Here is a 57,671-nt window from a genome sequence, read left to right as displayed (position 1 = left end):
TTCATCGCGGTGATCCGCTTCCAGGGCCCGCGCGCCAACGGCATGCCGGAACTGCACAAGCTGACCCCCGCCCTGAGCATTTTGCAGGAGCGCGGCTTCAAGGTGGCCCTGGTCACCGACGGCCGCATGTCCGGCGCCTCCGGCAAGGTGCCGGCCGCCATCCACGTCTCGCCGGAAGCCCTGTCCGGCGGACCGATCAGCAAAGTGCGCGACGGCGACCCGGTGCGGCTGAACGCCAATAGCGGCGAGTTGACCGTGCTGGTGGACGAGGCCGAATGGGCCGCGCGCGAACCGGCGCAGGCCGACCTGACGCATAATGATTTTGGCATGGGACGGGACTTGTTCGCGGTGTTCCGTTCGGTGGCCGACCACGCCGAAGCCGGCGCCACCAGCTTCCGCCATCCCGACTTCCACCCCGCTTCTTGGAGAAAATGAATATGGACGCATTGACCCTGCTGCGCCAAGGCCCGGTTGTTCCGGTGATCATCGTCAACGACGCGGCCGTGGCCGTCGAGCTGGCCCAGGCGCTGGTGGCCGGCGGCGTGCGCGTGCTGGAAGTGACGCTGCGCACCAAGGCCGCGCTGGCGGCGATGCGCCGCATGCGCGACGAAGTGCCGGGCGCCATCGTCGGCGCCGGCACGCTGCGCACCCGCGCCCACGTGGAAGCCGCCATCGACGCCGGCGCGCAGTTCGGCGTCAGCCCCGGCTTCACCCCGGAGCTGGGCGCCGCCGCCCGCGCCGCCAATCTGACGCTGATTCCCGGCATCGCCACCCCGTCCGAGGCGATGCGCGCCCAGGACGAGGGCTTCACCATCCAGAAGCTGTTCCCGGCCGAGGCCGTGGGCGGCGTCAAGCTGCTCAAATCGCTGGCCAGCCCGTTCTCCGATCTGCGCTTCTGCCCCACCGGCGGCATCGACATCAAGAAAGCGCCGGAATACCTGGCGCTGCCCAATGTGCTGGCCGTGGGCGGCAGCTGGCTGACTCCGGACGACGCCATCGCCAACCGCGATTGGGACCGCATCACCCAGTTGGCCTTGGAAGCGAGCCAGCTGCACAGGAATTAAACGACGTTGCTTCTTTACAGGGCCTCCCGGCCCTGTTTTTTTTGGCGGGCCGCCCGCCGCCGGCCCGCCCCTGTCCGGTTTTGTCCTTCCTTTCCCCCGCCAATTGCCTAAGCTCAAGAAGCAGGACTTCATCGCCTGCCGGCCCACGCCCGCGCCGGCGACGGCTCACCTATTGGAGACCCCTATGCAAGTGGCGGAAATATTTGAAAAAGCGTCGGGCAAACTGCCCATGGTGCCCAAAGTGGTCCAGGAGCTGGTGGCCAGTTTTCACCGCACCGACGTGAACATCGATGAAATTACCGACAAGGTGGGACATGACCAGGTGCTGACCGCGCGCGTGCTGCGGCTGGCCAATACCGCGCGCTTCGGCGGCAGCCGGCGCGTGGGCTCTCTGGACGACGCCATCATCCTGCTCGGCTTCGACAACCTCAGGGTGCTGGTGATCGCCTCCGGCGTCACCGGCGCCACGCTGGGCATCCAGGGCTTCGACATGAAGGCGTTCTGGCAGCGCAGCTTTGCGATGGCCAACGCCGCCAAACGGCTGGCCAAGCTGGCCCGGCTGGACCCGCAGCTGGGCTATACCTGCGGCCTGCTGTCCAATATCGGCGAACTGGTGCTCTATGTGGCGGTGCCGGAACAGGCTTTGCAGATAGACCGCATCGTCGCCGGCGGCGCCGACCGGGTGGCCACCGAGCGCATGCTGCTGGGCATGGATCTGACCGAGGTGGGCGCCGAGCTGGCGCGGCGCTGGAATTTTCCGGACGAAATCCAGGAAGCCATCTTCAACCAGCACGATCTGCTGAACGAGGAAGTGTCGCCGTTCGCGCTGCTGATCGGCCTGGCGTCCTTCATGACCTCCGGCTTCAATCACGATATGAGCGAGGAGGACATGCTGGCCACCCTGCCGGTCAGCGTGATGGAGCGCGCCGGCTTGAAGCGCGAGGACCTGGCCGCGGCGCTGCCGGAGTTGCGCGAGGCCTGCACCGCGCTGGATGAAATGTTCTAAGAACCTATTCAATGTCTGCTGCGCATCGGCGATCCGGCGTTGAAAACAGCTTCGAAATGCTCATGTACCACGCGTACATTCCGCTTTCTCAGCTGTTTTCGCCTTGCCTCGCCTTAGCTCGCGAAATCTTGAACAGGCTCTAAGCACCGTCCGGCCGGACGCAAAAAAGGCGGCCCAAGCCGCCTTTTCGCACGTTTCGCATTGCGGACTCAACCGGCCTGGCCGTCCGCCTCTCCCGTCTCCGTCTCGGCTTCCGACGCCTCGTCCTCGGCGGCGTCGACATGGCCGAGCACCCCGACGCAGCGCAGCTCGATCTCCTGCATCAGCTCGTCGATGCGGATCACCGACAGCTGGATGCGGTCGCCGCGCGCCAGCTCCGGCAGGCCCGGGATGCGCACCCGCATCGGCAGGCCGTCGATGCGCACCAGGTCTTCCTTGATGAAGGCGGCGGTGGGATCGGACACCCCCTCCTGGCTGAACCAGCGCAGGCACCAGAAATGCTCCATCCGGTCCTGGAAGCCCAGGTAGGCGGAGTAGGTGGTGTCGAAATCGCGCAGGATGGCGAACAGCATCGCGTCGCCCTGCTCGAACTGCGGCTTCTCGCCGCGGATCATGGACATCAGCTGACGCTGGTTGATGAAGTCGGTGGCGCGGCGCAGCGGCGACGTGGCCCACGCGTATTGGGCCACGCCCAAGCCGGTGTGCGGCTCGGGCCGCGTGGTCATCCTCACCTTGCCCATGCTTTGCGCGCGGTACATGCCGGGGATGTCGGCCTCGGCCAGCATCCGGCCCCACTCGCTGTTGGCCAGAATCATCAGCTCGGACACCAGCTTGTCCATCGGCGCGCCGCGCTTGCGCAAGGTGATCAGCACCTTGCCGTCGACCACGTCGAAGTTGTAATCCATCTGCACCGGCCGGGTCGGGTCGTATTTGCCGCGGCGCTTCTCCAGCGCCTCGGCGAACTGCCAGAACCAGATCAGTTCCTGCTTGAACGGATAGTCCACGCCCGGATCGCAAGCCAGCGTCTCTTCGTTGAAGAACTGCTCCAGCGCGGCGTGGCGCAGGTTGGCGGCGATATGCACCTTCTCGATGCGGTTCTCGTAGGCCACCGGCTCGAACTCAGGCGTCACCTCCACGTAGAGGCTGAGCGCCGGGCAGTCGTGCCCTTCCTTGAGGGTGAACATCTCCACCAGATCGTCCGGCAGCATGGTGATCTTGTCGCCGGGGAAATACACGGTGGACAGCCGGGACAGCAGCAGCTTTTCCAGCGGCGAGCCTATCTCTATGCCCAGCGACGGCGCGGCGATGTGGATGCCGACGCGCTTGTTGCCGTTGGGCAGGTCCTGCACCGACAAGGCATCGTCGATCTCGGTGGTGTTGGCGTCGTCGATGGAGAAGGCGCGCACCGGCGACAAGGGCAGCTCTTCCGGCAGCGTGGGCAGTTCGTACTTGCCGAAGCCGCGGCCCTTGGGGAAGAACTCCAGCATGAAGCCGGCCATCAGGTAGTCCGGCACCGAAGAGATGCCGCCCACCTTGTCCGCCAGCCGCAGCGGCGGCAGGCTCAGCTCGCGCGAGGCCTGGTCGAAGGCCTTGAACTCCAGCGTGTTCTTGTCGGGTTTCCACAACAAGGTCATCAGCTGGCCGCGGATCGCCTCCGGCAGCTGGCCGGCTTTCAGCTCCGCCACCCACTGGTCGATCTGCTCCTGCTCGCGCTTCTTGCGCTCCAGCCCGGCCAACGCCGCCTTCAGCGCGTCTTCCGGCGCCTTCTTGTAGCGGCCCTTGCCTTTTTTGTAGAAATACATCGGCGCGCCGTACAGCCGCGACACGATGGCGGCGGCCTCGGCCGCCGACGGCGCGCGGCCCCAGTAATCGGCCGCCAGCGCCTCATAGCCGAACTCGTCGTCCGGGCAGCATTCCCACAGGAAATCCAGGTCAATATCCGCGGCAAGTTGCTCTACCATGGGCAGAAAATCGCCCAATGCGGAGCTAAACTCCAGAAAAACATTCGCCGCCTTGATCTTGGCGCGCTTGCCATGCTGGGTATCCACTTGCAGACTAGCGTCATTGCGCGAAACGATGCTGCCGACCTTAAAGCCGCCGCTCTCTTCGTAAAAAACGTTCATTAAAAATTTTTGCCAGGCCGTTGCAATCCAACGGCGGATTATAACAGCGCGCCTCAGGCGCGGCTTCAGAACTTGAATATTGGACGACCGGGTCCACCGGGGAATACTTGATCATGTCGCAACATCAGGCTTTCAAACAACGTGTGCATCTGGCACAGGAAATCGATCGCATCGGCCACCTGCTCGTCACCCGCTGGGAGCGGCCGCTGGCCGCCCACCTGCTGTCGCTGATCCTGCGGCTGGAGGACATGGTGCGCGAGCAGGACCTCAACGAAATCACCGGGGAAATCCAGACCCTGTCGCGGCTGCTGCAAGGCTGGATCCAGCAACCGCAGACCGCGCCGTCGGAAAGCGAGCGCTACAACCGGCTGCGCCACCACCTGGGCCTGGTCAGCCAGCTGGGCATGATGGAGCGCAAGGACGGCCTGCCGGAGATCGACTACGACGCCCTGCTGGGCGGCGGCCTGGTCACCCTCTATCTATGGCTGCCGCAAGACGTGGACGCCACGCCGCTGATCCAGCAGCTGTCCTGCTACGGCATCCACGCCAAGGTGATCCAGCAGGCGGCCAAGCTGGCCCAGGCGCTGCAGGACAAGGCGCCGGAAGCGGTGGTGGCTTTCACCGAGTTCGCCGCCAACGACCCCATCCTTTTGCTGGCCCCCACCATCAGCAGCATCTGTCCGCTGATCCTGACCTCGCCGCTGCACGATTTCCAGGCGCGGCTGGCGGCGGTGCGCGCCGGCGCCGGCAGCCTGCTGGACTGGCCGCTGCAAGCACATCAACTGATTGACCAGCTGAGCTTCAGCGACCTGGGCGAGAAGCGCGAGCCCTTGCGCGTGCTGATCGTGGAGGACATGGAATCGCTGGCCGGGCTCTACTCCAGCGTGCTCAACGCCCAGGGGGTGGAAACCCGCGAGGAGACCCAGCCGGAACGGGTGCTGGACATGATAGAGCAGTTCCGCCCCGACCTGATCCTGATGGACATGTACATGCCGCAGTGCAGCGGCATGGAGCTGGCCAAGGTGATCCGCCAGCAGCGGCTGCTGGACGGCATCCCGGTGGTGTTCCTGTCGGTGGAAAAGCGCCAGGCGGTGCAGCTGGACGCGCTGACCCTGGGCATAGACGGCTTCCTGACCAAGCCGGTGGCGCCGGAGGAGTTGATCGTCACCGTGATCAACCGCGCGCGCCGCTACCGCAAGCTGCGCTCCTACATCATCAACGACAGCCTCACCGGCCTGCTCAACCACTCCCATCTGCACGGCCAGCTGGAGTACGGCATCCAGCGCGCGCGCCGCGATCAGCGGCCGCTGTCGCTGGCGATGCTGGACCTGGACTTCTTCAAGACCATCAACGACAGCCACGGCCACCCGGCCGGCGACGAGCTGCTGATCAATCTGGCGCGCTTCCTCAAGGAACGGCTGCGCAGCAGCGATCTGGTGGGCCGCTACGGCGGCGAGGAGTTCGCCATCGTGCTGCCCGGCACCCATCAGACGCAGGCGCGCGAACTGATGGACCAGCTGCGCCAGGACTTCAGCCAGATAGAGCAGCGCGCGCCGGACGGCGACTTCCGCCAGACCTTCAGCGTGGGCATCAGCTCGCTGGACACCGCCGCCAGCAGCACCGAGCTGGTGCGTCAGGCCGACGAAATGCTGTACCGGGCCAAGGCCAACGGCCGCAACCGGGTGGAGATCATGCAGGACTGAGCCCCGCCGCCGGGCCCCGCCCGGACGCGAAAAAGCCCGGACCACCGAGAGGTTCCGGGCTTTTTTCGGGCGCGGCGCTCAGCGCCGCATCCAGGACGCCTGTTGACGATACGCGTGCTCAAAGCCTGTTAACGCCGTATCGCCGAAGCGGCTTTGGAAGCGTCTCAGGCCTCGGTCAGCACCAGGCGCACGCCCTGCTCTTCCAGCAGCTTGGTCACCGGCTCCGGCGGCAGCGCGTCGGTGAACACGGTGTGGAACTCGCTGATGTGTCCCATGCGCACCAGGGCGTTGCGGCCGAACTTGCTGTGGTCCGCCGCCAGGTAGCGGTGACGGGCGTTGGACATCATCGCCTGCGCCACCCGCACCTCGCGGTAATCGAAGTCCAGCAGCGAGCCGTCCGGCTCGATGCCGGACACGCCGATGATGGCGTAATCCACCTTGAACTGGTTGATGAAGTCCAGCGTGGCCACGCCGGTGATGCCGCCGTCGGACGCGCGCACCGTGCCGGAGGTGATCATCACCGTGAAATCCGGATTGGTGGACATGATGGAGGCCACATGGATGTTGTTGGTGATCACCCGCAAACCCTTGTGCGTGCTGGTCAGCGCCTGGGCCACCGCCTCTATGGTGGTGCCTATGCTCATGAACAGCGAGGCGTGATCGGGAATGCTGCTGGCGATCATGTCCGCGATATGCGCTTTTTCGCTCTGGAATTTTCCTTTGCGCGCGAAATAGTCCTCATTCTCCACGCTGCTGCCCAGGGCGGCGCCGCCGTGGTAGCGGCGCAACAGATTGGCCTCGCACAGCTGGTTGATATCGCGGCGAATGGTTTGCGGGGTGACATCGAGCAGTCTGGCCAACTCTTCGATCGGCATGAAGCCGTTTTCGCGGACCAGCTGCAGAATCTTGTCGTGACGGGGTGAGCGGCTCATAACTATTCGGAATCGAAAATCACGTCACTTTAGTAACATATTTTGCGGGTCAGCGGCAAACAGAACCACTATTCCGGCTTGATATCGGCCAATAGTGTTCGTTTATTGCGTATTTTTTGCTCAGGAGACCGGCTGGCCCTCGGTCAGCGGCGGACGCCCCCACAAAAAATCGCGCAGCTGTTCCAGCGGCATCGGCCGCGCCAGCAGATAGCCTTGCAGATAATGCACGCCGCTTTGCTGCAGGTAAGCGCGCTGCTGTTCGGTTTCCACGCCCTCGGCCACCATGGAGATGCGCAGCTGCTTGGCCAGATCGATGATCATCTCCAGGATGCGGTTGGCGATGGAGTCGCTGCCTATCGCCGCCACGAACACCCGGTCTATCTTCAGATGATCGGCGTGAATGCGGTTGAGCTCGGCCAGGCTGCTGTGGCCGGTGCCGAAGTCGTCGATGGCGATCTGCACCCGCATCCGCCGCAACGCGGCCATCACCTGCTGGCTTTGCGGCGTCACCCGGATGGGCTCGCGCTCGGTCACTTCCAGCACCAGCCGCGGCGGCGTCTTCGGGAAGTGTCGCAAAAACGCCTGACAGTCCTCCACCAGTTGCGCGTGCTGCAGATGGCTGGGCGACAGATTCAGCGCCACGAAAAAGCGATCGGGCAAGGGCAGCGACGCCATGTCGGCGGCCACCCGCCGCATCAGATAGCGGGTGATCTGGATGATCATGCCGGAGGCCTCCGCCACCGGGATGAACAGATCCGGCGGCGTCAGCCCCTGACGCGGATGCTGCCAGCGCAGCAACACCTCCACCCCCATGCAGCGGCGGCCGCAGGCGTCGAACACCGGCTGGTAGTAAGGCAGGAACTCCTGATTGCGCAAGGCCAGCAGGATTTCCCCGCTGACCGAGCCGCGCTTGCGCAGATAACCCAGCAGCAGGACCGCGCCGACCACGCCCACCGGCAGCAACAAGAGCAGGGCGCGCAGCAGGCGCGCCGACGCGCCGCGCCACAGGTAGTCGGCGTCCACCCAGCTGTGCACCGCCAGCGGAAAGCGCTCCGAGGCCGCGATCACCCGCAGCACCGCGCTGGCCGGCACCTCGGCGGCGCCCGGCAATGTGGACTGCACCGCCTCCTTGTGATTCAGCACCAGCAGCGAACCGCTGTGGCCGTCGTCGGCCTGCCAGGGCAGCAGAGGGCTGAAATAGGCCAGTTCCACGCTGGCAACGACGGCCTGCCCCCGCTCCCCCAGCAAGGTGCGCATCAGGAAGGGACGCTTGGGGTACAAGGGGCCGGAGTCCAGACGGTAGATCAGCTGCTGCGGCGCCGACGGGGTGAAGGGCAGATCCGAATACTGCGCGCCCAGCACCGAGGTGCAGTACAGGCGGCGGCCGTCCATCAGCCCCAGCGAGCGGATATAGGGATCGAAGGCCGCCAGCGACACCAGCTTGCCGCGCGCCTGCGGGCAGGGCTGGCCGGCCAACGGCGCGGCCTCCCGCAATGAGCGGTCCACCTGGCTGAACACCCGGTCCACCGAATTGACCGCGCGCCCCGCCGCGCTTTGCAGCTGCGCCTGCACGTCCAGCTGGTAGCGGTTCCAGGTCAGGGGCAGGCCTATCACCGCCGGCAACACGGCCACCAGCAAGACCAAGGCCCATTCCGCGGCGTTGAGGCTGCCGCGGAATTGATTGCCTCGGCTGATCAGGTGACGGAAGCGATGGCGACAAAACACATTGTTCCCCGGCGTGACTGAGTGACTGTAATGACAAGAAGCGGCCCCGCGTCCGGCCATGGCGGCGCGCGCCAATCCGCGGCACGGCTGGCGCTGGCGAGAACAGCATGGATAGACGGGGACTGCCAGGATGAGGGATAGGCGGGCGTTGCCGCGCCGTCCCTTGGAACCTGTTTACGATCTGCCGCGCGTCGTGAGACGCGACACGGTGAGCAGCGCTTCGAAACACTCATGCACTACGTGTGCATTCCGCTTTCTCAACCGCAACGCCTGGTCTCGCTCTGGCTCGCTGGATCGTAAACACGTTCTTGGAGAAATTTGGAAAACCAGCCGCGCGGCGTGTCGGCCGCCGTCGCGATTTTTCGAAGCTCCCGCAAGTCTGGCGCTAAAGATAACGGTTTAGCCGGAGACAGAAAAGCTAATTAGAAAGATTTATTTAATAAAATGTCTTTGATTGACTGTTGTTTGATATAAATTGCCGCAATCGGCAGGCCCCCAAACAAGAACAGGCCGCGCGCCGCCGGGATGGCGGGGCGCGGCCTGACGGCCATCAAAGGCCTATTCAAAGGCTTGCGGGCAAGAGCGAGACGGAGCGGCGCTCAGCGCGGCTGCAGGCGTTGACGATGGCGCTCGATCTGCAAGCGCACCTGGCGCGGCGCGGTGCCGCCCACGTGGTCGCGCTGCGCCAGACTGCCTTCCGGGCTCAGCACCGCGAACACGTCCTCGTCGATCAAGGGCGAGAACTCGCGCAGCTTGGCCAGCGACAGGTCGGCGATGTCCACGCCCTGCTGCTCCGCGTGGCGCACCGTCAGCGCCACCACCTCGTGGCTGTCGCGGAAGGGCACGCCCTTCTTCACCAGGTAGTCGGCCAGATCGGTGGCGGTGGCGAAGCCTTGCAACACCGCCGCGCGCATCGCCTCCGGCTTGACGGTGACGCCGCGTATCATGTCGGCGTAGATGCGCAGGGTGTCGATCAAGGTGTCCGCGGTGTCGAACAGCGGCTCCTTGTCCTCCTGGTTGTCCTTGTTGTAAGCCAGCGGCTGCGCCTTCATCAGCGTCACCAGCGCGATCAGATGGCCCACCACGCGGCCGGACTTGCCGCGCACCAGCTCCGGCACGTCCGGGTTCTTCTTCTGCGGCATGATGGAACTGCCGGTGCAGAAACGGTCGGCGATGTCGATGAAGCCGACGCGCGGGCTCATCCACAGGATCAGCTCCTCGGACAGCCGCGACAGATGCACCATCACCAGGCTGGCGGCGGCGGTGAATTCAATCGCGAAGTCGCGGTCGGACACCGCGTCCAGCGAGTTGTGGCAAACATCGTCGAAGCCCAGCAGCTGGGCGGTGTAATGACGGTCGATCGGGAAGGTGGTGCCGGCCAGCGCCGCCGCGCCCAAGGGCAGGCGGTTGACGCGCTTGCGACAGTCGCTCATGCGTTCGGCGTCGCGCGCCAGCATTTCCACATAGGCCAGCATGTGGTGGCCGAAGGTCACCGGCTGCGCCACCTGCAAATGGGTGAAGCCGGGCAGCACGGTTTCGGCGTGCTGTTCCGCCAGGTCCAGCAGGCTGTGCTGCAGTTCGCCGATCAGGCCGACGATGGCGTCGATCTGCGCGCGCAGCCACAGGCGGATGTCGGTGGCCACCTGGTCGTTGCGGCTACGGCCGGTGTGCAGGCGCTTGCCGGCGTCGCCGATCTTGTCGGTCAGCCGGCGCTCCACGTTCATGTGCACGTCTTCCAGATCCACGCTCCACTCGAAACGGCCGGCGCGGATATCGTCCAGCACTTCGCCCATGCCTCGTCGGATCGCAGCCAGGTCTTCGGCGGACAGGACGCCGGCGCGCTGCAACATGGCGGCGTGGGCCAGCGAGCCCTCGATGTCGAATTCGGCCAGTCGTCGGTCGAAATCCACCGAAGCGGTGTATTTCTTGACGAGTTCGGATACCGGCTCCGAGAAACGGCCGGACCAGGCGTGTTGATCTTGCATGGCGATGCTTTCTACGATGGCTGCGGACGAAAAACTTGGCGAAACTCCGGGGGCGCGCGGCGCCGCCGGGAATCCCCTACTATGCCAGCGGCGAGCGCCTTCGGCCAGTGCGGGTTTTCCTTGCTATGATGCGGCTATCCTATTTCCGGCCGCGCCCTCATGCCGCTACCGCCCCCGTCCGACCTGCCCGACTACCGCAACCTGGGCGTGCTGCTGCGCGCCTTGCTGCTGCTCGGCCTGTTCCTGCTGGGCGGCCTGTTGCTGGACGACGGCGGCGAGCCGCTGCCCTGGCGGCTGCTGCGCCTGTCCAGCCTGCTGGTGCCCGGCGCCTTGCTGAGCCTGGGCCTGCTGGCCTTGCTGGGCCGCCGCCTCTACCGCGGCCGGCGCGTGACGCTGAGCGCCGCCGCCATCTGCCTGCTGTCCTTCGCCTTCTGCGGCCGTCTGCTCAACCCGCTGGCGCCCATGCCCTGGGGCCAGGTGCTGCTGGCCGGCGCGGTGGGCGGGCTGATGCAGCATTACCTCAATCTGCGCGCGCGCGCCTTGTCCCCGGCGCTGTCGGAGGCGCGGCTGATCGCGCTGCAGGCGCGCATCCGCCCGCATTTCCTGTTCAACAGCCTCAACGCCGCCATCGCGCTGATCGGCAAGCAGCCGGACAAGGCGGAAATGGTGCTGGAAAACCTGGCCGATCTGTTCCGCGCCCAGCTGGGCGATCCGGCGCGGCAATCCACGCTGGGCCGCGAAATCGAACTGGCGGCGATGTATCTGGCGATCGAGGCCGAACGGCTGGGCGCGCGCCTGCAAGTGAGCTGGGACGTGCAAGCCCCGCTGGACGCGGCGCTGCCGCCGCTGATCCTGCAGCCGCTGGCGGAAAACGCGGTGTTCCACGGCATAGAACGGCTGGCCGACGGCGGCGAAATCCGCATCCAGGCGCGCCAGCTAGAACATCAGCTGGAGCTGACGCTGAGCAATCCGGTCAATCCGGAGCCGGCGGCGGCCGCGCCCGGCCACCACATGGCGCTGGACAATCTGGCCGAGCGGCTGGAGCTGTATTTCGACGCCGAGGCCTCGCTCAGCGCCCGGCTGGACGGCGAACGCTTCATCACCCGCATCCGCCTGCCTTATCGCCCGGCGCCGGCCCAACGGCCGGGCTAAGAACCTGTTGACGATCTGCTGCGCGTCGCGGAGCGTTGCGCGGTGACCTTGTCCCGCCCTTGCTCGCCCGATCGTAAACACGCTCTGAAAGCCGTCTATACTGACCCCGTCATCCACTTGAAACAGCTGATAGGAACATCATGGGGAAGAACCGGCTGGAAGCCTTCAGCGACGGCGTGCTCGCCATCATCATCACCATCATGGTGCTGGAACTGAAAGTGCCGCACGACACCAGCTGGACGGCGCTGCAAGACCGTTGGCCGGTCTTTCTCAGTTACGTGCTCAGCTTCATCTACGTAGGCCTGTACTGGAACAACCACCACCACTTCTACCACGCCATCCAGCGCGTGGACGGCCGCGTGCTGTGGGCCAATCTGCACCTGCTGTTCTGGCTGTCGCTGATTCCCTTCGTCACCGGCTGGATGGGGGAAAACCACTTCGCCCCGCTGCCGCTGGCCCTGTACGGCGTGGTGTTGCTGATGTGCGCGCTGGCCTGGTGGCTGATGCAGCAATCGCTGCTGTGCCTGCCCGGCAACCGCACCCGGCTGTCCGAGGCCTTGGGCAAGGACATCAAGGGCAAGATCTCCCCGCTGTGCTATCTGATCGGCATCGCCGCCGCCTTTTACTGGGAATGGCTGTCCGCGGCGATGTATGTGCTGATGGCCCTGATCTGGCTGGTGCCGGACCGTCGCATCGAACGACTGCTGGCGGAGAAATGAAGCCGTCTTCGTTCCATTAATAAACACTATCAAACAAATTGTAATTTAAGATTTAACAAAACTATCGTCACTTCCGATAATGGCCGCTCCCTTAGTAAATGTTCTAATAATTTATGGGAGTGCCAATGTCAGTTCTGACCTTTTCCGTGAACCGCAAGCTTTTCACCCTGGCGCTGGCTTGTAGCGCCGCTCTGAGCCAAGCCGCCAACCTGACCCAGGACAACGGCGCGCCGGTGGGCGACAACCAAAATAGCCAGACCGCCGGCCCCAACGGCCCCACCCTGCTGCAAGACATTCAACTGCTGCAAAAACTGCAGCGCTTCGACCGCGAGCGCATCCCGGAACGTGTGGTCCACGCGCGCGGCGTGGGCGCCGGCGGCGTCTTCGTCGCCAGCGAAGGCTTGCAGGACGTCAGCCGCGCCCTGGTGTTCCGCAAGGGCGAAAAAACGCCGGTGTTCGTGCGCTTCTCCACCGTGATCGGCAGCCGCGGCGCGCCGGAAACCGACCGCGACCCGCGCGGCTTCGCCACCAAGTTCTACACCGCGCAAGGCAACTGGGACCTGGTGGGCAATAATCTGCCGGTATTCTTCATCCGCGACGCGATCAAATTCCCGGACATGGTGCACTCGCTGAAGCCGGACCCGGTCAGCAATGAGCAAGACCCCAACCGCGTCTTCGACTTCTTCTCTCACCAGCCGGAATCCACCCATATGCTGACCCGGGTGTACTCCAACTACGGCACCCCGGCCAATTACCGTGAAATGAACGGCAGCAGCGTGCACGCGCTGAAGCTGGTGGCCGTGGACGGCCGCTACCAATACGCCAAGTTCACCTGGAAATCGCATCAGGGCGAACGCAATCTGCGCCCGGACGAACTGCCCAAGGTGCAGGGCCAATCGGTCGGCCACGCCACCGCGGACCTGTTGCAAAGCATTGAGCAGAAGCGCTACCCGTCCTGGGACTTGTACGTGCAGCTGATCCAGCCCGAGGACATGAACCGTTTCGCCTTCAACCCGCTGGACCCCACCAAGGTGTGGACCGGCGTGGCGGAGCGCAAGGTGGGCACCATGACGCTGAACCAGGTGCCGGCCAACTTCTTCGAAGCCACCGAGCAGGTGGCGATGTCGCCGGCCAATCTGGTGCCGGGCATCGAGGCCTCGGAAGACCGTTTGCTGCAAGGCCGGCTGTTCTCCTATCTGGACACCCAGATGCACCGCGTGGGCACCAATTTCCAGGCGCTGCCGGTGAACCGGCCGCGGGTTGAGGTGGTGAACAACAATCAGGACGGCGCGCAGAACGCTTCCGGCCGCCAGGGCAGCGTCAATTACGAGCCCAGCCGGCTGGCTCCCAAGCCGCAAGACCCGCAGTTCAAGCACAGCCGCCTGCCCTTGCAGGGCAACACCCAGCAAGAGGCCATCGCCAAGACGCTGAACTTCCAGCAGGCCGGCGAGTTCTATCGCTCGCTGAGCGCCCAGGACCAGGCGGACCTGATCCGCAATCTGTCCGGGGATCTGGCCAAGGTGCGCAATGTCGAGACCCGCGACATCATGCTGTCGCACTTCTACAAGGCGGATCGCCAGTACGGCGAGCGTCTGGCCAAGGCTTTGAAGGTGGAGGTGAAGGGGATTGAGCGCAGGGCGACGCTGTTGCAGGAATAAGCGTAGCCGCTTGAGTTAAGCGGGGCGGCCCATGGCCGCCCCGTTTTTGCGCGCGCGCCGCGCCGTGGCAGCGGTGTCGGCGGGGTTTGGTGGGTATCGCCTGCGGCTCCACCCACCCTACAAGACCATCCACCGTAGGGTGGGTGGAGCGCAGCGATACCCACGCGGAAACGCGATGGGATCAATGCTTGGGTCTCAATGGCGGGGTTTGGTGGGTATCGCCTCTCGGCTCCTCCCACCCTACAAGACCCTCCACCGTAGGGTGGGTGGAGCGCAGCGATACCCACCGCAAGGCGCTTAGCGGTTTCGCAGCCGGATGCGGCGGAAGCGCGCCTCCAGGCTGAAGCGCTGTCCCAGCGCCAGGTAGATCTGGTGTTGGCTGTCTACATGGCGGTAAACCCGGACCCGGTCGGCGCCCAGCAGCATCATGATTTCCAGATAGTTGAAGAAACCCATCCACTGGCCGCGTCCGTCGCGGTCGTCAAAATCGATGTCGCGCGCCACGCGGCTGAGCAGACCTTTGCCGACGTACTCGCGGTTGTCCTTCATCCATTGCAGCAAATGGGCCGCGCATTCGCGGCCATAGGCGCTGTCGGCGGGGTAATCCTTACGGGGCGTGGGCATTTGCCAGTAATGCCGATAGGTGCGGCCGGGGCAGAAGCGAACAAAGGGAAGCAAGGCTTCCTGCTGTTCCAGCGAGTGCAGTTTGTAGCGACGACGACGGGGGAAGTTTTGAGAATGTTGCATGGTGTTTCTCCTGCTGTGACACAAGATAAACCACCTGCCGGGGAAGCTGAGGTGAGGCAGGCGCGTGGCAGGATTGGCGTACCGGTCCGAAGTCTTGCCGGCGAGCGCATAGCGCTCTCCCACCATGCGCCTGCCAAAACGGCCTTGCCATGGATAAAGCAGCCAACGCAGCATGCTGCGTTGGCTTGTCGACTTCGGAAACGGGACGCCAATCCCGTGTGCCGCTTGTTTTGGCGGCAACGGGGGATTGTTGCCGAGGGGGCGGGCGGGGTCAAGGTAGGGTGGTTGGTTTGCTTGAGCGTGGCTTACTTGTTGAGTGATCTGGTTTTGAATCCGCTGCGCGGATATTGATTTAGGTGCCGCTTTCCGCGCTGACCGAGCGAGGCAAGCGCAGCGTCGCGAGGGAATAAGACGGGGAGGGGGCGGGCCGCCGCCCCCTTTCATCCCCCCTCGTCCCCCAGGACGCGAAACCCCGAGGGGACACCTGGGCGCTACACGAGAAGATCTGCTCTCTTAAAAAAGATCAATGACTTGGCTAAGTAGCACCCTTTTGGGGATAACTATCCAATTCCACCCGATCTGTGGATATCTCCAAAGAACCAAGAAGAAACCACGTATTCGACGCACCCCTAGTCCCTTCAAGCCTGCCGTCGGGTGGCAGGCCCGAGGTCTTAAGCGGCGGCCCTGTTTGAGCGATTTGACGTTAGCAAATCGCGAGTTCAGCCGCGCCTCGGGCCTGACGGGAACCGGCGGGAAGCCGTAGACCAGGCTTGCAGGGCGGCCTTTGGGGTGTCTACGTGCGAATCTTTGATTCGCTCAGTGATAGGGAATTTGGCCGAGCAAATTCCTCTTCCTGCCAGCCGGGCAGCCCCGGCAATCAAAATCATCATCCGCACAGCGGATTCAACAAAACAATCCTCTCCAAACACAGAGCCCCCAAAGGCACAAACCCCATAAAAAGCCCACGCGGGGCTTCCGCCCTACTCCATCACCCCGTGCGCCCCATACGCCAGCCGCGTCTCCACCTCCCCAAACATATGATCCATGATGATGTCCCGCACCGCCGTCGCCGGCACCGACCCCGGCGGCAAACTGTCCGGCAAGGAACTGATCATCAACGGCCCGTGCTCCGGGTTCAAGGTGGGACGGCCATGCGAACCCCGCACCAAGGACGGGTCCAGCGGAATCACCTCCAACAAACTGCGCATGCCCAGCTTGCGCTTGAGCAAAGTCCAGCCAATGCTCAACTTCGGCCAGTTCAAGGTCGGGTCCAGGAACAACTCCACCGGGTCGTAACCCGGCTTGCGGTGGATATCCACCGTGCGGGCGAAGTCCGGCGCGTGCGCGTCGTCCAGCCAATAGTAATAACTGAACCAGCGATCCGGCCGGCTCACCGCCACCAGCTCGCCGGAGCGCGGATGATCCAGCCCCAGCAAACGCTTGCCGGCCTGATCCAACACCATCTCCACCCCGTCCAGCTCCAGCAACAAGGCCTTCACCTCCGGCACCAGCTCCGGCTGGCGCACATAGACATGTGCGATCTGATGGTCCGCCAGCGCAAAGGCCGCCGACGCGCCGCAATCCAGCTTGTCCTCGCCCTGCTCCTCCCGCACCTTGAGCCAGCCGGCCATGCGCAGGATGCGGTTGATCGCGATATCGTTGCTGACCGGCGTGACCCCGTACTCGGACAGCGCGATGACGCGGCTGCCGTCGCGCTCCGCCTGCTCAATCAGTTCGCCGCACAACTGATCCACTGCCGCTACCTCCGCCGCCACCTCCGTATGGTCCGGCCCCAGCCTTTGCAGGCAGTAATCCAGATGCGGCAAGTAAACCAGGGTCAGCGTGGGCTGGCGCGAGCGGTACAGATGCAAGGCGCAGTCCGCGATCCAGCGGCTGGAGCGGATGTCCGCCGCCGGCCCCCAAAAGTGGAATAACGGGAAATCGCCCAGCTTCTGGCGCAGTTCCGCGTGCAGTTCCGGCGGGTTGCAGTAAAAGTCCGGGAGCTTGCGGCCGTCTGCCTTGTAGATGGGCCGCGGGGTCACGCTCCAGTCCACGTCGGCGTACATGTTGTACCACCAGAACAACTGCGCGCAGCTGAAGCCGGCGTGCAGGCGCCGGGCCTCGTGCCAGAGTTTCTCGCCCTGGATCAAGGCGTTGTTCTGCTTCCAGAACAAAGGCTCCGCCAGTTCGCGCGAATACCAGCCGTTGGCGACGCAACCGTGCGCCTGCGGCAGCTGACCGGTCAGATAAGTGGCCTGCGCCGGGCAGGTCAGCGCCGGCGTCACCGCGGTGATCGGGCGCTGCGCGCCGCGCTCCGCCAGCCGGCTCAGGTGCGGCGCGTGCCGCAGCAGCTGCGGCGTCAGGCCCACCACGTTGAGAACGAGGGTGCGTTGCATGATGTCAGTCCACGATGTCCACCTGCGGATTTTGGCCGCGCAGCACGGAGTTGCCCTGGTACAGCCGGCGCTGGTCCACCGCCAGCGGGCTGTTGGCTTCTTCGATGTCCAGACGGCCGCTCTGGGCGAAGAAGTCCAGCGGATTGCGCCAGACTATGGTTTCGATGTCGCGCTCGGCGATGCCGGCGGCGCGCATCGCCTCCACGGTCTTGGGCACTTTCAGCGGGTCGCTGACGCCCCAGTCGGCCGCGCTGTTGATGATGATGCGTTCGCTGCCGTACTGGCGCACCAGCGCCACCATCCTCGGTTCGTCCATCTTGGTGTTGGGATAGATGGAGTGGCCGGCCCAGCAGCCGGAGTCCAGCACCAGCGGCAGGGTTTCTTCGGTGTTGTGGTCGATCAGCACCCGTTCCGGCGCGATGCCGCTGTCGCGCACCAGGGCCAGGCTGCGCAGGGTGCCGGCCTTCTTGTCGCGGTGCGGGGTGTGGACCAGCGCCGGCAGGTCGAACTGTATCGCCAGTTCCAGCTGGCGGGCGAAGTAGCGCTCCTCGGCCTCGGTTTCGTCGTCGAAGCCGATTTCCCCCACCGCCACCACGCCGTCCTTGTCCAGATAACGCTCCAGCAGCGCCATCACGCCGTCGGCCACGTCCGGGTTGTTGGTTTCCTTGGGGTTGAGGCCCAGGGTGCAGAAGTGGCGGATGCCGAATTGCGCGGCGCGGAAGCGCTCCCAGCCCAGCAGCGACAGGAAATAATCGTCGAAGCTGCCGACGTGCCGCCGCGGCTGGCCCATCCAGAACGCCGGCTCCACCACCACGCTGATGCCGGCCCGGCTCATCGCCTGGTAATCGTCGGTGGTGCGGGAGGTCATGTGGATGTGCGGATCAAACATTTTCATGATGCAGTCCTTGCAGTAGGAAAACGACGTCGTCGGACACGCTGCGGCCGGCGGCGCGGCGCTCGCTGGCGTAAGCGGCCACCATCTGTTCCAGCTCCGGGCTCCAGCGCCGCTCCAGGCCGGCGATATGCCGCGCCGGCGCGCCGGTGAACAGCGCCTTGAGCACCAGCTGGTTGAAATTGAGATCGGGAAACTGTTGCGCCGGGTAGGCGTTGTCGCAGGCCAGCGCCTGGAACACGCCGGCCACGTGGCTGCGGCTGGCGTCGGTGGCCAGCGCCAGCCAGTCTTCCGGCCTGGGCAGCAGGATCAGCGCCTTGACCACCGCCTGCTGTTCCAGGCTGTCGCCGCCGCGATACAGATCGAAGGCCAGCGCCGCGCCGGCGCCGGCGGCCAGGGCGCGCAGCAGCAGCAGCGCACGGCCGGCGTCGCCGGGCGACCAGGCTTCGGCGGCCAGCACATGCTGGGCCTGCAAGGCCTTGATCGCGCCCTTGGGCAACAGGGTCAGCGCCGCCAGTTGCCGGTTGGCCACGCTGAACAGCCGGCGCGCGGCGGCGGGCTCCGGCACGGCGGCGGTCAGACGGCGACAGGACTCCAGCCACACCAGCGCCTGGGCGGCGTTGTGGCGGTCCGCCGCGTCCAGCAGGCTGGCGTGCAGTTGGTCCGCCAGCATGGTTTGCGTTTCCATCGCGCAGATTCTCCGTTCAAGTGCCCGGCACCCGGCGTTGCCAGCTCCGGGTCAGCCAGGCGGCCAGGACCGCCAGCGCCGCCCACTGCGGCAGGCCCGCGGCGGCGATGAACAAGGCGTCCGCCAGGGCGATGCCGGCAATCAGGCCGCCGACGGCGCGCGGCATGTCGCGGCCGGGTCCGGGCCGGGCCAGCCGCAGGCAATGCGCGCTCCAGCCCAGGCTGAGCAGCAGGAAGGGCAACGCCCAGGGCTGGAACGGTTGGCTGAGCAGGTAGAGCGGCGGCGCGGCCAGGCCCAGCAGCGGCGCCAAGCGGCCCAGGCCGGCGCGGCCTTCCTGCTTGGCCACGTAAGTCAGCGCGATCAGGTAAGCCAGCAGCGCCAGCGCCGCCAGCAGCAGCGGGCCGGACAGCGCGCCGGCGCCGAGCGCCAGGCCGCTGATCAGATAGACCTGCATCCGGCACAGGCCCATCAGCAGCGGGCTCAAGGGGTTGCCCTTGTGCCAGAGGTCGTAAAGCACCACGGTGGCGGCCAGGCACAGGCCGGCCAGCAAGGCGGACAGGCCCAGCGCCGCCAGCAGGGCGACGCCGACGGCCAACTGCGCCGAGCCGGCCAGCAGCACCAGCCGGGCCGACGCCAGCCCGGCGGGTATCGGCCGTTCCGGCCGTTCGCGCGCGTCGATGTGGCGGTCGCAGACGTCGTTCAGATACATGCCGGCCACATAGATCAGCGACAGCGACAACAGCAGCAAGGCGAGCGGGCCGCCGGCCGCGACGTGGCCGGACAGCGCGGCGCCGACGAGGACGTTGCTCCACACCGTGGGCAGGTTGGACACCCGCCCCAGCCGCAGCGCCAGCGACCAGACCCCGGCCACGCGCCGGCGGGTCTGGCGCGCGTGCCGCCGCGACAGCCGCCGCCGGGCGCTGGTCTTGGGTATGGGCAGCGCGGGCTGGCCGCTCATCGCAGCTGGCCCTCCGCCCATTGCAGTTCCCGGCAGATCGCCTCGCCCAGGTCGCCCTGGCGATGGGCCGGCGGCAACACGCCCCAGCTATAGGTTTCCACTTCCAGATGTCCGCTCAGCGGGCGCTGGCGTTGCAGCGCCAGCAGCCGCGACAGGAAATCCTGGGTGCTGGCGAACGGCCCCAGCGCGGCGTGGCAGATGGGCACGTGGAAGTGGATGCGCCATTCGTCGGCCGGCTGCCGCGGCAACGCCGCCAGCGCCGCCGGCAGGTCCGGATAACGCCACAGCTCGCTGCCGCGCCGCGCCACCACTTGGTGCAGATAGGTGTCTTCGGCGAAGGCGCGCAGCGCCTCGGCCGCCATCCGGTCCGGCCGGGTCACGCGCAGGCCGGCGCTGAGCTGCAGCTTGGCGATGGCGATGCCGGCCTGGTCCAGCCGCGCCACCGCGTCTTCCGGCTGTTCGTACTCCACCGCGGCGTGGCAGGCGTCCAGGCATACGCCCAGGTGGCGGCGCACGATGGCTTCGGCCTCCTCGCGTTTGACGCCGCACCATTTGGCCACCTGGTTGAGCGCGGCCCGGCTCAGGAGGTGCAGTTCGAAGAAGGCGACCGCGTCTTCGCTGGTGGCCAGCAGGCAATCCGGTTCCGGTTCCAGCGCCAGCACGATGCGGCGGCCGCTGTCCTGCCGCAGCCGGTGCAGGAAGGCGGCGTGCTCCAGCAGATGGGTGGCGATCCACAGCGCGCCGCTGCCGTCGCCGCTCAGGTGCTGGCGGTAGCCGCCGGGCACGGTGCTGACGCTGCCGTATTCCAGTTCCGCCGGCAGCAGATCCGCCAGCAGCTGGGCCAGCCGGTTGCTGTAGATCAGCCGCTGCGGGTCGCGCCAGTCCGGCAGGTAGACGCCGTCCTTCACCGCTTGCCGGTGGAAGGCGCCGAAGGGGAAGCCGTTGAGGGTGAACACATAGCATTGGTGCTCGGCCAGAAAGTCGCGGAATTCCGCCTGCGCCGGCGGCTCTTCCAGTTGCCGCGCCGCCAGCGCGGACAGCCGCAGGCCAAGGCCGAACGGCCGGTCCGGCGCCACCCGCGCCTTGATGCGCGGCAGGTGGAAGCCCAGTTGAGCGCGCAATTCCTGCCAGCTTTCGCCGGGATGGATATTGCTGCAGTAGCTCATGTGGACCGCGGGCAAATGGGGGGCCGACACGCTGTCCGGCCGTTGTTGGGGGTCAAGCAGCAACATGGTCATCGCTCCTGTCGCGCAGCCAGTCTATGGCCGCGTTCATCCGATCCGCGTCGATGGCGTGCACTTCCACCCCCTGCCCCAGACGCTGCAGCAGGGTGATGGTCAGATCGCCGCCAAGGTGTTCGCGGAACTCATCCAGCCCGGCCAGCACCTGGCGGCGCTCGCCGTCGCGCCAGTCCAGCGCCGGGTGCCACAGCGCAAAGCCCAGCCGCAGCAGCAGCCGGTGCAGGCTGAGCTGGGCGGCTTCGCGCAACAGGCCGGTCAGCACCGCGTAGCGGCAGTCCAGCGCCAGGCCTATCGCCACCGCCTCGCCGTGGCGCAGCGCGTAGCCGCTCAGCGCTTCCAGCTTGTGCGCGGCCCAGTGGCCGAAATCCAGCGGCCGGGCGCTGCCGAACTCGAAGGGGTCGCCGCCCTGGCCGATGTGGTTCAGGTGCAGTTCGGCGCAGCGCCGTATCATCCATTGCATCGCTTCGTCGTCGCCGGCGGCCAGCGCTTCGGCGTTGGCGTCCAGCCAGTCGAAGAAGGCGCGGTCGCGTATCGCCGCCACTTTCACCGCCTCGGCGATGCCGGCGATGCGGTCGCGGCGCGGCAGACTGGCGATGAAGTCGTAATCGTTGAGCACGGCGAACGGCGGGGCGAAGGCGCCGAGGAAGTTCTTGGCGCCGAAGGCGTTGACCGCGGTTTTGACGCCGACTCCGGAGTCGTTCTGCGCCAGCACGGTGGTGGGCATGCGCACCACGCGCACGCCGCGGTGTGTGGTGGCCGCGGCGAAACCGGCCATGTCCAGCAGCGCGCCGCCGCCGACGATGACCAGGCAGCTGTGGCGGTCCACATGGCATTGCTGCAGCCAGCTTTGCAGCGCGAGCAGCTGCTCCGGCTCGTTCTTGCACGCCTCGCCGCCCTGGGCCAGACGCGGCGGCGCGGCCAGTTCCAGCGCGGCGCGGTGACGCCGGGCGTAGCGTTCGAAAGCGGCCGGCAGCTGCGGGTGGGCGGCGGCCACTTCTTGGTCGATGAGCGCCACGAAGCGGTGCCGCCGTTCCGGCTCCCGCCGGCAGATGGCTTGCCGCAACAGCGGGTTGCCGGGGTCGCTCAGCAGGCCGCGCCCGAAATACACCGGGTATTCGAACGGCACGCTGAAACGCTGCATGGTCATGGCCCCGGCGCTGCGGCCGCCCGCGGCGTCGCTGAGGCCTGGCTTGCTGGCTGACAGTGGCATGGCTGTGCTCCTAGAAAACCGGTTCATGATCCGCCGCGCGCCGCGACATCCTCGCGCGGCGCGCCGACGAGGCGGAAGAGACGGCAAACGCGGTCCGGCGCTAACCGGACCGCTTGGGCGCTACTCCTCCGCCGACGCGTTTAATCGCTGGTGTCCATGCCTCCTTGCGTGTTGACGTAGCGATAGCTGGGCCCGGCCGTCTGCGCGCTGCCCGGCGCCACTGGGGTCTCCATCAGGCTGACCGCCTGCACTTTGAGGTCGTACATCAGGCCGATGGCGGTGTCGATGCGCTTGGGCTCGCCGTTGAAAGCCTGGTGCAGGGCGTTGAGCAGGCTGCTGTAGCTGTAGGCGTAGGCTTCCACCCTCACCTTGGCCTGGGTATTGTCCTGGTAGTCGTAATCCTGCGGATTGGACACCATGGGGTAGACCCCGGCCGGGTCGTAGGGCACTTCCGCGCCGGCGTAGGCGTAGCCGCCGTCCGGGGTGCTGACGATGCGGCGGCCGTAGTAGATTTCGCCGAACTTGTAGTAGTGCGCCGGGTTGCCCGGCGATTGGTTCGGATTGGTGCTGGTGCCCTCGCCTTCAACGATGATGATGTTGATGGCGTGCAGGGCGCTGGCGATGTCCTTGATGGGGAACAGCCGCTCCGGCGAAAACCAGCCCAGCACCTGCTTGGGCACGGTGGCCGGAATGAAGATGCCGTCGCCCAGTTCCTTGATCTTCTTTTTGATCGCGTCGTAGAACTCGCCGATGGTGGCGTAGTCCGGCTCGTCCTCGGCGGCGAGCTTGGGCGTTTCCACCGGCACCGGGTCTTCCGGCTCCTCGATCACCATGAAGGTGTTGAACACCAGCTCCTTGGAAAAGGGCTCGATGCCCACGATGAAGTCATCGCCGCCGATGGACATCGGCAAGGGCCCCGGATACTTGGGGATGAACGGCGGCTTGTTGATCTGCGGGTGGCCGCCGATGGAGATCAGAATATTGCCCGCGATGCACATGTGCAGCATTTCCTGCATCACGATGCTGTGGATCAGCTGGCGGATTTCCTCGTTGTAGCCCGGCTTCAGCGAAAACATCGCGGTCAGATAGGGCGGGATGGTGGCGTGCTCCAGTTCCACCGCGTTTTGCAGGTAGTAGTGCAGTTCGGCCGCGGTCTTGGCGGCGCGGATGCCGTGGATGATGCTGCGTTGCAAGCGAATCATGGCCTGTTCTCCCTCAATCCTTGGACGGCGCGGCTTTGCGCTGCGCCTGGCGTTGCATCACCACCGCGGTCTTGCCGGCAACTTGCAAGGCGTCGAGGCTCACCGCCACCGCGTCGGTGTCCACCGCTTGCGGCGCGGGCAGGACGGCGGCCTTGGCCGGCGGCGCGCCCTTGAGCGGTTTGCCCTGAGCGTCGGTCTGCTTCAGCCACTTGAGGATGATGGCGCGTTTGTCTTCGGACAGGTCGCGCGTCACCGGCATGTGATTGGGGTCGCTCATCGGCAGGGCGAACGCCAGTTTGAGGATGTCCACATGGCGCACCACGGAGTCGTAATCGCCCAGGTCCACCACGTATTTGCTCATGATGGGATAGAGGTTGCCGTACTGGACGAAGATGGGCCGGATATCGTCGTACCAGGTGGGGTGTTCCGGCACCGGCACGCGGTTGAAGGCCAGTACGCTGACAAAGTTCCAGTAATTGCTGACATAGCCCTGCGGCTGATGCTGCAGCTGGTAGCCGATGCCGTACAACTGGCCGTCGATATAGCCGCGCGGATTGCCCGGTCCGGCCGGGATCGCGCCTATCTCCGCGCGGCCGTGGCCGTTGTCGTTGGTGTGGAAACAGGCCGGATAGTGCACCGCGTCCGCCGGCACGCTGATCCTGGGCGGCAGCACCGGTTTGTTGTGCGGCGGCGACGGCGGCAACGGTTGGCCGCCGCCCATCAGGGTGGCGCCGTTGGGCAGCAGTTCCACGTTCACTTGCGCGGACAGCGGCTTGCCGTAGCGGCTGGCGAAGAAGCTGACCGGCAGCTGCTGGCCGGCGTTCAGCCGCAGCACGTGTTCGTCGGAACGCACATAGAGACCGTCGATGGACTCCTGCACCAGCACCTGGAACACGCCGCCGGACGGCGCCAGCAGCAGCACCGGGCAAGCTTCCAGCGCCTGCCTGGCGCCGGGGATGGCCGAGTAATCGAAGTCCTGGATCGCCGCGGTCTGGCGATACCACTCGGACGGCTCGTCGCTGGCCGCCGCGCCCGGCTGCGGCGGGTCGTAGGCCACCTGGCCCAGCACGATGACCTGGTCCTTGGGCAGATTGCCGCTGATCGGCGCATGCGCCGGCTGTTTCAACACCCCAAGCGTCAAGGTGCCCATGTCGACGAAGGCGCCGCTGGCGTCGACGATGGGCAGGGCGTTGCCGAAGTCCGCGGTCAGCGTCTGGCGCTCCGGGTGGTTCTGGCACTGGAAGCTGTAGACGCCGCCGGAGGGCACCATCGGATACTCATTGGGGTTGGGGTCCAGCTGCGCGGTCATTTGCCGGCCCATGACGAAGTGCCGGGGTTCGCGGTCGTGGTAAGGACCGATGGTGCCGACGATATGGCCCTGGGTATAGCGGGGAATGGACGGGTCGCGGCCGTAGCCGAACAAATTGAACTCGATGGCCAGCAGGCCCTGCTGGCTGGCCTTGCGCAGCGCCTCCAACACCGGCGAGTGGCTGTGCCCATGCCATTGCACGTTTTCCAGGATGGACTGGTAGTTGGCGGCCAGCAGTTGGTCCGAGCGGATGCCCTGCTGCTGGCGCTGCCACAGATTCATGAAGCCCACCGGCAGCATGTCGCCGATGAACAGCGCGCGCTCGACATTGTCGGTCAGCCGCACTTGCAGCGCCCAGATCTGGGACACCATTTGCTGCTGCGGGTCCAGGTCCGCCATTTTGCCCGGCGCGCGGCAATCGGCGTTTTCCATCGCCATGCCGATGATGGGGTCCTGCGCGCTGCTGGTGACCGGCTTGCCGTTGAGGCTGGCGCCGGTGACGCTGCAACTGACGAAGCGGAAGATGGCGGTGCCCTGCGGGTTCCAACCGCCGTCGCCGCCGGTCGTGGACAACTGCTGGTATTCCTCCTTGAAGGCGTCGGAGTCGTAATAACAGACATTGTTGTTGACGGTGGACACGTCCGACTGGAAGTAGCCGGAAAAGTGAATGCGGGGAGAGTCGAGATAACTCATGGCGGTTCCTTTACGGCTGCAAAGTGGCCCAACTCGGGTCGGGTTGAGCGTTGGCCTTGTCGGCCGCCGGCGCGTCGGTCTTGCCCTTGTCCGGGCAATCGGTGGCGAACAGGCAGCACCATTCCGGTTTGGCCGGGCACATCTCGGCCACTTTGAGCCAGGTCCGTTTCGGGTCCGGCTTCTGCGCGCGGAAGTTGCTGTAGTTCTGGCTGACCATGGGCGCGTCCGGCGGAGAGCCGGGATCGCCTGAGAAGAAGAAGGACTGCGGGTGCCGGTACGGCGCGCCCTTGCCGCCGTCGCGGGTCGCTTGCTTGTAGAAGGCGTAGCCGAACAGGATGCTGCCCGGCTGCACTATCCGCGAGTACGCCTGGACGCTGCCGTTCAGGTGCGTGCTCTGCTCGGCGTTGTACGGCAGATGCTTGATGAAGTCGCGGCGCGGCGGGTGATTGTCCAAGGAGAACTGGCAGCACTGCGGCGTGCCCTTGGGCCGGTCCGCGTAGCGCAGGAAATAAGCCTTGTTGCCCAAGGACACGAAGGAACAGCTGTACTGGTTGCTGCCGGGGAAGATGGGCAGGCAGCGTTTTTCATAGTGTTCCATCATCGCGCCGCGGCCGTCGCCGTCCGCCGGCACATAGCTGGCGTCGTAGTAGCTGGCGCCGTAGGACTTTTCGTAGTCCTGACCCTCGCTCATGCCGGCCGGCGGCGAGGCGTACGGCGGCGGGTATTGCTGGATCGCCGCCTGATTGAAGATGCGATACATGGTCCAATCGCTGACCCACCACTCGGGGAACAGCGGATCGCTGGGTTCGCCGGGCTTGCGCGGATAGACGCAACTGCCCGGCAACAGACAGCCTACGGTGTTGTGCACGCCGCCGGTGTAGTAGCTGTGACGCCCAGCCGGCGTGCTTTTCAAGGCCTTGAGCGCGGCGGCCGCGGAGGCCTCCGGCATGTCGGCGGCCTGGGCGCCGGCGGCGACGCAGGCCAGAAGCAGCCACCGCCAGCGCGCGCTGGCGGTGACAGACTGTTGCAATGACATCGATCGTGCTCCTTGTATTGGAACCCCCGGTGCCATCCGCCCCCTTGGCCGCCGTTTCCTACCCGACGCGCTACGGACGGCGCCGCTTCACGGGCGGCTGACCCGCCCTCCCTGATGCAGCGCACTACGTATAGTCACTTAGTATTAACACACAGAAAAACACATGCTTTTATCATGACTTGTAAGTGTGGTTATAGCCGGCGGCGGATCAGTCGCAAAGGAAAATGTGAAATGCGGACTAAAACGACGCGGGCGCGACAGTCCTCTTCCCGGCCTTGACCCCAAGCTCGGCGCTGGACGACAATCCACGACGCGCCGGCTTTCCCGACGCCGGGAACGCGGCCCGCGCAGGCCGGCAGCCGCCCCGCCATGGACTTGCCCGCTTCCGATCGGTCCCGGACAGGCTGCGCCGACATCAATTGGAAACCTCATCATGGCCCTCTCCTCCCTCCCCTCCGCCGCCGAAGGCCAAGCCACGCGTCAGCTGGGGCAGGCCATCGCCCAATTGCAGGCGCTGCGTCAGCAACATACGGAATTGGGCGTGCTGGACGCGGTGATAGACGAGTTGAGCCGCTGCCGCCAATCCATACGCCAGATCGCCAGCCGCCACCTGCTGGAACTGGACGCCGCCAACAGCAGCCTGGGCGCGGCCTTGCAACTGCTGTGGCAGAGCGCAGACGGCGGAACGCAAGACCAGCACCTCGCCTTCATGCTGGAACCGCTGCATGCGATGCAGCTGAATGCGGCCAGCGAGTTGAACCGCTTGCTCTAAGGGATTGATTCAACACGCAAGCCAGCCCCGACGGAGAGATCCGTCGGGGCTGGGTGCTTGACGCCGCCGCGGCCCAGCTAAGCGCCGCGCCTACACCGGCCCGCCCGTCATGCCGCCCGGCGCCGGATGCACATGGCCGGCCAGGCTCTTGCCGCTGGCCACCACGTCGCCGCCGGCGTTGTTGAAGCTGCCGCCGCTCTGGCTGATGTTGCCGGAGAAGCTGGCGCCGCTGCCGCCGGAACCGTTCAGGCCGCCCTGATAGGTGAGCAGACCCTTGACCAGCAAGGTGCCGCTGATCTCGGTGGCCGGCGCGTCTATGCTGACCTTGGCGCCCGCCTTGAGGACGATTTCCGCCCCGGCTTCCACCACCACTTTTTGCACCCCGCCGCTGACGGTGAGCTGATGCGCGGCGCGGTCGTATTCCAGCGTCGCGCCGTCGGCGAAGCGGCGATGCCATTTATCGACGCTGGCCACCGGCACCGCGTCGGCGGCGGAGAAAATGGCGCCCAACACCACGCCGTCCTCGCCGCGCGCGTCCAGCAGCACCGCCACCTGCTCGCCGATGTCCGGCAGCCAGTAGTCCTTGTCGCGGCCGCTCTTGCGGCTGAGCACCGGCAGCCAGGCGGTGCGCAGACGCCCCAACTCCGGCAGCCGCACGCGGACGCGCTGGGTATTGGCGTCCACGGCGGAGACGCTGCCGAACTTGAGGGTGGCCAGCGCTTCCGGCAGGGGTACGTCCATCATGGCTTGCTCCTCTCTTTTTGCGGGTTTTGGGCGGCGCCGGCGCTCACCCGTTTCAATTCCAGCTCGCACACATAGCCGTCCTGGCGGCTGATGCGGTGGCTGGCGCGCTGGATCTGGTAGCGGCCGGACAGTTTGCCGAAGCCGTCCAGATCGATATTGCTGCCGGCGGCCAGCTGCGGCGAGCCGTCCACGGTGATGGACATGCGGGTGCGGTCCAGTTGGCGGCGCTCCAGCTCCGCCGCCGCCATCTGTTCGGCCTGGCGCTTGCCGGCGGCCTTGCGGGTGAGCTTGACGGTGTCCGCGCTGCTGGCCTTGCCGCCCGGCGCCTTGGCGTCGGCGCGCACGCTGGCGGTGCGCAGCGCGCGCTTGGCCGGGTCGTGATAGCTGACGTCCACCTGGGCCGGCACCTTGCTGAGCTGGTCCTGGGCCTGCCAGGCCATCAGCTGGACCGGGGTGTAGCGGCGCACGCTGGCGCTCCGCATCAGGTCGCTGCGCTTCCAAAACACCAGCTTGCGGTTGTTGTCCATCACCTTGCAGACATAGCCGTGCTGGTCCGCCACCCGTTGCAGGAATTGCAGATCGGTTTCGTGGTACTGGGTCAGCCGGTCTATGTTCACCGTCTCGATCTTGCCCTGCAGCTTCATCCGGTGGCGCTTGGCGATGCGCTGGGCCAGCGCTTGCAGCGTGATCTGCTCATAGGCGCGGCCGTTCTTGGTGCGCAGCGGGTGCTGCACGCCGGTGGCCAGCGCGCGGATGCGCACGGTGGACGGCGGCGAGCGGTATTCCACTTCGTCGATGTCGAAGCTGCCCGCCGCCACCAGCGCCGCGCCGCGATAGCCCAGTTTGAGCGCCAGCGTGGCGCCCTTGTCCGGATACCAGCCGTCCAGCCAGCGGCCGTCCACGTCTTCCAATTCCACGTCCAGCTCGTCGGATTCGCCGCTCAGGTGATCGGTATAGCTGACGCTGAGCGCGTGGCGGGCAATATCGGCGGTAATGGATTTGCCGTTGTAGCTGAGTTCGAAGGCCGGCGTCGGCACCTCTTGCGCGCGGCTGTCGCTCATGAGCGCCTCCACGGCGGCAGTTGCTCCAGCGCCTCGCTGTCCGCGGCCTCCAGCACCGGAACGGCCAGGATCAGGCCGGCGGGCAGGGTTTCGCCTATGGGAATGTGGGCGTTGTTGGCGATCAGCTGCGCCATCTGGCCGACGTCGCCGTAATAACGCCAGGCGATCTGGTCCCAGCGTTCGTTTTCTTGAGTCACATGATTCAGGAACATGGCTTCACCTCAGGATGCGCCGCACCGCGGCCTTGGCGGCCAGGCCGGCCAGCGGCTCGGCCAGTTCGCGCAAGGCCACCTCGGAGCGGCCGTTGATTTCTTCGCAGGCGGCCAGCTTGTCCAGCACCTGGCCGGCCTGGGTGCCGGCCAGCAGCCGGCCCATCGCCGTCATATTGAGCTTGGCCTGCTGCAGGCTCTGGCCCACGCGCACCGCGTCGCCGGCCAGCTTGCTGTATTGCTCGAACTTGGCCATCTGCTCGCCGCTGACTTGCAGTCCGGGGGCCAGCGCCTGCACCTCCTTGAGCAGGCCGGGCAGCTTTTCCAGCGCCGCAGCCGGGTCTCGGCCGGCCAGCTGGCGCAGTTCGCGCGCGGTGTTGATCACGGTCTTGACCTTGCCCACCACGCTTTTGACCTGGGCCACGGTCTTGGCCAGGCCGGCGATGTCGGCCTTGAAGCGCTCCAGCCCGGCCGGCAGCTTGAGCTTGCCCGCGGGCAGGCTGGCGGCGGCCTTGGCCAGCGCCGGCTTGGGCTTGGGCGGCGCGTCGCCGCCGTACTCGCGCAGGCTGAGCTGGGCCTCCACCGCCAGCAGGCTGCCGCTGCGGTCGGTCTGGCGGCCGGTGCTTTGCAGTTCGGCGATGACGAAGCGGCCTTTGTAGTCGCCGTTGCCCAACACCAAGGCCAAGGCCTGGTGCTGCAGGCGCGCCGCCTGCAGCTTTTGCAGCTCCTCGTCCGGCTGGCAGTAGGCGGCGTGCAGCACCAGGTCGATGCGGATTTCGTCCAGCTTGTCGCCGACGAATTGCAGCACCGGCTTGCCGCCGATGCGGCCGTGTTCGGCGAAGTCGCTGCCGCTGCGCTGTTCCAGGCCGTCGAAATAACTGATCAGATCAAACTCGATATTGCCCAGTACCGCGTACATGGGTTGCCCTCCGAATGGGTGGAAAGAGAACCCGGCGCGCGAGCGCGCCAGGCTCCGCGGCTTTTAGAAAGCCCGGGTACGATGCTGCGAGCAAGAGCGAGACACGAAATGGTCGAGTGGGACATGAGCATTTCGAAGGTGTACTCACCGTGCCACGTCTCACGCAGCGCAGCTGAATCGCACGCCGGTTCTCAAGCGCGGGCGCTGTAACTGCGCCGTTGCCTGTCCGCCTCGTAGCGCCGCATCAGGCGTTCGAACTCGGCGTAGGACAGCTGCACCGCCTGCTGCACCTGCTGCTTGACCGTGGCCGCCGCGCTGGCGGTGACGGTGATGTGCGGCGCGAAGGTGACGTTCATGCCGCCGCCAGCGCTCTTGCCCGGCGACTTGGCCGCCGCGCCGCCTTGTTGCAGGCGTTGCAGCTGCCGGGCGCGCACTTCCGCCTGGGCGGACACCGAGACGCTGGCCGTCACTTCCGCGCCGACCCCGCCGCGCTTGCCCGCCGACGCGCCGAAGTCCACCTTGGGCGGCCACGACGGCGGCTGGGTGGCGGCAGGCGGCGCGGCGGGCGGCTGCTTGGCCTTGCCGGGCATGGGCGCGCCGTGGATGGCCTGGCCCACCTTGCCGCCGGCCCATTCCCCGGCGTACTTGCCGGCGAAGTGGCCGATGACGCCGCCCACCAAGGTGCCGACGCCGGGCAGAATCATGCTGCCTATGGCCGCGCCCATCGCCGCGCCGCCGATGGAGCCGCCGGCCTTGCCGCCTATCTTCCAGTACTCCTTGTTCTTCTCGGTCTGGCTGCGATTGGACTTGCTGACGTTCCACGCCTCCTGGCCGGCCTCCAACGCCGTGATCACCGAACCGGCGACGCCGGCCTTGAGCAGGCCGCCGGTGCGCTTGAACACTTCCTTGCCGATGCCGAGTCCGGCCTTGACCACGCCGGCGCCGGCCTTCAACAAGGGCCCCGCGCGCTGGGCCGCCGCCTTGGCCAGCTTGGCCGCGCCGCCGATGCCGCCGCGCGCCAGCCCGGGCAGGCGCTTCAGCCCCGCTCCGGCACGGCTGGCCACCGAACCCGCCGCCCTGGCCGCGCTCTGCGCGCCGGCCTTGGCCTTGCCCGGCAGGCTCTTGAGCCAGTCCCCGGTTTTCTGCGCACCGCTACGCAGCATGCCAGGCACCTGCTTCAGCGCATTGCCCAAGCCTTTGATTCCGGCCTTGGCCAGCGCCGCGCCGCGACGGAACGCTTCGCCGATGCCGCCTGGCAGGCCGCGGCCCTTGGGCAGCCGCCGCGGACGCGGGCTCCGTCTGGGGCTCGGTCTCGGCTGCGGGCTTGGCCTCCGTTTCGGGCCGGGCTTGGGCCTGGGTCGCCGCTCTTTGCGGCCGCGCTCGCGCCGCTCTTCCTTCTTGCGCTGGTCCCGATCCGGATCCATGCCGTCGCCGGGCTTGTCGATGTCGCGCGTGGCCGGCTGGCAGCAACAGCAGCAGTTCTCGGGCTTGGCCTCCATGCAACCGCCGGGCTTGTCCGCCTGGCTCTGGCTGCTTCCGGGTTTGTCCGTCTCGCTCTGAGTGGCGCCCGGCTTGTCTTCCTTGAACCATTCGCTGCCGGCGGCCCATAGCTTGCTCAGCAAGCCGCCCTTGGTGTCCTGGTAACGGCGCAGCGATTTGCCCACCTTGTCGCTGATCTCGCCGGCCTTGGTCGCGCCGTCCTCCAGCGCTTTCACCGAGCCGAGCAGGCCTTCCACGCTGGGCAGCTTGCCGCCCAGCAGCGGGTTGAGCTTGCCGTGCACATAGCGCAGCGCCTTGTTGCCCATGCCTTGCGACAAGGTCTTGTGCACGGTGCCGGCCGCCTTGGCCACATCGCGGCTGATGCTGCCCACCTTGTCGTTGAATTCGATCAGGGGCGTGGCGTCCGGCGCCGGCAGGCCTTGCAATAGACGAATGGCGGAACGGATCTTGCCGCCGCCGGCCTTGCCTTTGGCCGCCGCGCCTCCCGCCTTGCCCGGCTGGGGCACCTTGGCGCCGTCTTCTTTCAGCAGCGTCTCACTGGCGGCGGCGATCTTGGCCAGCACGCTGCCCGGGGTGTCGGCGTAGCGGCGCAGCGCCAGGCCCACCCTGGCCGCGCCCTTGGCGACGGTGTCGCCGGCGTCGCGAGTGCTTGCCAGCGCGCCCAGCATGGCGTCCACGCTGGGCAGTTTGCCGCCCAGCAAGGGATTGAGCTTGCCGTGCACATAGCGCAAGGCCTTATTGCCCAGGCCTTTGGACAAGACTTCGTGGGTTTTGCCGGCGGCGTCGGACAGCCAGCGCGAGGACAGCTGAACAGCGTCGGCCACGCCTATCCATCGCTGGATGCCGGGCGTGCGCAGACGCTGAAGGGTGGATTCGAGATCGGGCGGCGCGTCCTTGGACTTGTCGCCGCCGTCGCCGCGCGGGGTCGGGCGCTTGGGCACGGTCGGCGGGCGCGGATTGCAGGTGGCGTCTTTTTGCCGCTCCTGGCTTTCCAGCACCCGCTGTTCCACTTCGATCACCGCCTTGACCTTCACCGAGGCCTGCAGCTCGACGCGGCACTTGGCCACCATCTCGCTGACCTGGGACACGCCGGGCAGAGCGAGCTTGACACCCTGCCCGCGCTTGACGCTGTCCAGCCAGGCGTCGTGACGCCGGCGCAAGCGGTCCAGCGTCAATTCCAGCTTGCGGTGATCCCGTTCCAGCTGCGGCAGATCCAGCGCGGCGAAGGCCTTGCGGGAACGCTCCACGCTGTCGCTCAGCTCGCGCTGGCGGTCGCGCAGGCGCAAGCTGGTCTTGCCCAGTTCGTCCAAGGAGGCGCGGGCGGAACGGAAGGCGTTGTCGAAGACCCCGGACAGCGTCGCTCCCACCTTAAGACCGATGAAAAACTCGCTTACCATGGTGTTAGCCTGTGAGTATGAGGGGAAGGCCGCCAAACCAGCTCCGGCGGCTCCGGGTGGGGCCGGCGGGCGTCCTGACGGACGGGCCGGCCCCGGGCCGCGCGGACGCGCGGCGCAGGAAAAATCAGTCTCGATCCAGCCACTGCTGTTCGCGCTCGTGACGGCGCTGGATCTCTCGCTCCGCCACCTCGCACCAAAACCAGTAGTCGTCCATCGCCAGCGCGTCGATTTCCGACGGCGGCAGGCCCAGCACGGTCAGCAGCGCTTCGTCGAAGTCCTTAAGCGTCGTCGGAGACGCCCACCATGTCGCGAAAGCAGTCCGCCAGCGCGCGGCTGTCGGCGATGTCGAGCTGGTCGATGTCTTCCAGCGTCAGGCCGGTCATGCGCGCGAACAGGAAATCCTCCTGGTCCGCGTCGTCCTGGCTGTGATGGCTGGCGGCTTTGAGATCCGCGCGCTTCAGACGGCTGATGTCCAGGCTGTCCAGACGTTCGCCGGCGGCGTTGGTGAACGGGTATTTGAGTTTGATCTTCATGTGAGCTCCTTGGTCGCGGGCTGCGTGGTTGATGAGCTTCATTGTCCGGTTTACGGCCCGTCGGGTCTGTTAAAGCCCTTTAGGGAAAGGCTTGAAGCCGCCGGTCGCCTCCCCGCGGCTCCGGCGGACCCGGCCAAGCCGGGTCCAGCCTTGTCCGCGCGGAAAGAGAGAAACAAGCCGGCCGGCGGCCGGCCCTCCATCAACCGCCGATATTGCGACGGTACAGTTCCAGCATGTCGTTGCCGCCCACCCGGAAGATATTGGCCAGGTAGTCCAGCTCCAGCACGTCCTCGCCGTCCACGACCTGCTTGATGTAGGTGGCGGAGAAGGAAGAGCTGAAATCGGCGTTTTCATGCTGCTTGTAGGTGCCCAGCGGGTTCTTCTTGAACATCACGGTCAGGAAGGTCACCAGGCTGACCTGCTGCAAGCGGCCCTGCGCGCCGTAGGTCTCGATGCTGGAGCGGGCCTGCAGCTGCACCGCCTGGAACGGATTGGCGATGATCTTGGCCACGTCCTTGTACAAGGAGTTCCACTTGATCTCGCCTTCCAGCTTGTCGAAGCCGGCCGGCAGCTCGATCTTGCCTACCATGCCCAGCGCCTTGTGCTCCTGCATGATGGCGGACACGTCCGGCAGCTTGATCTCCTCGGCTCGGCCCAGCAGCGAGTTGCCGTTGATGTAGATGTTGGCGTTGGTGATGCGGTTGATTTCAATCTTGCCTGCCATGATCAATTGCCTCCCTTCAGGCTCAACAGGTATTCCGAGGTGATCTCGGTCTCAAAGGTCAGACGTTCCAGCGGCGGCGGCACCGTGTACTTGTAGCTGATCAGCAGATGGCCGGCGGCCAGCTCGGTCTCCGGATTGCGCGCCACGTCGAACCAGGCCTTGAAGCCCAGCAGCGCGCCGTCGCCGATCAGCTTGCGGCCGTAGCCGTTCACCGATTCCACCAGCGCGTCGATGGTGGCCTGGTTCAGCGGCATGTCGATGAACTGCTGGCTGAAATAGCGGATCGACTCATTGATCACGTCGCCGGTGCGGCGCACGTTCTCGAAGTTGCGCATATGGCTGACGTTGGGCCAGGCGGCGGTGCGGTTGCCCCACAGGCGGAAACCCGAACCAAAGCTGGAGAACACCGTGGTGATGCCCTGCTCGTTCAGCAGGTTCACCTCGGACTGCGGATCGTCAATCATCGCGGTCAGCTGGCGCTCCACGCCGATGACGCCGGCCAGCTCCTGGTTGGAACTGGACCACCAGAAGCCCTTGTCGTTGTCCACCTTGGCGCGCAGGCCGGCGGCGCGGGCCGACAGCGGCTCCAGACGGGTGTCGTTGGTGGCCGGGTCGAACACCTTGACGTGCGGATAGCACAGGCGAACGCGGTCGCTGGAGGTGTTGAAGTTGATGCCGCCGGCCGGGCCGCGGCCCGCTTGCGCCTGGGCGAAGCTGGTGCCGATGGGCGCGTCGACATAGGCGATGGCGTCCAGCTTGTCGGCCATGGCCGCCATCGCGCTGGCCACCGAGTTCTGAGTGCAGAAGCCCGGCGCGATCAACAGCTTGGCGAAGAAGCCGAAACGGTTATAGGTGTCTTGCAGCGCCTTCAGGCCGGTGCGGTTGCCGGCGGCGTTGACCGCGCCGATGATGTCGGCGGCGGTGACCTTGGCCGGGTCGGCGTAGTCATAGCTGACTTTCAGGCCGGCGCCGGCGGCGATGGCACCGTCCTTCAGGCGGGTGATCTTGCCGTTGACCGCGTCCAGCAGGTAGTCAGTGCCGGCCACGTAGGCGGTGGCGCCGTCGGCGCTCTTCACCGTCACGTTCAAGAGCGCCGCCTTGGCGGTCTTGCCCTGGCCGGTGGCCGCGTCCAGCGTCACGGCCTCGCCGGCGACCGAGCTCTTGTGCAGCGCCGGGTCCAGCACATTGATCACCACCACGGTGCCGGCGCCGTGATCGTAGATCGCGTTCAGCGCTTGCGGAATGGTGAAGCCGGCCAGCTGCGGGCCAAAGGCCGCCCCGTCTTTTTCCGACAGGCACAACACCGGGGTATTGGCCGCTTCCGGCGCCAGCGGCGCGGTGCCGATCAGGCCGATCACCGCCGATTTGACGGTGCGCACCGGGCGCGCGCCGCGTTCCACTTCAATGGTTTCCACGCCATGCAGATAATTGGCTGCCATGCTCAAGCTCCTTGTTCAGCGCTAGGGGACGTCGATGCCGCCGCCGCTTGCGGCAACGGGCTCAGATGCTGCAAGGCCAACAGCACGCGGGTGTAATCGTGCTGTTCCGGCATCTCCACCTCGGCGCCGGGAAACAACATGATTTCCTGGCCGTCGGCCAAAGTGACGCCGCTGATCGGCCCGGAATACAAATACTTCATGCTTGCTCCTCCTTAGTGACTGCGGTTAACACAGGCTCATGCCCCAGGGCCGCCTCCGCCACCTGCAAGGTGTCGGCGGCCAGCGAAATGGCGTAACGGGCGATGCCGTCGCTGAAGCCCAAAAAGGTTTCGCTCGACAGACAGGCGGGTCGGCAATCCGGCGCGGAGAATCCCAGGCAGGCGCGCCGCACCGCGTCCAGCGCTTCCGTGTCGTTGACTTGCGCGCCGGCGCGCCGCAGCAGCAGCGTCAGCTCCAACTGCAGCGTGCGCAGCTGGCAGACGCCGGCCACATCGCGCGGCAAGGCGAATTGGCTGCCTCGATAGCTCAACAAGAGCGCGCCTTGCGGATGTTCAAGCCGGTAATCGGCCGGCGCGGCGCAATGCTCGACGCTCAATGACGGCAAAGCGCCGCGCAAACGCGCCAACAGCGCGTCAACGATTTGGGAAGTGCTGGCCACGGGCGGGCTCCTGGACATCGTGGGAAGAAAGGCGAGATCACTCGCAAGGACGGTTGCCGACGACGCCTGGCCATCGAACGAGGGCAAGGATGCGCCATCGTCCCCATTGCGGTCTTTTAACCCTCTTTACAGAAAGGCGGACCGCGCCGGCGCTGACAGCCGTCATCCGGGCCGCGCGCGCGAAGACGGCGATAATGGCCGTCATCGATACCGCCGCCAAAGGACAACGCCATGCAAGCACGCTTTCGCAGCAAAGGACCGGAACTGCTCGTCGACCTGGCCCAGCACGTGGCCATGACGCTGAAACAGCTCGCCAACACCGAACAACAACAAGCGGAGCAACTGGGGCAGGAAATCGCCGAACGCATGGCCAAACACTGGGGCGGACAGAACATCTACTTTCCCATCGGCTTGTCCTATCAGTCCTCCCTCCGCGACCAGCAGATCTACGGCGAATTCACCGGCGGCAACCACGCGGAACTGGCGCGTCGCTACGGCGTATCGCTGCAATGGATCTACAAAATCATCAAGACGGAACGCCAAAGGGAGCTGGAGCAACGCGCCGGGCAGACCGGCTGAACACGCCCCGCCGCGCCCATGAAAAAAGCCGCTCCTCCAAAACCGGAGAGCGGCTTTTCTGACTCAGACTTTAAACAAACTCAATCCAATAAAGGCTTGATTTAAAACATTTATAGTAATTTTCTATTAAATATAGTTTTAATATATTAATTTTTTCCTGGAATCAGTCCGGATACCGCCTATACCTAGAAGGCCACACCACCACAGCGGCCACAGACCGCTGAGCGCAACGTCACTAGATCAAACGGGGTATCCACATGACACATCCAGCGCCTCTCGCCGCCATGGCTTTCCTGCTGCTGTCGTCTTTTGCTTACGCCGACGGCGGGGTCATCACCTTCAGCGGCCGCATCGTCGAAGCCCAATGCCCGTTGGCGCTCGACGCGCCCAGCCGCGTCAACGGCCCCAGCCGGCTGGAAGTCGGCAAATGCAAGGCGCCGGTCCATATCCAGGCCCTCGCGGCCAACGGCGAGAACCTGCCGGTGCGCGCCAACGCCGACGCCCTAGCCAGCAGCCAGGTCGCCGCCAAAGGCTACGACCTGGATCGCAGCGACAAGCTACGCAGCTTCAATATCCTCACGCCCAAAGACAAGCAACGCGGCCAATTGGTGGTCAGCTATTACTGACGGCCGGACGCAACAAAGCCTCCCTTAGGGGAGGCTTCCGTGTCGCCGTTCAACAGCACAATGCATAAAGCCCAGCTCGAGTGAGCTGGGCTTTGCAATGGGGCGTCTGGCGGTGTCCTACTTTCACATGGCGAATGCCACACTATCATCGGCGCTAAGGCGTTTCACGGTCCTGTTCGGGATGGGAAGGCGTGGGACCACCTCGCTATGGCCACCAGACATAAACTGGTACAAACTTGAAGAAGCCTAGGTCGATACTCGATCAACCCACATATATTCGGTATTCAATTGTGTCGCACAACCACTATCTCGTCACTCGGTTTCCCAAGCCACTCAAATGATAGGATCAAGCCTCACGAGCAATTAGTATCGGTTAGCTTAACGCCTCACAGCGCTTCCACACCCGACCTATCAACGTCCTGGTCTCGAACGACTCTTCAGGAGGGTCAAGCCCTCAGGGAAGTCTCATCTTCAGGCGAGTTTCCCGCTTAGATGCTTTCAGCGGTTATCTCTTCCGCACTTAGCTACCCGGCAATGCGACTGGCGTCACAACCGGTACACCAGAGGTGCGTCCACTCCGGTCCTCTCGTACTAGGAGCAGCCCCCGTCAAACTTCCAACGCCCACTGCAGATAGGGACCAAACTGTCTCACGACGTTTTGAACCCAGCTCACGTACCACTTTAAATGGCGAACAGCCATACCCTTGGGACCGGCTACAGCCCCAGGATGTGATGAGCCGACATCGAGGTGCCAAACACCGCCGTCGATGTGAACTCTTGGGCGGTATCAGCCTGTTATCCCCGGAGTACCTTTTATCCGTTGAGCGATGGCCCTTCCATTCAGAACCACCGGATCACTATGTCCTGCTTTCGCACCTGCTCGACTTGTCGGTCTCGCAGTTAAGCTACCTTTTGCCATTGCACTATCAGCACGATTTCCGACCGTACCTAGGTAACCTTCGAACTCCTCCGTTACACTTTGGGAGGAGACCGCCCCAGTCAAACTGCCTACCATGCACTGTCCCCAATCCGGATCACGGACCAAGGTTAGAACCTCAAACACACCAGGGTGGTATTTCAAGGACGGCTCCATGAGAACTAGCGTTCCCACTTCATAGCCTCCCACCTATCCTACACAAGTCTGTTCAAAGTCCAATGCAAAGCTACAGTAAAGGTTCACGGGGTCTTTCCGTCTAGCAGCGGGGAGATTGCATCTTCACAAACACTTCAACTTCGCTGAGTCTCAGGAGGAGACAGTGTGGCCATCGTTACGCCATTCGTGCGGGTCGGAACTTACCCGACAAGGAATTTCGCTACCTTAGGACCGTTATAGTTACGGCCGCCGTTTACTGGGGCTTCGATCAAGAGCTTGCACCCCATCACTTAACCTTCCAGCACCGGGCAGGCGTCACACCGTATACGTCCACTTTCGTGTTGGCACAGTGCTGTGTTTTTGTTAAACAGTCGCAGCCACCGATTCTCTGCGACCTCTCAAAGCTCCTCCCGCAGGGGATTCACTCTAAGAGGCATACCTTCTCCCGAAGTTACGGTATCAATTTGCCGAGTTCCTTCTCCTGAGTTCTCTCAAGCGCCTTAGAATTCTCATCCTGCCCACCTGTGTCGGTTTGCGGTACGGTTCTTATGCAGCTGAAGCTTAGTGGCTTTTCCTGGAAGCGTGGTATCAGTCACTTCAGGTCCGTAGACCCTCGTCATCACGTCTCGGCCTTAAGGGGCGGCGGATTTGCCTACCACCCCAGCCTACCGGCTTAAACAGACTATTCCAACAGTCTGATGACCTAACCTTCTCCGTCCCCACATCGCACTGCATAAAAGTACGGGAATTTTAACCCGTTTCCCATCGACTACGCTTTTCAGCCTCGCCTTAGGGGCCGACTCACCCTACGCCGATGAACGTTGCGTAGGAAACCTTGGGCTTTCGGCGAGCGGGCTTTTCACCCGCTTTATCGCTACTCATGTCAGCATTCGCACTTCTGATATCTCCAGCATCCCTTACGAGACACCTTCACAGACCTACAGAACGCTCCCCTACCATCTGCACTTACGTGCAAATCCGCAGCTTCGGTTATCAGTTTGAGCCCCGTTACATCTTCCGCGCAGGACGACTCGACCAGTGAGCTATTACGCTTTCTTTAAATGATGGCTGCTTCTAAGCCAACATCCTGGCTGTCTATGCCTTCCCACCTCGTTTACCACTTAACTGATCATTTGGGACCTTAGCTGGCGGTCTGGGTTGTTTCCCTCTTGACGATGGACGTTAGCACCCACCGTCTGTCTCCCATGCTCGCACTTTCCGGTATTCAGAGTTTGCCATGGTTTGGTAAATCGCAATGACCCCCTAGCCATAACAGTGCTTTACCCCCGGAAGTGATACATGAGGCACTACCTAAATAGTTTTCGGGGAGAACCAGCTATCTCCGAGTTTGTTTAGCCTTTCACCCCTATCCACAGCTCATCCCCTAGTTTTGCAACACTAGTGGGTTCGGACCTCCAGTGCGTGTTACCGCACCTTCATCCTGGCCATGGATAGATCACTCGGTTTCGGGTCTACGCCCAGCAACTAAAGCGCCCTATTCGGACTCGGTTTCCCTACGCCTCCCCTATTCGGTTAAGCTCGCTACTGAACGTAAGTCGCTGACCCATTATACAAAAGGTACGCAGTCACGGAACAAGTCCGCTCCCACTGTTTGTATGCATCCGGTTTCAGGTTCTATTTCACTCCCCTCCCGGGGTTCTTTTCGCCTTTCCCTCACGGTACTGGTTCACTATCGGTCGATCATGAGTATTTAGCCTTGGAGGATGGTCCCCCCATCTTCAGACAGGATTTCTCGTGTCCCGCCCTACTTATCGTACGCCTAGTCCTTGGAATGCGTTTTCGTGTACGGGGCTATCACCCACTATGGCGGTCCTTTCCATGAACCTTCCACTAACACAATCCATAACACGTACAGGCTCTTCCGCGTTCGCTCGCCACTACTAACGGAATCTCGGTTGATTTCTTTTCCTGCAGCTACTTAGATGTTTCAGTTCGCTGCGTTCGCCTCCTCAGACCTATGGATTCAGTCTGGGATCTCCTTGCGGAGGGGTTTCCCCATTCGGACATCGCGGGATCAAAGCTCTATTGCCAGCTCCCCCGCGCTTTTCGCAGGCTTACACGTCCTTCTTCGCCTATGATCGCCAAGGCATCCACCAGATGCACTTAGTCGCTTGACCCTATCATTTCAGTAACCTAGATCACCAAAACAACAAGTGTGTTTGTGCGACGACTACACCGCCCCTTTTGATATGGCGACGTAGCCTAGATACAATCAAATACCCAAGATGACGATCCGTCCGCGTAAAGAGTTAACTCTACGCTTCCTTCTCGCCGTCTTTATATATTCGGCTTCTTCAGTTTGTTAAAGATCAGTGCGTTCAAACAACGCGATCACAGTACTCATCCAAGCACTCTGATCGCGAGACTCAAACTCGCGAATAACCGATAGGCTGTAAGTACTCGATCAACAACCTTCTCTAGAAAGGAGGTGATCCAGCCGCAGGTTCCCCTACGGCTACCTTGTTACGACTTCACCCCAGTCATGAATCCCACCGTGGTAAGCGGCCTCCTTACGGTTAGCCTACCCACTTCTGGTGAAACTCACTCCCATGGTGTGACGGGCGGTGTGTACAAGACCCGGGAACGTATTCACCGCAGCATGCTGATCTGCGATTACTAGCGATTCCGACTTCACGCACTCGAGTTGCAGAGTGCGATCCGGACTACGATCGGTTTTATGAGATTGGCTCCACCTCGCGGCTTCGCGACCCTCTGTACCGACCATTGTATGACGTGTGAAGCCCTGGTCATAAGGGCCATGAGGACTTGACGTCATCCCCACCTTCCTCCGGTTTGTCACCGGCAGTCCCATTAGAGTGCCCAACTTAATGATGGCAACTAATGGCAAGGGTTGCGCTCGTTGCGGGACTTAACCCAACATCTCACGACACGAGCTGACGACAGCCATGCAGCACCTGTGTTAACGCTCCCTTTCGGGCACCACCACATCTCTGCGGCGTTCGTTACATGTCAAGACCAGGTAAGGTTTTTCGCGTTGCATCGAATTAATCCACATCATCCACCGCTTGTGCGGGTCCCCGTCAATTCCTTTGAGTTTTAACCTTGCGGCCGTACTCCCCAGGCGGTCAACTTCTCGCGTTAGCTACGCTACCAAGGATTCAAACCCCCAACAGCTAGTTGACATCGTTTAGGGCGTGGACTACCAGGGTATCTAATCCTGTTTGCTCCCCACGCTTTCGTGCATGAGCGTCAGTGTCATCCCAGGGGGCTGCCTTCGCCATCGGTATTCCTCCGCATCTCTACGCATTTCACTGCTACACGCGGAATTCTACCCCCCTCTGACGCACTCTAGTCGTGCAGTCTCCAATGCCGTTCCCAGGTTAAGCCCGGGGCTTTCACATCAGACTTGCACAACCGCCTGCGCACGCTTTACGCCCAGTAATTCCGATTAACGCTTGCACCCTACGTATTACCGCGGCTGCTGGCACGTAGTTAGCCGGTGCTTATTCTTCCGGTACTCTCAGACCCAGCGGTTATTAACCACTAGGATTTGCTCCCGGACAAAAGTCCTTTACAACCCGAAGGCCTTCTTCAGACACGCGGCATGGCTGGATCAGGCTTGCGCCCATTGTCCAAAATTCCCCACTGCTGCCTCCCGTAGGAGTCTGGGCCGTGTCTCAGTCCCAGTGTGGCGGATCATCCTCTCAGACCCGCTACTGATCGACGCCTTGGTGAGCCTTTACCTCACCAACTAGCTAATCAGACATCGGCTGCTCGTATAACGTGAGGCCTTTCGGTCCCCCACTTTCCCCCTCAGGGCGTATGCGGTATTAATCCGGCTTTCGCCGAGCTATCCCCCATTACACGGTACATTCCGATGCATTACTCACCCGTTCGCCACTCGTCAGCGGTGCAAGCACCCTGTTACCGTTCGACTTGCATGTGTAAAGCATGCCGCCAGCGTTCAATCTGAGCCAGGATCAAACTCTTCAGTTCAATTCCAAGCAAATTTTCTGGCACGCAAGATCAAAGAAACATCGAGACATTTCTCGTCTTGCAGTGCAAGTGTTTGGTCATCGACCGAGCACTTACACCTATCGGTTATTCGTTCTGTTAAAGATCGGTGCAGGTCGCTGCGTTTCGTTTCCGCCGCTGCGTTGTCTGCTGAGGAGGTGAAATATACGTTACAGCCCTCGCTCCGTCAACACCTATTTTGAAAAAAGAGAGGGTTTTTAAGATATCAACACCTAAGTCAATGATTTAAATGAACATCATCCATAAAGAATTTTACAAGAACTTTTGGGCAAGCCGGAAAACAAGGCTTCCCAGCTTGTTGTCGTCGGCAGATAAGCTGCGAAAGCGGGCAGATTTTCCCCGGTTTTTCCGAAAAACCCGCTTTCCGGCAAATTATTCGGCGCAGACTTTATGCCTTAGTCATTAATTGTTAAGCTAAGCGCATCCCCACCGCCCAGGAGCCCCCCTCATGCAGCAAACCTTGCGTCAACGATTGGAGGGCCTGCCCGCGCCGTTTTACGCCTTGATGCTGAGCGACGTGCTGAGCGGGCTGGCGATGGGCGCCGGTTACGTCGCCATCAGCTGGTGGGTGGTGCAATCCGGCGGCGCGCGCGATATGGCGTGGTTCGGCTCGATCACCGCGCTGGTGATGTTGCTGTCGCTGCCGCTGACCGCGCCCTTGGGCGACCGCCTGCCCAAGAACCGGCTGATAGGAAGCGGCATGCTGCTGGCGATGTTGAGCGCCCTGCTGTTGGCGCTGATGGCGGCCATGGGCTGGTATCGCATCGGCTGGGTGATTGCAGTGGAGTCGCTGGCCATGCTGGCCTGGTCCATCGTGCTGCCGTCCATGCTGAGCATCGCCGCCGAGATGGTGCCGGCGGCCAGACTGGGCGATGCGCTGTCCTTACAGAAAAGCTCGCAGTCGGCGGGCAATCTGATCGGCCCGGTCTTGGGCGGCGGCCTGATGGCGGCGACCTCGCCCACCCTGACCCTGCTGGCCTATGCCTTCTTGCTGGTGGTGGCCGCCGCGGCCTCCTTATATGTGCGCGTGCCGCCGCGCGCGGCAGGCGCCGTCCGCAGCCCCTGGCTGGAAGATATCCGCAGCGGCTTGTACGCGCGCTGGCGCATTCCGCTGGAACGCTATTGGACCTTGGCGGTATTCATCACCCTGGTGGCCTTCATGCCGCTGGTGACCACCTTGCTGCCGGTCAAGCTGCATGCGCTGGGCTTGTCCGCCGCCTGGCTGGGCGGTTGCGAGGCGGCGATCAGCGCCGGCATGCTGCTGGGTTCGCTATGGTTCACCCATGTGCTGCTGCGCCGCTTCAGCCGTTACCAGGCGCGCACCCTCGGCATGCTGGTCTGCGGCGTATTGATGCTGGTGGTGGCGCTCAGCGACAACCCTTGGCTGATCCTGGCCTGTTTCGCGGTGATGGGGCTGATGTTCGCGCTGAACCAGCTGATCGGCCAGACCCACCGCACGCTGGCGGTGCCGGAGAATTACCGCGCGCGCTTTTCCGCCATCAATGTGATGCTGGTGAAGATAGGCTCGATGCTGGGGCCAGCGCTGGCCGGAGCGCTGCTGCATGTGCTGCCGCTGGACCGGGTTTATCTGATCTTCGCGTTGCTGCATTTGGCCACCGTGCTGCCCATGCTGCTGTTGCCGGGCTTGAAGGCTTTCCTGGAGCTGGACCACGAGGAGGTGAAGGATTGGTATTGGCGGCATCACCCGGAGGCGTTCCGCGATTTGGCGGCCGTGCCAGCCGCCGCCAAGCCGGCCTGTGAGACGCACTGAGACGGATGCAAAAACGGCGGCCATCGGCCGCCGTTCGCGTTTCTATATATAAAGGAGTAGATCAGAGCACGTAACGCGCCAGATCTTCGCGCTCGGCCACCTGCTCCAACTTGCTGTCGACATAGGCGGCGTCGATCTCGCAGCGGCCGGCCTTGGCGTCGAACGCCACTTCTTCCAACAGCTTTTCCATCACGGTGTAGAGACGGCGCGCGCCGATGTTCTCGGTTTTCTCGTTGACCCGCCAGGCGATCTCGGCCAAGCGCTGGATGCCGGATTCGGCAAACTCCAGTTCCACGCCCTCGGTGGCCATCAACGCCTGGTACTGACGGGTCAGGCAGGCGTTGGTGCTGGTGAGGATGGCCTTGAAGTCGTCCACGGTCAGCGAGGAGAGTTCAACGCGGATGGGCAGACGGCCTTGCAGTTCCGGGATCAGGTCCGACGGCTTGGACAGCTGGAAGGCGCCGGAGGCGATGAACAGGATGTGGTCGGTCTTGACCATGCCGTACTTGGTGGACACGGTGGTGCCTTCCACCAGCGGCAGCAGGTCGCGCTGCACGCCGGCGCGCGAGACGTCGGCGCCGCCCTGGCCTTCGCTGCGGCTGGTGACCTTGTCGATCTCGTCCAGGAACACGATGCCGTTCTGCTCGACGTTCTTCAGCGCTTCGGCGCGCAGTTCCTCGTCGTTGACCAGCTTGGCGGCTTCCTCGTCTATCAACTGCTTGCGCGCCTCCGTCACCTTCATCTTGGCCGTCTGTTTCTTGCCGGAGCCCATGCCCTGGAACATGCCTTGCAGCTGGCTGGCGAAATCCTCCATCCCCGGCGGGGCCATCACATTCATCTGCGCCGCCGGCGCGGCGATTTCGATTTCGATCTCTTTATCGTCCAGCGCGCCTTCGCGCAGCATCTTGCGGAATTTCTGGCGGGTGGCGCCGTCTTCCGGCTTGGCCTCCGCTTCCGGCTCGCCACCGAAGAAACCGGCCTGCTGACGCGGGCGCGGCAGCAGCACGTCCAGGATGCGGTCTTCCGCCGCGTCTTCCGCGCGCGGGCGGTTGCGCTTGATGGCGGCGTCGCGGGTGTCCTTGATCGCCACTTCCACCAGGTCGCGGATGATGGTGTCCACATCGCGGCCGACATAGCCCACCTCGGTGAACTTGGTGGCTTCTATCTTGATGAAGGGCGCGCCGGACAACTTGGCCAGGCGGCGGGCGATCTCGGTCTTGCCCACACCGGTGGGGCCTATCATCAGGATGTTCTTGGGGGTGATTTCGCTGCGCAGCGGCTCGGCCACCTGCTGACGGCGCCAGCGGTTGCGCAAGGCCACCGCCACCGCGCGCTTGGCGGCGTTCTGGCCGATGATGTGTTGGTCCAGCTCGTGGACGATTTCCTGCGGGGTCATTTGCGTCATGACGTTCTCCAGCCGGAAGCGGCGCTCCCGGCGATTTGATTCTTGAATCGGGCGGCTCAGTTGGCTGCCGGCTCTTTGCCTTCCGGCTCTTCGGCGTCGTCCAACAGCTCGATCACATGGTTGTGGTTGGTGTAGATGCAGATGTCGCCGGCGATCTCCAGCGACTTCTTCACCACCACTTCCGGCGCCAGATCGGTGTTTTCAAACAGCGCGCGCGCCGCGGACTGGGCGTAGGCGCCGCCGGAGCCGATGGCGGCGATGCCTTGCTCCGGTTCCAGCACGTCGCCGTTGCCGGTGATGATCAGGGTGCTGTTCTTGTCGGCGACGATCAGCATCGCCTCCAGCCGGCGCAGCATGCGGTCGGTGCGCCAGTCCTTGGCCAGTTCCACCGCCGACACCAGCAGATTGCCCTGATGTTTTTGCAGCTTGGCTTCAAAACGCTCGATCAGGGTGAAGGCGTCGGCGGTGCCGCCGGCAAAGCCCGCCAGCACCTTGCCGCCGTGCAGCTTGCGCACCTTGCGCGCCGAGGCCTTGATCACGATGTTGCCCAGGGTGACCTGGCCATCCCCGCCCAGCGCCACGCGATTGCCGCGGCGAATGGACACGATGGTGGTTCCGTCGAACTGTTGCATGTTTTGTATTCCAATAATGTCGCCACCGGCACTCCGCCGTGGCCAATGCTGCAAAATATGCAGGCAAAACCATGGATTGCAAGCGCCGGGCCGCTCCGGCGCGCCGGCGGACGCGACGCTTGGCAAAATCCTTTTCCCTTCATTTATTTACCCATATCAATGACGTGAGGATATACGCGTTTTCCAGCTTGGATAATGAGAATAGTTTGTATTATCATCACCGTCATGAACCAGCGAATTCTTCAATACTCGGCGCTCTCCAGCACCGTGGGCCTGCATGCCCTGGTCTTCGTGCTGATGGGCGGCGCAGTGGCGATGCAGGCGCCGATCACGCTGCCGCGCGTCGCCAGCATGGAAATGATCAGCCTGGCCGCGCCCAGCAAGGCCGCCGCGCCGGCTGCGCCCAAGCAGCAGCCCAAGCCCGAGAAAAAGCCGACGCCGCAGGTCAAGCCCACCCCGACGCCGAAGCCGACTCCGGTCAAACCCAAAGTAATGGCCACGCCCACGCCGGCCGCGCCCAGCGCCAAGGCCATCAGCGTGCCCACCGCCGCCCCCGCGGCGGAAAGCAAGCCCAGCGCGGCCACCAGCTCCGCCGAGGGCGGCAGCTCGCGCGGCCAGTCCGCCGACGCCAAGCCCTCGATCACCGAGCCGATGTACCGGGGCGGCTATCTGAACAATCCCAAGCCGGCCTACCCGGCGCTGTCCATCGAGGAAGGCGAAACCGGCACCGTGCAGCTGCGGGTGCACGTATCCGCCCAAGGCCAGCCGCTGGACGTGGCGCTGGCCAACACCAGCGGCTTCCCGCGCTTGGACCGCGCCGCCCTAGCGGCGGTGAAGAAATGGACCTTCACCCCGGCCAAACGCGGCAATGAAGCCATCGCCTACACCTTTATCGTTCCCGTTGAATTTTCTTTGAAGTCTGCCAAATCATGAATCTAATGACTGTATTCCAACAAGGGGACGCCGTGCTGGTCGCGGTGTTCATGATCCTGGTCCTGATGTCGGTGCTGACCTGGTACCTGATCCTGGTTCGCGGCGTCAGCACCTGGCATATCCGCCGCGCCAACAAGCAGGCCGAGGCCGCGCTGTGGGATGCCCCCAACTGGAAACAGGCGGAAACCCAGCTGCAGGATTCCCGCGCGCCCTTCGCCAACCTCACCCGCCAGGGCCTGGCCGCGCTGCGCCACTACCGCAGCCAGGCTGAGCGCCCGCTGGGCCAGAGCTGCGATCTGGACGAATTCCTGACCCGCGCCATCCGCAAGGGCCTGGCACAGGAAAACGGCAAGCAGGAAACCGGCATGACCGTGCTGGCCTCGGTGGGCTCCACCGCGCCCTTCATCGGCTTGTTCGGCACGGTATGGGGCATTTACCACGCGCTGGTGAACATCGGCGCGGCCGGCCAGGTCACCATCGCCGCGGTGGCCGGCCCCATCGGCGAGGCCCTGGTGGCCACCGCCGCCGGCCTGGCCGCCGCCATCCCCGCGGTGCTGGCCTACAACGCCCTGACCCGCATGCAGCGCATCATGGCTCAGGACATGGACTACTTCGCCCACGATCTGCACGCCCAGCTGCTGACTCAGTCCGGAGAGATCGATGGCCTTCGGTAGTTTCGACAAGGGCGGCTCCGCCCCGATGGCCGACATCAACACCACCCCGCTGGTGGATGTGATGTTGGTGCTGCTGGTGGTGTTCATCATCACCACCCCGCTGCTGACCAATACCGTCAAGCTGGATCTGCCGCAGGCCAGCGCCGCCGCGCAGCAGAGCCAGCCCAAGGAAATCCGCCTGGCCATAGACGCCGCCGGCGCGGTGTTCTGGAACGACGTCAAAGTGCCGGAAGGCGAGCTGGACGCCCGTTTCGCCGCCGCCGCCCGCGACAACCCGCAAGTGGAGCTGCACTTGTTCGCCGACAAGAGCGTGCGTTACGAAACCGTGGCCAAAACCCTGGCCAGCGCCCAACAAGGCGGCATCAGCAAGATCGGCTTCGCCACCGAAGCGCCGTAAAAACCGCCTGCGAGCAGGCCGGCGCCCGCCGGCCGCTCGCGCAGAGCCGTCACGCAAGCCCACGCCATTGGTTTGCTTGAGGACTCTGCCAGCCGGCCCCTAAGAACGTGTTTACGATCTCGCGAGCTAAGGCGAGACAAGGCGTTGTGGCTGAGAAAGCGGAATGTACGCGCGGTACATGAGCATTTCGAAACCGTTTTTAACGCTGTGTCGCCGACGCGCAGCAGATCGTAAACAGGTTCTAAGAGCCTGAGCCGCAGTAGACGCGAGATCCGCGTCCCGTACCCGCCAGCGCGCAGCCGCTTATCCAGCCGCTATTTCGCGCCGGTTCCTCACCCCTCTCCACCCACTCCACGGACTGCCGCCGCGCAGACCAGGAGGGCCTTCGTCCGCTCCTTGCCCGGACCAGGCCGGAGAAGCGCGCAGTCAGGCAAAGAAGAGCAGAGCCGGCCTTAGCCGGCCGGCGATTATAACGACACAAACAAAATGAGAACCCTGATGGAACATCTGCCCACCCCAAGCCGCGGCAGCGGCATCGTCGCGCGCAAGTTGCCCGCGAAAATCGGCGCCGGCATGCTCGCCGCCGCCCTCTCCCCCGGACTGGCCCTGGCCGCCGACGCGCCCACCAAACTGGAAACCGTGCGCGTGGAAGGCGAAACGCCGGTGCGCGGCAGCCTGAAGACCGAGTCCAGCGCCATCGGCAAGCTGAACCAGAAGCTGAAGGACATCCCGCAATCGGTCACCGTGCTCAGCAAGCAATTGCTGGAAGATCAGGCCGTCTCCAATTTGAAGGACGCGCTGCGCAACGTGCCCGGCATCACCTTCGCCGCCGGCGAAGGCGGCCGCACCGGCGACCAGGTGGTGATCCGCGGCTTTTCCGCCTTCACCGACACCTATCTGGATGGCATGCGCGACATCGGCCAGTACAACCGCGACACCTTCAACCTGGAAAAAGTGGAAGTGCTGAAGGGCGCCAGCTCCATGCTGTTTGGCCGCGGCTCCACCGGCGGCGTGGTCAACCAGGCCAGCAAGACGCCGTTCGCCGGCTCTCTGGTGGCGGGTGAAATGAGCGTCGGCAGCAATCGCTTCGCTCGCTCCACCTTCGACATCAACCAGGCGTTCAGCGACAGCGCCGCGATGCGCGTCAACCTGATGGCCACCGACGACGGCAGCGACCGCGGCCCGGTGAAGAACCAGCGCTTCGGCGTCGCGCCGTCCCTGGCCTTCGGCCTGGGCGAACCCACCACCCTGGTGCTGTCCTACTTCCACCAGAAGGAAGACAATGTTCCGGACTACGGCATCCCGTTCAACGCCAACACCCAGCAGCCCATCGACGTGCCGCGCGACCGCTTCTACGGCCTGAACAGCGACTTCGAGAAAACCCAGACCGACATCCTCACCGCCAAGCTCACCCACCGCTTCAGCGACGACCTGGTGCTGAGCAACCAATTGCGTTTCAACCGCTTCTGGCGCGATGTGTCGCCGACCGCGCCGCGCAATCCATCAAAACAACTGAATAAACCAGCCAACCAAGGCGGAACCTGGACCGGACGCTATGTTTGCGGCGACGCGGTTAGCGGCCAAGTCGTCGACCCCAACTCCGCGATGTGCCGCAGCAAGCCGATGCGCGACGGCATCGATTGGTCGTGGAACAACCAGACCGATCTGGTCAGCAAGTTCGATACCGGCAGCGTGCGCCATACGCTGCTGACCGGCTTGGAGCTGAGCAAGGAAAAATCCGACACCAACCGCTACGCCACGCTTGGCCTAGTTGCTCCCACCGACCGGGACAATCCCAATCCGGGATCGCCCACCGACCTCAGCCGCTACCGCAGCAGCAACACCCAGTTCGACGCCAGCAATATCGGCCTGTACGCGATGGACACGCTGGAGCTGAACCCGCAATGGAAGGCCGTGGTGGGCGCGCGCTTCGACCGCTTCAGCGGCGACTACAAGATCCGCGCCGGCAAGCGCGACGGCTCCGTCAATCAAGACCCCAGCAGCAGCTACGACGTCAGCCGCACCGACAATGTGTGGAGCTGGCGCGGCGGCCTGATCTGGCAGCCCAGCAGCGCCCAGTCCTACTATCTGAGCTACGGCACCTCGTTCAACCCGTCGGGCGAAGCCTATGCGCTGGACAAGGCCACCGCCAAGGTGGATCCGGAAAAGAACCGCAATATCGAACTGGGCGCCAAGTGGGATCTGTTCGAAGGCGACGCCAGCCTGCGCGCGGCGCTGTTCCGCATCGAGAAGACCAACGAACGCAACACCGATCCGCTGGACCAGAACACCGTGCTGCTGTCCGGCAAGCGCCACACCGATGGCGTGGAAGTGGAGGGCGCCGGGCGGCTGAGCGAACGCTGGGACGTCTTCGCCGGCCTGACCTTGATGAAGTCCCGCATCGACAAGGCCGCGCCGCCGGCCTTGGGCGCCTCCGGCACCGAAGGCAATATGCCGCGTTACACACCCAAGGTCACCGCCAACCTGTGGACCACCTACAAGTTCACCGAAGAAGTGATCGGCGGTTTCGGCCTGACCCATGTGGGCAAGCGCTACGCGCATGAAGCCAACACCAACTACCTGCCGGCCTACACCGTGGCCAACGCGATGCTGGCTTACGAGACCCGCAAGTACAAGGTGCAGCTGAATGTGAACAACCTGGCCAACAAGACCTACTTCGACGGCGGCTACCCAGCGCACGCCACGCTGGGCACCCCGCGCGAAGCGCAACTGACGGTCAGCTTCAAGTACTAAGCAGGTGATTACGATCTCGCGAGCCAGAACGAGACCAGGCGCAAGCGGCTGAGAAAGCGGCCTGCGCCGATGGCGCATGAGCGCTTCGAAGCCGGCGCTCATCGCACAATGTCCCTACCGGCGCGCAGCAGATCGTAAACCGCTTGCAAGCCGGCTCCGGCCCCCGGTTCGCCGGGGGCTTGGCCCCATTACGGAGACCCCATGTTATTGCACATCCCCGCGGTGCTGAGCGCCGAAGAACTGGCGCTGGGCCGCGAACTGCTGGCCCGCGCCGACTGGGCGGACGGCCGCATCACCGCCGGCAGCCAGTCCGCCCAGGTCAAACGCAATCTGCAGCTGCCGCAGCAACTGCCGGAAGCCCAACAACTGCAGGCCATGGTGGAAGGCGCGCTGCAACGCAACGGCCTGTTCTTCTCCGCCGCGCTGCCGGCCAAAATCTTCCCGCCGCTGTTCAACTGCTACCAGGCCGGCATGGACTTCGGCAACCACGTGGACAACGCCGTGCGCCGCCACCCCTTCGACAACGGCTGGGTGCGCACCGACGTGTCCTGCACCCTATTCTTCAGCCGCCCGGACGAATACGAAGGCGGCGAACTGGTGATTGAAGACACTTACGGCAGCCATAGCGTCAAGCTGGACGCCGGCGACATGGTGCTCTATCCGTCCACCAGCCTGCACCGGGTGGAACCGGTCACCGCCGGCGCGCGGCTGGCTTCCTTCTTCTGGGTGCAAAGCATGATCGGCGACGACGGCAAACGCCGGCTGCTGTTCGACATGGACGCGGCGATCTCCAGCCTGCGCCAGCAATTGGGCGACAACGAAGCCCTAGTGGCGCTGACCGCCAACTACCATAACCTGCTGCGGATGTGGGCCGCGCCGTGAACGCCCGTTGACCATCCGCCATCTTGTCCCGCACTTGCGCGCGGGATCGCGGACAAGCTCAACAGCGACACAAAAAGCACACACATTCGCAAGCGCTAATATGCGAATATGGAACGCTTGACCCCATCCGGCGGCGCGGACGCCGGATGCGCGTTTTCTCCGCCCTCGCGCCGTATAATCATCACCGCAACATCACACTTTTCGATTCCACTATGCGTACACTCACTCTCGGGCTGGCCGCCGGCCTCTACAGCAGCTTCAGCGCCGCCGCGCTGCAACCGGTCAGCGAAGCGCCGCTGGCGGTCAAAACCGCCGTCAGTTGCCAGCACAATAAAGACAACAGCCTGGACTGCGTCACCAGCAAGCAATTCACCATCCTGCACCCCTCCGGCCGCGAACAGCTGTCCCGCATCGACTTCACCTACCCGGCCGAAGACCGCCTGCGGGTGGAACAGGCCGAAGTGATCCAGCCCAACGGCAAAGTGATCAAACTGGGCAAATCCCAGATCGAAACCCGCGCCGCGCCCAATCCGGACGCCGGCGTCAGCCGCGACATGCAAACCTGGATGGCCTTCCCGGAATTGTCGGTGGGCAGCACCGTGTCCTACCGCATCAAGACCCACAGCGTGGCGCAGCCCTTGGTGCGCCAGCTGCGCTACCAATTGGACTTGGGCCCGCAAAAAGCGCGCGAAGACAGCTTCAACTTCGACATCCAGTCCACGCGCCCGCTGATCTGGCGCGGCATGATGCTGGACGATTACGCGGTGGACGCCAGCGCGGACCGCAAACGCGTCAAGGTCTCGCTGCGCCGGCCGCGCTACCTCAACTACATCAACGAGTGGAACAACAGCGCGCTGCGCGAATGGCCGCAGTTGGTGATCGCCACCTCGGACCAGCCGCAAGACCACTTCGGCGCTCACGCCCGCCGTTACAACGAAATCCTGGCCGCGCCGCTGCCGCCGGCCGCCGCCGCCGTGGTGGCCGCCAACCAGGGCAAGCCGGCCGCGGAGCAGGCGGCCGCCTTCATGCAGCACATCAACCGCAACTACCGCTACCTCAACGACACCCGTCTGGCGGAACGCGGCCTGGTGCCGTTCACGCTGGCGGAAATCGAAAAGCACGGCTACGGCGACTGCAAAGACCTCTCCACCCTGCTGACCGCCATGCTGCGCCGCTCCGGCGTCGCCGCCGAGCCGGCGCTGATCTACCGCGGCAAGTTCGCCCCGCCGCTGCTGCTGCCCGGCATCGGCGCGCCCAACCACATGATCGTCCGCGCCGACATCGCCGGACAGACCTGGTGGCTGGACCCGACCAACCCCTTCTTCCAGCCCGGCCGCATCATGTCTGACCTGCAAGACCGCTGGGCCTTCATCATCGGCAAGGACGGCGTGGTCAGCCAGACCCAGGTGCCGATGGAGCCGGCGCGCACCGATCTGAACATCAAGCGCGAAAACGCGCTGCAAGCCGACGGCAGCGCCGACGTCCGCGCCGATATCGAACTGGGCAACTCCACGCTGATCGACACCATTCTGCAAGACCGTTACCAGGGCGTCAGCGCCACCGACCAAAGCCTGTGCAACCGGCTGAGCAATCAACCGGAAGGCTGCAAGGTCCAGCGCGACAAGACCTCCTTCATGGTGCCGTCCGTCTACCCGTTGCGCATGAGCGTGCGCGACCCGCGCATGCTGGAGAAGATCTCCGGCCTGTTTCTCTACGACTCCCACTTCAAGGGCGTGTGGGACAGCTTCGACAGCTACAAGCGCAACGGCAACCTGGCCGACGTCTACCTGGGCGACGCCAGCGCCATGCAGTCCGACGTGCTGCTCAAGGGCGCCAAGGCCATCCAGCCGGCCTTCGAGTGCAAGGTCAGCTCTCCCTGGTACGAGGTCAACGCCAAGCAGCAGCAAACCCCGGCCGGCATCCGCGTCCAGTACCGGATCAGCAATAAGGTGCGCTGGCTCAGCCACGCCGAGATCAACAGCCCGGAATTCGCCAAGCTGATAGACGATGCCCGCGCCTGCGTGTCCCAGATCCGCCAGATCGTCAAACTCTGAAAACCGCTTCCATGCCAGCGGCGCGCCCCAAGATGTTGAACCGGCTCTGACGCCCTGCCCACCCGCGCCGCAAAGGATGCCGAAGGCATCCTTTTGTTTTTGTAAGAACTGGATTATTAAGAAGTAATTTAAGCAGCACCCTGTCAAGCATGGGCAGTACAAATAAATAAACGCTTGCCCCTACTGGGCCAGTGGCCGAAAATGAACATTTAGAGGTTATGCAATCGACAAATAAGAGAGAAACAGACCATGACGCACCCCGCCGCCGGCCCGGCCAGCAAGGAAATCCGGCTCGCTCCTCATGAACTGATCATCACCAAGACCGACCCCACCGGCCACATCACCTACGCCAACCGCGTGTTCATGCGCATCGCCGGCTACGCCGAGCACGAACTGCTGGGCAAACCGCATAATCTGATCCGCCATCCCGACATGCCGCGCGGCGCCTACCGGCTGATGTGGAAAACCCTGCAACAGGGCCAGGAATTCTTCGCCGTGGTGAAAAACCACAGCAAAAACGGCGACTACTATTGGGTGCTGGCCAACGTCACCCCGGACTACGATCTGCGCGGCCAACTGCAAGGCTATTACTCCGTGCGCCGGCCGCCCAGCCAGGAAGCGATCAAGGCCATAGAACCCGTCTACGCCCAGATGCGCCAGATCGAAGCCAGCCACAACAAGGCCACCGCGCCTGACGCCTCCGTGGCCTGGCTGCTGCAAGTGCTGGCGGAAAAAGGCGTCAGCTATCAGGACTTCATCCTGTCCCTCAACGCCCAGGTGCTGCAAGCGCCGGGAGTCGCCGCATGAACCACGACAAAAAACCGCCCTTCCTGCGCACCCAGCTGGGCTGGTGCATCATCAGCTTCAACCTGCTGGTCGCCTTCTCGCTGCTGGACGGCTTCCTGTTCCCGGAAATCGTCGGCCACATCGTGGACGCGCTGCTGCTGGCCGTCTCCATCGCCCTGTCTCTGCTGCTGTGGCGCCACAGTGGCCGCATCTTCGGTCTGCTCAACACCCTGCATGAACAACTGGGCTACGCCAGCTCCGGCGAACTGCACCACCGCGCCACCGGCACCCGCAACCTGGGCGAAGTGGGCAAGCTCGCCTGGCAGCTCAATGATTTCCTCGACCTGATCGAAACCTATTTCAAGGAAATCAACACCTGCTTCAAGGCCATCAGCGCCGGCGACTACAGCCGCCGCCCGCTGAGCCAGGGCCTGCCGGGCATCCTGGCCAGCTCGCTGGGCAGCGTCAACCACGCCATCCAGACCATGGCCGACAACGACGGCTACATCCGCCGCAACCGCCTGTCCTCGCAGCTGGCCGCGCTCAACAACCCGCATCTGCGCAAGGATCTGGCCAGCAATCAGAGCGATCTGGAAGACATCAGCCAAGCCATGGCCGACGTGGCCGCCATCACCCAGGACACCGCCGACGGCGCGCGCGTCAGCCTGGAAACCGCCCAGCACCTGTCCGGCCACCTGGACACCATCGCCGACAGCGTCAGCAGCATGGACACCGCCAGCACCGCGCTGGCCCAGGAATGGCAGGGCATAGAAACCTCGCTGGCCGACATCTCCGCCATCGCCGATCAAACCAATCTGCTGGCGCTGAACGCCGCCATTGAAGCCGCCCGCGCCGGCGAAACCGGCCGCGGCTTCGCCGTGGTGGCCGATGAAGTGCGCAAGCTGGCCGAACGCAGCAAGAGCACCGCCAACAATGTGCAGGACGTGCTGGAAAACCTGTCGCTGCGCATCGGCAATATGCAGACCCAGGCCAGCGCCGCCGGCAATGTGGCCAGCCAGGTCAAGGACTCGGTGGAAACCTTCCGCCAGCGCTTCAGCAGCCAGGTGGAGCAGTCGCAGCAAGTGATGGCGCAGGTGAACCGCGTGCACGACAAATCCCAGCTCAGCCTGCAAAAGGTGGGCCACGTGATCTTCAAGCAGACCGCCTATCACTCGATAGAGGAGGCCAAGCCGCTGGAGCAGGGCAGCGAGCTGCAAGGCTGGCTGCAACTGCAAGGCCAGCAGTCTTTTGGCCAGACCCGCTCCTGGAGCGAGCTGGCGGCCACCGAGCAGCAGGCCAGCCAGCACATCGGCGCCGCGCTGGCGGTGTTTGGCCAGGAAGGCCCGCTGGACGAGCAGGAGATCGTCGAGCGGATGCAGAAGCTGGAGCAGGACAGCGGCCGCATCCTGCGCTATCTGGACAAGCTGGGCGAGGAGAAGCACGGCCAGTAAGCCGCGCGACAGTGCCTGCCACATCGGCAAGAGGCATTGGAGCCTCGGCTGACATTCAAGCAAGCAGGAATCAAGCGGGGCCGCTTTGGGCTGCCCCGCTTTTTTGCGTGCGCCGGCTCGGCGGCAAACGGTGTCGGTGGGTATCGTCTAGCGGCTCCACCCACCCTACAAGACCATCCGCCGTAGGGTGGGTGGGACGCAGCGATACCCACGCGGAAACGCGATGGGATCAATGCTTGGGTCTCAATGGCGGGGTTCGGTGGGTATCGCCTCTCGGCTCCTCCCACCCTACAAGACCCTCCACCGTAGGGTGGGTGGAGCGCAGCGATGCCCACCGCAAGACGTTTAGCGGTTTCGCAAGCGGATGCGGCGGAAGCGCGCTTCCAGGCTGAAACGCTGTCCCAGCGCCAGGTAGATCTGGTGTTGGCTGTCTACATGGCGGTAAACCCGGACCCGGTCGGCGCCCAGCAGCATCATGATTTCCAGATAGTTGAAAAAGCCCATCCACTGGCCGCGTCCGGCGCGGTCGTCAAAATCGATGTCGCGCGCCACGCGGCTGAGCAGGCCTTTACCGACGTATTCCCGATTGTCCTTCAGCCATTGCAACAGGTGAGCCGCGCATTCGCGGCCATAGGCGTGGTCGGCGAGGAGATCCTTGCTGGGCGTGGGCATTTGCCAGTAATGCGGGTAGGTGCGGCCGGGGCAGAAGCGGACGAAGGGCAGCAGTGCGCTCTGTTGTTCCAGGGCGTTCAGTTTGTAGCGGCGGCGCGGGGGAAAGTTTTGAGGCTGTTGCATGGTGTTTCTCCTGTAATGACACAAGATGAAGCACCTGATCCCAAGTTAAGAGGGAACAGGATTGGCGTCTAAATCAATCAAATCGTTGTCAGTGCCGACTTATCGTCCACCATGCGCCTGCCAAATGGCGCGGCCATGGTAAAGCAGCCCGCGCAGTATGCTGCGTAGGCTGGTGATACACACGAACGGGACGCCAATCCCGTGTGCCGCATGTGGGCGGCAACGGGGGGATTGTTCCTGAGGGGACGCTTGGGGTCAAGGTAGGGTGGTTGCTTTGCTTGAGCGTGGCTGACTTGTTGAGTGATCTGGTTTTGAATCCGCTGCGCGGATGATGATTTTGATTGCCGGGGCTGCCCGGCAGGCAGGAAGGGACCAGGGGCGCGTCGCAAACGTGGTTTCTCCTTGGCTCTTTGGAGATATCCACAGA

The 57,671-nt window shown here is 64.2% G+C and carries 47 protein-coding genes and 3 rRNA genes (1 of these 50 running past the window's edge); 19 read left to right on the top strand and 31 right to left on the bottom strand.

Going from position 1 to position 57,671, the window contains the following annotated elements:
- The 3 genes from edd to JC616_RS00235 form a co-directional block, all read left to right on the top strand.
- Positions 1-435: the 3' end of a phosphogluconate dehydratase gene (edd, locus tag JC616_RS00245; protein WP_227106038.1), read on the top strand. Its footprint begins 1,416 nt before the window's first position; only the last 435 of its 1,851 coding nucleotides appear in the window; its start codon lies beyond the left edge, outside the window; the stop codon is at positions 433-435.
- Between the two features lie 2 nt (positions 436-437).
- On the top strand, positions 438-1,064 hold the full coding sequence (locus tag JC616_RS00240; protein WP_048408066.1) for a bifunctional 4-hydroxy-2-oxoglutarate aldolase/2-dehydro-3-deoxy-phosphogluconate aldolase: 627 nt from the start codon (positions 438-440) through the stop codon (positions 1,062-1,064).
- A 184-nt stretch (positions 1,065-1,248) separates the two neighbouring features.
- The gene (locus JC616_RS00235) at positions 1,249-2,070 is read left to right on the top strand and encodes an HDOD domain-containing protein (RefSeq protein ID WP_107801512.1); all 822 of its coding nucleotides are present in this window, start codon (positions 1,249-1,251) and stop codon (positions 2,068-2,070) included.
- Between the two features lie 209 nt (positions 2,071-2,279).
- Here the strand turns inward: JC616_RS00235 and JC616_RS00230 are convergent, their stop codons facing one another.
- A complete protein-coding gene (locus JC616_RS00230; protein WP_227106037.1) occupies positions 2,280-4,193 on the bottom strand; it encodes a ribonuclease catalytic domain-containing protein in 1,914 nt (637 codons plus the stop codon).
- A gap of 113 nt (positions 4,194-4,306) precedes the next feature.
- Between JC616_RS00230 and JC616_RS00225 the strand changes: the two genes are divergently transcribed.
- Positions 4,307-5,896: a GGDEF domain-containing protein gene (locus JC616_RS00225; RefSeq protein ID WP_227106036.1), complete on the top strand. Its 1,590-nt coding sequence runs from the start codon at positions 4,307-4,309 to the stop codon at positions 5,894-5,896.
- A gap of 164 nt (positions 5,897-6,060) precedes the next feature.
- Here JC616_RS00225 and JC616_RS00220 read toward each other — a convergent pair whose 3' ends face one another.
- The 3 genes from JC616_RS00220 to argH form a co-directional block, all read right to left on the bottom strand.
- Positions 6,061-6,828, bottom strand: a complete 768-nt coding sequence (locus JC616_RS00220; RefSeq protein WP_019103455.1) for a DeoR/GlpR family DNA-binding transcription regulator — start codon at positions 6,826-6,828, stop codon at positions 6,061-6,063.
- A 120-nt stretch (positions 6,829-6,948) separates the two neighbouring features.
- Positions 6,949-8,553, bottom strand: coding sequence for an EAL domain-containing protein (locus tag JC616_RS00215; protein WP_227106035.1), 1,605 nt, complete (start codon positions 8,551-8,553; stop codon positions 6,949-6,951).
- A 599-nt stretch (positions 8,554-9,152) separates the two neighbouring features.
- Complete coding sequence (argH, locus tag JC616_RS00210) at positions 9,153-10,538, bottom strand: argininosuccinate lyase (protein ID WP_227106034.1); 1,386 nt, start codon at positions 10,536-10,538, stop codon at positions 9,153-9,155.
- Positions 10,539-10,697: 159 nt separating this feature from the next.
- Here argH and JC616_RS00205 point away from each other — a divergent pair, with 159 nt between their 5' ends.
- The 3 genes from JC616_RS00205 (at position 10,698) to JC616_RS00195 (ending at position 14,067) form a co-directional block, all read left to right on the top strand.
- A complete protein-coding gene (locus JC616_RS00205) occupies positions 10,698-11,690 on the top strand; it encodes a sensor histidine kinase (protein ID WP_227106033.1) in 993 nt (330 codons plus the stop codon).
- A 140-nt stretch (positions 11,691-11,830) separates the two neighbouring features.
- Positions 11,831-12,409, top strand: coding sequence for a TMEM175 family protein (locus JC616_RS00200; RefSeq protein WP_081556483.1), 579 nt, complete (start codon positions 11,831-11,833; stop codon positions 12,407-12,409).
- Positions 12,410-12,534: 125 nt separating this feature from the next.
- Positions 12,535-14,067 carry a catalase gene (locus JC616_RS00195; protein WP_227106032.1) on the top strand — a complete coding sequence of 511 codons (1,533 nt, stop codon included), beginning with the start codon at positions 12,535-12,537 and terminating at the stop codon, positions 14,065-14,067.
- A gap of 297 nt (positions 14,068-14,364) precedes the next feature.
- On the opposite strand, the gene JC616_RS00190 is transcribed toward JC616_RS00195, so the two are convergent.
- The 10 genes from JC616_RS00190 to JC616_RS00145 form a co-directional block, all read right to left on the bottom strand.
- Complete coding sequence (locus JC616_RS00190; RefSeq protein WP_227106031.1) at positions 14,365-14,814, bottom strand: hypothetical protein; 450 nt, start codon at positions 14,812-14,814, stop codon at positions 14,365-14,367.
- 980 nt (positions 14,815-15,794) lie between these two features.
- Positions 15,795-17,210 (bottom strand): alkaline phosphatase family protein, encoded by a 1,416-nt coding sequence (locus JC616_RS00185; RefSeq protein WP_107801520.1) that lies wholly within the window; start codon positions 17,208-17,210, stop codon positions 15,795-15,797.
- Positions 17,211-17,214: 4 nt separating this feature from the next.
- Positions 17,215-18,105: a TatD family hydrolase gene (locus JC616_RS00180; RefSeq protein WP_199225975.1), complete on the bottom strand. Its 891-nt coding sequence runs from the start codon at positions 18,103-18,105 to the stop codon at positions 17,215-17,217.
- Complete coding sequence (locus tag JC616_RS00175; RefSeq protein ID WP_107801522.1) at positions 18,092-18,790, bottom strand: EboA domain-containing protein; 699 nt, start codon at positions 18,788-18,790, stop codon at positions 18,092-18,094. The genes JC616_RS00180 and JC616_RS00175 overlap by 14 nt, the downstream gene beginning before the upstream one ends.
- A gap of 16 nt (positions 18,791-18,806) precedes the next feature.
- On the bottom strand, positions 18,807-19,748 hold the full coding sequence (locus JC616_RS00170) for a UbiA family prenyltransferase (RefSeq protein ID WP_227106030.1): 942 nt from the start codon (positions 19,746-19,748) through the stop codon (positions 18,807-18,809).
- Complete coding sequence (gene eboE, locus JC616_RS00165) at positions 19,745-20,980, bottom strand: metabolite traffic protein EboE (RefSeq protein ID WP_158274405.1); 1,236 nt, start codon at positions 20,978-20,980, stop codon at positions 19,745-19,747. Before eboE ends, JC616_RS00170 begins: the two co-directional genes overlap by 4 nt.
- Positions 20,967-22,199, bottom strand: a complete 1,233-nt coding sequence (locus JC616_RS00160) for a 3-dehydroquinate synthase (protein ID WP_199225977.1) — start codon at positions 22,197-22,199, stop codon at positions 20,967-20,969. The genes eboE and JC616_RS00160 overlap by 14 nt, the downstream gene beginning before the upstream one ends.
- Positions 22,200-22,339: 140 nt before the next feature.
- Positions 22,340-23,401 carry a ferritin-like domain-containing protein gene (locus JC616_RS00155; protein ID WP_227106029.1) on the bottom strand — a complete coding sequence of 354 codons (1,062 nt, stop codon included), beginning with the start codon at positions 23,399-23,401 and terminating at the stop codon, positions 22,340-22,342.
- Between the two features lie 13 nt (positions 23,402-23,414).
- On the bottom strand, positions 23,415-25,403 hold the full coding sequence (locus JC616_RS00150) for a hypothetical protein (protein ID WP_227106027.1): 1,989 nt from the start codon (positions 25,401-25,403) through the stop codon (positions 23,415-23,417).
- A gap of 10 nt (positions 25,404-25,413) precedes the next feature.
- The gene (locus JC616_RS00145) at positions 25,414-26,439 is read right to left on the bottom strand and encodes a hypothetical protein (protein ID WP_227106024.1); all 1,026 of its coding nucleotides are present in this window, start codon (positions 26,437-26,439) and stop codon (positions 25,414-25,416) included.
- Between the two features lie 433 nt (positions 26,440-26,872).
- Between JC616_RS00145 and JC616_RS00140 the strand changes: the two genes are divergently transcribed.
- Positions 26,873-27,211, top strand: coding sequence for a hypothetical protein (locus tag JC616_RS00140; RefSeq protein ID WP_107801526.1), 339 nt, complete (start codon positions 26,873-26,875; stop codon positions 27,209-27,211).
- 90 nt (positions 27,212-27,301) lie between these two features.
- On the opposite strand, the gene JC616_RS00135 is transcribed toward JC616_RS00140, so the two are convergent.
- From JC616_RS00135 to JC616_RS00090, 11 genes are all read right to left on the bottom strand, one after another.
- On the bottom strand, positions 27,302-27,955 hold the full coding sequence (locus JC616_RS00135; RefSeq protein WP_227106023.1) for a phage baseplate assembly protein V: 654 nt from the start codon (positions 27,953-27,955) through the stop codon (positions 27,302-27,304).
- Positions 27,952-29,016 (bottom strand): phage late control D family protein, encoded by a 1,065-nt coding sequence (locus tag JC616_RS00130; protein ID WP_227106021.1) that lies wholly within the window; start codon positions 29,014-29,016, stop codon positions 27,952-27,954. Before JC616_RS00130 ends, JC616_RS00135 begins: the two co-directional genes overlap by 4 nt.
- The gene (locus JC616_RS00125) at positions 29,013-29,228 is read right to left on the bottom strand and encodes a tail protein X (RefSeq protein WP_107801528.1); all 216 of its coding nucleotides are present in this window, start codon (positions 29,226-29,228) and stop codon (positions 29,013-29,015) included. The genes JC616_RS00130 and JC616_RS00125 overlap by 4 nt, the downstream gene beginning before the upstream one ends.
- Positions 29,229-29,232: 4 nt before the next feature.
- Positions 29,233-30,144 carry a phage tail protein gene (locus JC616_RS00120; protein ID WP_227106019.1) on the bottom strand — a complete coding sequence of 304 codons (912 nt, stop codon included), beginning with the start codon at positions 30,142-30,144 and terminating at the stop codon, positions 29,233-29,235.
- A gap of 191 nt (positions 30,145-30,335) precedes the next feature.
- Positions 30,336-33,041, bottom strand: a complete 2,706-nt coding sequence (locus tag JC616_RS00115; protein WP_227106017.1) for a hypothetical protein — start codon at positions 33,039-33,041, stop codon at positions 30,336-30,338.
- A gap of 124 nt (positions 33,042-33,165) precedes the next feature.
- A complete protein-coding gene (locus tag JC616_RS24480) occupies positions 33,166-33,294 on the bottom strand; it encodes a GpE family phage tail protein (RefSeq protein WP_191186169.1) in 129 nt (42 codons plus the stop codon).
- 25 nt (positions 33,295-33,319) lie between these two features.
- Complete coding sequence (locus tag JC616_RS00110; protein WP_107801531.1) at positions 33,320-33,574, bottom strand: phage tail assembly protein; 255 nt, start codon at positions 33,572-33,574, stop codon at positions 33,320-33,322.
- A gap of 199 nt (positions 33,575-33,773) precedes the next feature.
- A complete protein-coding gene (locus JC616_RS00105) occupies positions 33,774-34,298 on the bottom strand; it encodes a phage major tail tube protein (protein WP_043592621.1) in 525 nt (174 codons plus the stop codon).
- 2 nt (positions 34,299-34,300) lie between these two features.
- Positions 34,301-35,737 (bottom strand): phage tail sheath subtilisin-like domain-containing protein, encoded by a 1,437-nt coding sequence (locus tag JC616_RS00100; RefSeq protein WP_227106015.1) that lies wholly within the window; start codon positions 35,735-35,737, stop codon positions 34,301-34,303.
- A gap of 2 nt (positions 35,738-35,739) precedes the next feature.
- Positions 35,740-35,937, bottom strand: coding sequence for a hypothetical protein (locus JC616_RS00095; protein ID WP_107801533.1), 198 nt, complete (start codon positions 35,935-35,937; stop codon positions 35,740-35,742).
- Complete coding sequence (locus JC616_RS00090; RefSeq protein ID WP_227106013.1) at positions 35,934-36,395, bottom strand: Gp37 family protein; 462 nt, start codon at positions 36,393-36,395, stop codon at positions 35,934-35,936. Before JC616_RS00090 ends, JC616_RS00095 begins: the two co-directional genes overlap by 4 nt.
- 231 nt (positions 36,396-36,626) lie before the next feature.
- On the opposite strand from JC616_RS00090, the gene JC616_RS00085 reads away from it, so the two are divergent.
- Together JC616_RS00085 and JC616_RS00080 are read left to right on the top strand one after the other, a co-directional pair.
- Complete coding sequence (locus JC616_RS00085) at positions 36,627-36,974, top strand: Mor transcription activator family protein (protein ID WP_107801535.1); 348 nt, start codon at positions 36,627-36,629, stop codon at positions 36,972-36,974.
- A gap of 257 nt (positions 36,975-37,231) precedes the next feature.
- Positions 37,232-37,600 carry a hypothetical protein gene (locus tag JC616_RS00080; RefSeq protein ID WP_227106011.1) on the top strand — a complete coding sequence of 123 codons (369 nt, stop codon included), beginning with the start codon at positions 37,232-37,234 and terminating at the stop codon, positions 37,598-37,600.
- Between the two features lie 104 nt (positions 37,601-37,704).
- Here JC616_RS00080 and rrf read toward each other — a convergent pair.
- The 3 genes from rrf to JC616_RS00065 all read right to left on the bottom strand — a co-directional run bounded on the left by rrf (position 37,705) and on the right by JC616_RS00065 (position 42,671).
- Positions 37,705-37,819 (bottom strand): 5S ribosomal RNA (gene rrf, locus JC616_RS00075).
- Between the two features lie 123 nt (positions 37,820-37,942).
- Positions 37,943-40,831 (bottom strand): 23S ribosomal RNA (locus JC616_RS00070).
- A gap of 304 nt (positions 40,832-41,135) precedes the next feature.
- A 16S ribosomal RNA gene (locus tag JC616_RS00065) occupies positions 41,136-42,671 on the bottom strand.
- The 16S, 23S and 5S rRNA genes sit together here, the layout of an rRNA operon.
- Before the next feature lie 487 nt (positions 42,672-43,158).
- Here JC616_RS00065 and JC616_RS00060 point away from each other — a divergent pair.
- Entirely contained in the window at positions 43,159-44,481 is a 1,323-nt protein-coding gene (locus tag JC616_RS00060) for an MFS transporter (RefSeq protein WP_227106009.1), read from the top strand.
- 61 nt (positions 44,482-44,542) lie between these two features.
- Here JC616_RS00060 and hslU read toward each other — a convergent pair whose 3' ends face one another.
- Both hslU and hslV read right to left on the bottom strand, forming a co-directional pair.
- Positions 44,543-45,886, bottom strand: a complete 1,344-nt coding sequence (gene hslU / locus JC616_RS00055) for an ATP-dependent protease ATPase subunit HslU (protein ID WP_107801420.1) — start codon at positions 45,884-45,886, stop codon at positions 44,543-44,545.
- A gap of 56 nt (positions 45,887-45,942) precedes the next feature.
- A complete protein-coding gene (hslV, locus tag JC616_RS00050; protein ID WP_107801419.1) occupies positions 45,943-46,518 on the bottom strand; it encodes an ATP-dependent protease subunit HslV in 576 nt (191 codons plus the stop codon).
- A 225-nt stretch (positions 46,519-46,743) separates the two neighbouring features.
- On the opposite strand from hslV, the gene JC616_RS00045 reads away from it, so the two are divergent.
- The 8 genes from JC616_RS00045 (at position 46,744) to JC616_RS00010 (ending at position 56,449) form a co-directional block, all read left to right on the top strand.
- A complete protein-coding gene (locus JC616_RS00045) occupies positions 46,744-47,451 on the top strand; it encodes an energy transducer TonB (protein WP_107801418.1) in 708 nt (235 codons plus the stop codon).
- Positions 47,448-48,125, top strand: coding sequence for a MotA/TolQ/ExbB proton channel family protein (locus JC616_RS00040; RefSeq protein WP_107801417.1), 678 nt, complete (start codon positions 47,448-47,450; stop codon positions 48,123-48,125). Before JC616_RS00045 ends, JC616_RS00040 begins: the two co-directional genes overlap by 4 nt.
- On the top strand, positions 48,112-48,522 hold the full coding sequence (locus JC616_RS00035; RefSeq protein WP_048415369.1) for an ExbD/TolR family protein: 411 nt from the start codon (positions 48,112-48,114) through the stop codon (positions 48,520-48,522). The genes JC616_RS00040 and JC616_RS00035 overlap by 14 nt, the downstream gene beginning before the upstream one ends.
- A 498-nt stretch (positions 48,523-49,020) precedes the next feature.
- Positions 49,021-51,276 (top strand): TonB-dependent receptor, encoded by a 2,256-nt coding sequence (locus JC616_RS00030; protein WP_227106008.1) that lies wholly within the window; start codon positions 49,021-49,023, stop codon positions 51,274-51,276.
- A gap of 201 nt (positions 51,277-51,477) precedes the next feature.
- Positions 51,478-52,158 (top strand): Fe2+-dependent dioxygenase, encoded by a 681-nt coding sequence (locus tag JC616_RS00025; protein ID WP_107801415.1) that lies wholly within the window; start codon positions 51,478-51,480, stop codon positions 52,156-52,158.
- Positions 52,159-52,370: 212 nt separating this feature from the next.
- The gene (locus tag JC616_RS00020) at positions 52,371-54,212 is read left to right on the top strand and encodes a DUF3857 domain-containing transglutaminase family protein (protein WP_227106006.1); all 1,842 of its coding nucleotides are present in this window, start codon (positions 52,371-52,373) and stop codon (positions 54,210-54,212) included.
- 249 nt (positions 54,213-54,461) lie between these two features.
- Positions 54,462-55,019 (top strand): PAS domain-containing protein, encoded by a 558-nt coding sequence (locus tag JC616_RS00015; RefSeq protein ID WP_107801413.1) that lies wholly within the window; start codon positions 54,462-54,464, stop codon positions 55,017-55,019.
- Positions 55,016-56,449 carry a methyl-accepting chemotaxis protein gene (locus JC616_RS00010; RefSeq protein ID WP_107801412.1) on the top strand — a complete coding sequence of 478 codons (1,434 nt, stop codon included), beginning with the start codon at positions 55,016-55,018 and terminating at the stop codon, positions 56,447-56,449. Before JC616_RS00015 ends, JC616_RS00010 begins: the two co-directional genes overlap by 4 nt.
- A 345-nt stretch (positions 56,450-56,794) precedes the next feature.
- Here JC616_RS00010 and JC616_RS00005 read toward each other — a convergent pair whose 3' ends face one another.
- Positions 56,795-57,244, bottom strand: coding sequence for a hypothetical protein (locus JC616_RS00005; RefSeq protein WP_107801411.1), 450 nt, complete (start codon positions 57,242-57,244; stop codon positions 56,795-56,797).
- Positions 57,245-57,671: the final 427 nt, after the last annotated feature.

Origin of the sequence: Chromobacterium rhizoryzae, assembly GCF_020544465.1 — a bacterium.
Classification (GTDB): Bacteria; Pseudomonadota; Gammaproteobacteria; order Burkholderiales; family Chromobacteriaceae; genus Chromobacterium.
Note: the sequence above shows the minus strand (reverse complement) of the source record. Positions and strands in the feature narration are given on the sequence as shown.

Excerpts from the sequence above, each read along its gene's own strand:
- JC616_RS00240 (WP_048408066.1), top strand. The coding sequence starts at position 438 with ATGGACGCATTGACCCTGCTGCGCCAAGGCCCGGTTGTTCCGGTGATC.
- JC616_RS00235 (WP_107801512.1), top strand. The coding sequence starts at position 1,249 with ATGCAAGTGGCGGAAATATTTGAAAAAGCGTCGGGCAAACTGCCCATG.
- JC616_RS00230 (WP_227106037.1), bottom strand. The coding sequence starts at position 4,193 with ATGAACGTTTTTTACGAAGAGAGCGGCGGCTTTAAGGTCGGCAGCATC.
- JC616_RS00225 (WP_227106036.1), top strand. The coding sequence starts at position 4,307 with ATGTCGCAACATCAGGCTTTCAAACAACGTGTGCATCTGGCACAGGAA.
- JC616_RS00220 (WP_019103455.1), bottom strand. The coding sequence starts at position 6,828 with ATGAGCCGCTCACCCCGTCACGACAAGATTCTGCAGCTGGTCCGCGAA.
- argH (WP_227106034.1), bottom strand. The coding sequence starts at position 10,538 with ATGCAAGATCAACACGCCTGGTCCGGCCGTTTCTCGGAGCCGGTATCC.
- JC616_RS00205 (WP_227106033.1), top strand. The coding sequence starts at position 10,698 with ATGCCGCTACCGCCCCCGTCCGACCTGCCCGACTACCGCAACCTGGGC.
- JC616_RS00200 (WP_081556483.1), top strand. The coding sequence starts at position 11,831 with ATGGGGAAGAACCGGCTGGAAGCCTTCAGCGACGGCGTGCTCGCCATC.
- JC616_RS00195 (WP_227106032.1), top strand. The coding sequence starts at position 12,535 with ATGTCAGTTCTGACCTTTTCCGTGAACCGCAAGCTTTTCACCCTGGCG.
- JC616_RS00190 (WP_227106031.1), bottom strand. The coding sequence starts at position 14,814 with ATGCAACATTCTCAAAACTTCCCCCGTCGTCGTCGCTACAAACTGCAC.
- JC616_RS00185 (WP_107801520.1), bottom strand. The coding sequence starts at position 17,210 with ATGCAACGCACCCTCGTTCTCAACGTGGTGGGCCTGACGCCGCAGCTG.
- JC616_RS00180 (WP_199225975.1), bottom strand. The coding sequence starts at position 18,105 with ATGAAAATGTTTGATCCGCACATCCACATGACCTCCCGCACCACCGAC.
- JC616_RS00175 (WP_107801522.1), bottom strand. The coding sequence starts at position 18,790 with ATGGAAACGCAAACCATGCTGGCGGACCAACTGCACGCCAGCCTGCTG.
- JC616_RS00170 (WP_227106030.1), bottom strand. The coding sequence starts at position 19,748 with ATGAGCGGCCAGCCCGCGCTGCCCATACCCAAGACCAGCGCCCGGCGG.
- eboE (WP_158274405.1), bottom strand. The coding sequence starts at position 20,980 with ATGTTGCTGCTTGACCCCCAACAACGGCCGGACAGCGTGTCGGCCCCC.
- JC616_RS00160 (WP_199225977.1), bottom strand. The coding sequence starts at position 22,199 with ATGCCACTGTCAGCCAGCAAGCCAGGCCTCAGCGACGCCGCGGGCGGC.
- JC616_RS00155 (WP_227106029.1), bottom strand. The coding sequence starts at position 23,401 with ATGATTCGCTTGCAACGCAGCATCATCCACGGCATCCGCGCCGCCAAG.
- JC616_RS00150 (WP_227106027.1), bottom strand. The coding sequence starts at position 25,403 with ATGAGTTATCTCGACTCTCCCCGCATTCACTTTTCCGGCTACTTCCAG.
- JC616_RS00145 (WP_227106024.1), bottom strand. The coding sequence starts at position 26,439 with ATGTCATTGCAACAGTCTGTCACCGCCAGCGCGCGCTGGCGGTGGCTG.
- JC616_RS00140 (WP_107801526.1), top strand. The coding sequence starts at position 26,873 with ATGGCCCTCTCCTCCCTCCCCTCCGCCGCCGAAGGCCAAGCCACGCGT.
- JC616_RS00135 (WP_227106023.1), bottom strand. The coding sequence starts at position 27,955 with ATGATGGACGTACCCCTGCCGGAAGCGCTGGCCACCCTCAAGTTCGGC.
- JC616_RS00130 (WP_227106021.1), bottom strand. The coding sequence starts at position 29,016 with ATGAGCGACAGCCGCGCGCAAGAGGTGCCGACGCCGGCCTTCGAACTC.
- JC616_RS00125 (WP_107801528.1), bottom strand. The coding sequence starts at position 29,228 with ATGTTCCTGAATCATGTGACTCAAGAAAACGAACGCTGGGACCAGATC.
- JC616_RS00120 (WP_227106019.1), bottom strand. The coding sequence starts at position 30,144 with ATGTACGCGGTACTGGGCAATATCGAGTTTGATCTGATCAGTTATTTC.
- JC616_RS00115 (WP_227106017.1), bottom strand. The coding sequence starts at position 33,041 with ATGGTAAGCGAGTTTTTCATCGGTCTTAAGGTGGGAGCGACGCTGTCC.
- JC616_RS00110 (WP_107801531.1), bottom strand. The coding sequence starts at position 33,574 with ATGAAGATCAAACTCAAATACCCGTTCACCAACGCCGCCGGCGAACGT.
- JC616_RS00105 (WP_043592621.1), bottom strand. The coding sequence starts at position 34,298 with ATGGCAGGCAAGATTGAAATCAACCGCATCACCAACGCCAACATCTAC.
- JC616_RS00100 (WP_227106015.1), bottom strand. The coding sequence starts at position 35,737 with ATGGCAGCCAATTATCTGCATGGCGTGGAAACCATTGAAGTGGAACGC.
- JC616_RS00095 (WP_107801533.1), bottom strand. The coding sequence starts at position 35,937 with ATGAAGTATTTGTATTCCGGGCCGATCAGCGGCGTCACTTTGGCCGAC.
- JC616_RS00085 (WP_107801535.1), top strand. The coding sequence starts at position 36,627 with ATGCAAGCACGCTTTCGCAGCAAAGGACCGGAACTGCTCGTCGACCTG.
- JC616_RS00080 (WP_227106011.1), top strand. The coding sequence starts at position 37,232 with ATGACACATCCAGCGCCTCTCGCCGCCATGGCTTTCCTGCTGCTGTCG.
- JC616_RS00060 (WP_227106009.1), top strand. The coding sequence starts at position 43,159 with ATGCAGCAAACCTTGCGTCAACGATTGGAGGGCCTGCCCGCGCCGTTT.
- hslU (WP_107801420.1), bottom strand. The coding sequence starts at position 45,886 with ATGACGCAAATGACCCCGCAGGAAATCGTCCACGAGCTGGACCAACAC.
- hslV (WP_107801419.1), bottom strand. The coding sequence starts at position 46,518 with ATGCAACAGTTCGACGGAACCACCATCGTGTCCATTCGCCGCGGCAAT.
- JC616_RS00045 (WP_107801418.1), top strand. The coding sequence starts at position 46,744 with ATGAACCAGCGAATTCTTCAATACTCGGCGCTCTCCAGCACCGTGGGC.
- JC616_RS00040 (WP_107801417.1), top strand. The coding sequence starts at position 47,448 with ATGAATCTAATGACTGTATTCCAACAAGGGGACGCCGTGCTGGTCGCG.
- JC616_RS00035 (WP_048415369.1), top strand. The coding sequence starts at position 48,112 with ATGGCCTTCGGTAGTTTCGACAAGGGCGGCTCCGCCCCGATGGCCGAC.
- JC616_RS00030 (WP_227106008.1), top strand. The coding sequence starts at position 49,021 with ATGGAACATCTGCCCACCCCAAGCCGCGGCAGCGGCATCGTCGCGCGC.
- JC616_RS00025 (WP_107801415.1), top strand. The coding sequence starts at position 51,478 with ATGTTATTGCACATCCCCGCGGTGCTGAGCGCCGAAGAACTGGCGCTG.
- JC616_RS00020 (WP_227106006.1), top strand. The coding sequence starts at position 52,371 with ATGCGTACACTCACTCTCGGGCTGGCCGCCGGCCTCTACAGCAGCTTC.
- JC616_RS00015 (WP_107801413.1), top strand. The coding sequence starts at position 54,462 with ATGACGCACCCCGCCGCCGGCCCGGCCAGCAAGGAAATCCGGCTCGCT.
- JC616_RS00010 (WP_107801412.1), top strand. The coding sequence starts at position 55,016 with ATGAACCACGACAAAAAACCGCCCTTCCTGCGCACCCAGCTGGGCTGG.
- JC616_RS00005 (WP_107801411.1), bottom strand. The coding sequence starts at position 57,244 with ATGCAACAGCCTCAAAACTTTCCCCCGCGCCGCCGCTACAAACTGAAC.